At 49.3% G+C, this 57671-nt stretch carries 45 protein-coding genes (2 of these 45 cut by a window edge); 18 read left to right on the forward strand and 27 right to left on the reverse strand.

Annotation, left to right across the window (positions count from 1 at the left end):
* The 3 genes from H7F15_RS16525 to H7F15_RS16535 all read left to right on the forward strand — a co-directional run.
* Window positions 1-602 carry the 3' portion of a D-2-hydroxyacid dehydrogenase family protein gene (locus H7F15_RS16525; RefSeq protein WP_185198101.1) on the forward strand. 367 nt of this gene lie to the left of the window's left edge, so only the last 602 of its 969 coding nucleotides appear in the window; the start codon falls outside the window, past its left edge; the stop codon is at window positions 600-602.
* Window positions 603-697: 95 nt separating this feature from the next.
* The gene (locus H7F15_RS16530) at window positions 698-1600 is read left to right on the forward strand and encodes a helix-turn-helix domain-containing protein (RefSeq protein ID WP_185198102.1); all 903 of its coding nucleotides are present in this window, start codon (window positions 698-700) and stop codon (window positions 1598-1600) included.
* Window positions 1601-1703: 103 nt separating this feature from the next.
* Window positions 1704-2633, forward strand: coding sequence for an MBL fold metallo-hydrolase (locus tag H7F15_RS16535; RefSeq protein ID WP_255481292.1), 930 nt, complete (start codon window positions 1704-1706; stop codon window positions 2631-2633).
* 454 nt (window positions 2634-3087) lie between these two features.
* On the opposite strand, the gene H7F15_RS16540 is transcribed toward H7F15_RS16535, so the two are convergent.
* Window positions 3088-3978 (reverse strand): cation diffusion facilitator family transporter, encoded by an 891-nt coding sequence (locus H7F15_RS16540; protein WP_185198103.1) that lies wholly within the window; start codon window positions 3976-3978, stop codon window positions 3088-3090.
* Between the two features lie 30 nt (window positions 3979-4008).
* Window positions 4009-4218 (reverse strand): heavy-metal-associated domain-containing protein, encoded by a 210-nt coding sequence (locus H7F15_RS16545; RefSeq protein ID WP_185198104.1) that lies wholly within the window; start codon window positions 4216-4218, stop codon window positions 4009-4011.
* Between the two features lie 157 nt (window positions 4219-4375).
* Between H7F15_RS16545 and H7F15_RS16550 the strand changes: the two genes are divergently transcribed.
* The 3 genes from H7F15_RS16550 to H7F15_RS16560 all read left to right on the forward strand — a co-directional run bounded on the left by H7F15_RS16550 (window position 4376) and on the right by H7F15_RS16560 (window position 6798).
* A complete protein-coding gene (locus H7F15_RS16550) occupies window positions 4376-4792 on the forward strand; it encodes a diguanylate cyclase domain-containing protein (protein WP_185198105.1) in 417 nt (138 codons plus the stop codon).
* Window positions 4792-6213 carry a hypothetical protein gene (locus tag H7F15_RS16555; protein WP_185198106.1) on the forward strand — a complete coding sequence of 474 codons (1422 nt, stop codon included), beginning with the start codon at window positions 4792-4794 and terminating at the stop codon, window positions 6211-6213. Before H7F15_RS16550 ends, H7F15_RS16555 begins: the two co-directional genes overlap by 1 nt.
* 204 nt (window positions 6214-6417) lie before the next feature.
* Window positions 6418-6798, forward strand: a complete 381-nt coding sequence (locus tag H7F15_RS16560; RefSeq protein WP_185198107.1) for a hypothetical protein — start codon at window positions 6418-6420, stop codon at window positions 6796-6798.
* Window positions 6799-6872: 74 nt separating this feature from the next.
* Here the strand turns inward: H7F15_RS16560 and H7F15_RS16565 are convergent, their stop codons facing one another.
* Window positions 6873-7475, reverse strand: a complete 603-nt coding sequence (locus H7F15_RS16565; RefSeq protein WP_185198108.1) for a short chain dehydrogenase — start codon at window positions 7473-7475, stop codon at window positions 6873-6875.
* 215 nt (window positions 7476-7690) lie between these two features.
* Here H7F15_RS16565 and H7F15_RS16570 point away from each other — a divergent pair, with 215 nt between their 5' ends.
* Window positions 7691-8986: an MFS transporter gene (locus tag H7F15_RS16570; protein ID WP_185198109.1), complete on the forward strand. Its 1296-nt coding sequence runs from the start codon at window positions 7691-7693 to the stop codon at window positions 8984-8986.
* Between the two features lie 50 nt (window positions 8987-9036).
* Here H7F15_RS16570 and H7F15_RS16575 read toward each other — a convergent pair whose 3' ends face one another.
* A complete protein-coding gene (locus H7F15_RS16575; protein WP_185198110.1) occupies window positions 9037-9606 on the reverse strand; it encodes an AraC family transcriptional regulator in 570 nt (189 codons plus the stop codon).
* Window positions 9607-9917: 311 nt separating this feature from the next.
* On the opposite strand from H7F15_RS16575, the gene H7F15_RS16580 reads away from it, so the two are divergent.
* Entirely contained in the window at window positions 9918-10778 is an 861-nt protein-coding gene (locus H7F15_RS16580) for a DUF5694 domain-containing protein (RefSeq protein WP_185198111.1), read from the forward strand.
* A gap of 80 nt (window positions 10779-10858) precedes the next feature.
* On the opposite strand, the gene H7F15_RS16585 is transcribed toward H7F15_RS16580, so the two are convergent.
* Together H7F15_RS16585 and H7F15_RS16590 are read right to left on the reverse strand one after the other, a co-directional pair.
* A complete protein-coding gene (locus H7F15_RS16585; protein WP_185198112.1) occupies window positions 10859-11440 on the reverse strand; it encodes a cupin domain-containing protein in 582 nt (193 codons plus the stop codon).
* Window positions 11440-12315 (reverse strand): c-type cytochrome, encoded by an 876-nt coding sequence (locus H7F15_RS16590; RefSeq protein ID WP_185198113.1) that lies wholly within the window; start codon window positions 12313-12315, stop codon window positions 11440-11442. Before H7F15_RS16590 ends, H7F15_RS16585 begins: the two co-directional genes overlap by 1 nt.
* A 139-nt stretch (window positions 12316-12454) precedes the next feature.
* Between H7F15_RS16590 and H7F15_RS16595 the strand changes: the two genes are divergently transcribed.
* The gene (locus H7F15_RS16595) at window positions 12455-13444 is read left to right on the forward strand and encodes an AraC family transcriptional regulator (RefSeq protein ID WP_185198114.1); all 990 of its coding nucleotides are present in this window, start codon (window positions 12455-12457) and stop codon (window positions 13442-13444) included.
* 206 nt (window positions 13445-13650) lie between these two features.
* On the opposite strand, the gene H7F15_RS16600 is transcribed toward H7F15_RS16595, so the two are convergent.
* The gene (locus tag H7F15_RS16600) at window positions 13651-15864 is read right to left on the reverse strand and encodes a T9SS type A sorting domain-containing protein (protein WP_185198115.1); all 2214 of its coding nucleotides are present in this window, start codon (window positions 15862-15864) and stop codon (window positions 13651-13653) included.
* Window positions 15865-16185: 321 nt separating this feature from the next.
* Window positions 16186-25746 carry a DUF4082 domain-containing protein gene (locus tag H7F15_RS16605; protein ID WP_185198116.1) on the reverse strand — a complete coding sequence of 3187 codons (9561 nt, stop codon included), beginning with the start codon at window positions 25744-25746 and terminating at the stop codon, window positions 16186-16188.
* Between the two features lie 675 nt (window positions 25747-26421).
* Here H7F15_RS16605 and H7F15_RS16610 point away from each other — a divergent pair.
* The 5 genes from H7F15_RS16610 to H7F15_RS16630 all read left to right on the forward strand — a co-directional run bounded on the left by H7F15_RS16610 (window position 26422) and on the right by H7F15_RS16630 (window position 30084).
* Complete coding sequence (locus H7F15_RS16610; protein ID WP_185198117.1) at window positions 26422-26838, forward strand: Rrf2 family transcriptional regulator; 417 nt, start codon at window positions 26422-26424, stop codon at window positions 26836-26838.
* 109 nt (window positions 26839-26947) lie between these two features.
* The gene (locus tag H7F15_RS16615; protein ID WP_185198118.1) at window positions 26948-27238 is read left to right on the forward strand and encodes a DUF2061 domain-containing protein; all 291 of its coding nucleotides are present in this window, start codon (window positions 26948-26950) and stop codon (window positions 27236-27238) included.
* On the forward strand, window positions 27204-27920 hold the full coding sequence (locus H7F15_RS16620; protein WP_185198119.1) for a phosphoadenylyl-sulfate reductase: 717 nt from the start codon (window positions 27204-27206) through the stop codon (window positions 27918-27920). The genes H7F15_RS16615 and H7F15_RS16620 overlap by 35 nt, the downstream gene beginning before the upstream one ends.
* Before the next feature lie 7 nt (window positions 27921-27927).
* Window positions 27928-28833 (forward strand): sulfate adenylyltransferase subunit CysD, encoded by a 906-nt coding sequence (gene cysD / locus H7F15_RS16625; protein WP_185198120.1) that lies wholly within the window; start codon window positions 27928-27930, stop codon window positions 28831-28833.
* Between the two features lie 3 nt (window positions 28834-28836).
* The gene (locus H7F15_RS16630; RefSeq protein WP_185198121.1) at window positions 28837-30084 is read left to right on the forward strand and encodes a sulfate adenylyltransferase subunit 1; all 1248 of its coding nucleotides are present in this window, start codon (window positions 28837-28839) and stop codon (window positions 30082-30084) included.
* A 66-nt stretch (window positions 30085-30150) separates the two neighbouring features.
* On the opposite strand, the gene H7F15_RS16635 is transcribed toward H7F15_RS16630, so the two are convergent.
* The gene (locus tag H7F15_RS16635; RefSeq protein WP_185198122.1) at window positions 30151-30951 is read right to left on the reverse strand and encodes a hypothetical protein; all 801 of its coding nucleotides are present in this window, start codon (window positions 30949-30951) and stop codon (window positions 30151-30153) included.
* Window positions 30952-31358: 407 nt separating this feature from the next.
* Here H7F15_RS16635 and H7F15_RS16640 point away from each other — a divergent pair, with 407 nt between their 5' ends.
* On the forward strand, window positions 31359-31796 hold the full coding sequence (locus H7F15_RS16640) for a hypothetical protein (protein ID WP_185198123.1): 438 nt from the start codon (window positions 31359-31361) through the stop codon (window positions 31794-31796).
* A 187-nt stretch (window positions 31797-31983) separates the two neighbouring features.
* On the opposite strand, the gene H7F15_RS16645 is transcribed toward H7F15_RS16640, so the two are convergent.
* Window positions 31984-34935 (reverse strand): T9SS type A sorting domain-containing protein, encoded by a 2952-nt coding sequence (locus tag H7F15_RS16645; RefSeq protein WP_185198124.1) that lies wholly within the window; start codon window positions 34933-34935, stop codon window positions 31984-31986.
* 295 nt (window positions 34936-35230) lie between these two features.
* Window positions 35231-35839, reverse strand: a complete 609-nt coding sequence (locus H7F15_RS16650) for a hypothetical protein (RefSeq protein ID WP_185198125.1) — start codon at window positions 35837-35839, stop codon at window positions 35231-35233.
* Between the two features lie 411 nt (window positions 35840-36250).
* On the opposite strand from H7F15_RS16650, the gene H7F15_RS16655 reads away from it, so the two are divergent.
* Window positions 36251-37189: a DUF808 domain-containing protein gene (locus H7F15_RS16655; protein ID WP_185198126.1), complete on the forward strand. Its 939-nt coding sequence runs from the start codon at window positions 36251-36253 to the stop codon at window positions 37187-37189.
* Between the two features lie 179 nt (window positions 37190-37368).
* Here H7F15_RS16655 and H7F15_RS16660 read toward each other — a convergent pair whose 3' ends face one another.
* From H7F15_RS16660 to H7F15_RS16705, 10 genes are all read right to left on the reverse strand, one after another.
* Window positions 37369-38136, reverse strand: coding sequence for an oxygenase MpaB family protein (locus H7F15_RS16660; RefSeq protein ID WP_185198127.1), 768 nt, complete (start codon window positions 38134-38136; stop codon window positions 37369-37371).
* A 548-nt stretch (window positions 38137-38684) separates the two neighbouring features.
* Window positions 38685-39734, reverse strand: a complete 1050-nt coding sequence (locus H7F15_RS16665) for an alkaline phosphatase D family protein (protein WP_185198128.1) — start codon at window positions 39732-39734, stop codon at window positions 38685-38687.
* 108 nt (window positions 39735-39842) lie between these two features.
* The gene (locus H7F15_RS16670; RefSeq protein ID WP_185198129.1) at window positions 39843-40727 is read right to left on the reverse strand and encodes an SdiA-regulated domain-containing protein; all 885 of its coding nucleotides are present in this window, start codon (window positions 40725-40727) and stop codon (window positions 39843-39845) included.
* Window positions 40728-40829: 102 nt separating this feature from the next.
* Complete coding sequence (locus H7F15_RS16675; RefSeq protein ID WP_185198130.1) at window positions 40830-41288, reverse strand: PepSY-like domain-containing protein; 459 nt, start codon at window positions 41286-41288, stop codon at window positions 40830-40832.
* Window positions 41289-41384: 96 nt separating this feature from the next.
* A complete protein-coding gene (locus tag H7F15_RS16680) occupies window positions 41385-42680 on the reverse strand; it encodes a HAMP domain-containing sensor histidine kinase (RefSeq protein ID WP_185198131.1) in 1296 nt (431 codons plus the stop codon).
* Complete coding sequence (locus tag H7F15_RS16685; RefSeq protein ID WP_185198132.1) at window positions 42677-43354, reverse strand: response regulator transcription factor; 678 nt, start codon at window positions 43352-43354, stop codon at window positions 42677-42679. Before H7F15_RS16685 ends, H7F15_RS16680 begins: the two co-directional genes overlap by 4 nt.
* A 1079-nt stretch (window positions 43355-44433) precedes the next feature.
* Window positions 44434-44856, reverse strand: coding sequence for a hypothetical protein (locus H7F15_RS16690; protein ID WP_185198133.1), 423 nt, complete (start codon window positions 44854-44856; stop codon window positions 44434-44436).
* Window positions 44857-44968: 112 nt separating this feature from the next.
* A complete protein-coding gene (locus H7F15_RS16695) occupies window positions 44969-48952 on the reverse strand; it encodes an N-6 DNA methylase (protein WP_185198134.1) in 3984 nt (1327 codons plus the stop codon).
* A 1085-nt stretch (window positions 48953-50037) separates the two neighbouring features.
* Window positions 50038-50550, reverse strand: a complete 513-nt coding sequence (locus H7F15_RS16700; protein WP_185198135.1) for a DUF488 family protein — start codon at window positions 50548-50550, stop codon at window positions 50038-50040.
* A gap of 24 nt (window positions 50551-50574) precedes the next feature.
* The gene (locus tag H7F15_RS16705; protein WP_185198136.1) at window positions 50575-50784 is read right to left on the reverse strand and encodes a DUF2945 domain-containing protein; all 210 of its coding nucleotides are present in this window, start codon (window positions 50782-50784) and stop codon (window positions 50575-50577) included.
* Between the two features lie 232 nt (window positions 50785-51016).
* Here H7F15_RS16705 and H7F15_RS16710 point away from each other — a divergent pair, with 232 nt between their 5' ends.
* The gene (locus tag H7F15_RS16710; protein ID WP_185198137.1) at window positions 51017-51817 is read left to right on the forward strand and encodes a hypothetical protein; all 801 of its coding nucleotides are present in this window, start codon (window positions 51017-51019) and stop codon (window positions 51815-51817) included.
* Between the two features lie 706 nt (window positions 51818-52523).
* Here the strand turns inward: H7F15_RS16710 and yjjX are convergent.
* Window positions 52524-53075 carry an inosine/xanthosine triphosphatase gene (gene yjjX / locus H7F15_RS16715; RefSeq protein ID WP_185198138.1) on the reverse strand — a complete coding sequence of 184 codons (552 nt, stop codon included), beginning with the start codon at window positions 53073-53075 and terminating at the stop codon, window positions 52524-52526.
* Window positions 53076-53210: 135 nt separating this feature from the next.
* On the opposite strand from yjjX, the gene H7F15_RS16720 reads away from it, so the two are divergent.
* Complete coding sequence (locus H7F15_RS16720) at window positions 53211-53639, forward strand: STAS/SEC14 domain-containing protein (protein WP_185198139.1); 429 nt, start codon at window positions 53211-53213, stop codon at window positions 53637-53639.
* Between the two features lie 142 nt (window positions 53640-53781).
* Here the strand turns inward: H7F15_RS16720 and H7F15_RS16725 are convergent, their stop codons facing one another.
* The 5 genes from H7F15_RS16725 to H7F15_RS16745 form a co-directional block, all read right to left on the reverse strand.
* Window positions 53782-54297, reverse strand: a complete 516-nt coding sequence (locus H7F15_RS16725; RefSeq protein WP_185198140.1) for a hypothetical protein — start codon at window positions 54295-54297, stop codon at window positions 53782-53784.
* 10 nt (window positions 54298-54307) lie between these two features.
* On the reverse strand, window positions 54308-55462 hold the full coding sequence (locus H7F15_RS16730) for a zinc-dependent alcohol dehydrogenase (protein ID WP_185198141.1): 1155 nt from the start codon (window positions 55460-55462) through the stop codon (window positions 54308-54310).
* 218 nt (window positions 55463-55680) lie between these two features.
* Window positions 55681-56121, reverse strand: a complete 441-nt coding sequence (gene msrB, locus H7F15_RS16735) for a peptide-methionine (R)-S-oxide reductase MsrB (protein WP_185198142.1) — start codon at window positions 56119-56121, stop codon at window positions 55681-55683.
* Between the two features lie 137 nt (window positions 56122-56258).
* Complete coding sequence (locus H7F15_RS16740) at window positions 56259-56873, reverse strand: hypothetical protein (protein ID WP_185198143.1); 615 nt, start codon at window positions 56871-56873, stop codon at window positions 56259-56261.
* Between the two features lie 134 nt (window positions 56874-57007).
* Window positions 57008-57671 carry the 3' portion of an aldo/keto reductase gene (locus H7F15_RS16745; RefSeq protein WP_185198144.1) on the reverse strand. The gene runs 206 nt beyond the window's last position, so only the last 664 of its 870 coding nucleotides appear in the window; its start codon lies off the right edge, out of view; its stop codon occupies window positions 57008-57010.

The following is a 57671-nucleotide window of genomic DNA, read 5'->3' on the forward strand; positions in this document are numbered from 1 at the left end:
CGATAGCAGCTATGAAAGAAGGCAGATGGCAGACCAATATTGGCAGTACGGTAAACGGCAGACTGATCGGTATCTGGGGTTATGGAAAGATAGGGAAACTGATTGCAGGTTATGCTCAGGCCTTTGGGGCAAAAGTTATCGTTTGGGGAAGCGAAAACTCCAGGGCAAAGGCCGTGCAGGACGGGCATCTGGCAGCTGAAAGCAAAGCAGCCTTTTTTGCGCAGGCAGATGTGGTAACCCTGCATTTGCGTTTGACTGAGAGTACCAGAGCTATAGTTACAGCGGCAGATTTAAGTTTGATGAAACCCGACGCAGTGCTGATAAATACGAGTCGGGCCGAGTTGATTGAAGAAGGTGCGCTGCTGCACGCTCTGAAGCAAGGCAGACCCGGCTTTGCGGCGGTAGATGTGTATGAAACAGAGCCGATCTACGACAAGGATTATCCGCTGCTGCAATTGCCAAACGTAATCTGTACGCCGCACCTGGGCTATGTAGAGCAGAACAGTTACGAACTATACTTCCGGAAAGCATTTGAGAATGTGGTTGCTTTTGCAAACGGTACACCCACCAACATTGCTAATCCCGAAGTGCTGAAAGGATAAACTTCAACTATAGCCTGTGCTACGCAACACCAGTAAACTATAGATTTAACGATAGCTTCTTTATCTTTATCACTTCCGCAAAAACATACAAAACTATGGCTAAGCCAAGCATTCCCATTCCTGTTTTCACTGAAGCAGAGAGCTTTACCAAAAGCAAATTCCGTGACTTTTACATTGCTTCTTACCAGGATGCGCCCGATGCCGGCTTACGACGTGTTGCGCCCCACCGCCATACTTATTATGAGATCATCTGGATAACGGAAGGGAGTGGCTTGCATACCATTGATTTTCAGCCTTACGAGTTTAAAGGCCCCTGCCTGTTTTTGCTGCAGCCCAGCCACATTCACCAGATCCGGAAAGATGGACCTACCAAAGGCTTTGTGCTGAAGTTTAACGAGTCGGTGTTTGCCGTGGAAGCGGGTGCTGAGAACCTGCTGCTGAAGTATGGTATTTTCGACAACATAAACGTACAGCCGGTACTGCACCTGGATGCTGCTGCCGTAACGATGCTCGACGACCTGATGCAGAAAATGCTGCAGGAGTACAAGCAGCCAACCGATCTGTCGGAAGTGATCATTGCCTCTTACCTGAAGATATTTTTGCTGCAGGTGTATAAGCTGAAGGACATACATACGCAAACTATAGCACAGCCTGCACCCGAGCCGCGTTACCTGACCTACCGCACGTTTAAGCAACTGCTGGAAGAGCGCTACCAGCAGCAACACGCCGTGCAGGATTATGCCGATGCCCTTGCTCTGACACCCCGCACCCTGAACGAGATCACGCACAAGTATGCCGGCAAAAACGTAAGCCAACTGATAAAGGAACGACTGATGCTGGAAGCAAAACGCCTGCTGCACCATGGCCAGTTATCAGTGAAAGAAATAGCGGCGCAGCTGGGCTTTGAAGATGCAGCTTACTTTACCCGCTTCTTCACAAAAAACATCGGTGCCTCTCCCCTGGCTTTCCGGAGCAAAGAGCTGGAGCCAATAAGCTAAGTTCCTGAATGTGCAGAACAAGCGTGGCTTTGTCCATTGAAGCCCGCCGCCCAACTATAGACATTTGTGCTGTTAAACAATGTGTTATCTCGTAAAACAGCATATGATGAATCGTAAATCATTTCTGAAAAATTCGTTGCTGGGCTCATCGCTTTTACTCGTGCCCGGCCCCGCTCAAAACTTCTTCTCAGGCAGTAGTTCTAAACCTGTAAAGCTCACTGTCCGCGATGCGCAGCAACAGAACATCTGCGCTACCTGCGGTACCCGCTACAGCACCGCCAAAACCGAAACCGACACCTGCCCTATCTGCACCGACGAGCGCCAGTATGTAGGCGACGGCGGCCAGACCTGGACCAGTTACAACAGTTTAGCAAAGAGCCACAGCATAAAAATTGCCAAGCTTCAGGAGAACATTTATGAACTGAAAATTACACCAGACTTTGCCATCGGCCAGAAAGCGCACCTGGTACTTTCCAAAAGCGGCAATGTGTTGTGGGATTGTATTCCGTACCTCGATGAGCAGACCCTCACGTACATCAAGGCGCTGGGCGGTATAAAAGCTATTGCTATTTCGCACCCGCACTACTATAGTTTAATGGCCGAATGGGCCGCAACCTTTAACTGCCCTATTTACCTGCACCGCCTTGACAAACAATGGATACAGGACGAAAGCAAACACCTACAACTTTGGGAAGGCAGCGAGCTGGAACTATGGGATGGCTTAAAGGTAGTACACACAGGCGGGCATTTTGATGGAAGTACCGTACTGCATCTGCCCAACCACGGCAAAGGCACCCTACTCACCGGCGACACCCTGTACGTTTCCCGCGACCGACGGCATGTATCGATGATGTATAGTTACCCCAACCTGGTGCCGCTACCTAAAAAAGCAATCGAACAGATCAACAGTCGCATAGAACCGCTGGCGTTCGACACCATACACGGCGCTTTTGACGGGCAGCTTATAGCTACGGGCGCAAAAGATGCTTTCAGAAGATCGGTGAAGCGCTACCTAAGGATTTTTGAGGGATAAGTTTTAATACCGCAAGTTTAGCGATAGCGAAACTTGTGGTTTTACATGTCAGCCAGTTTGTAACTGGCTTTGCTTTGTAAAAGCAATAATGGCGATGGCTGCAACTACTTATCTATAGTTTGGTGCTGAGTTATAGTTCCTGCAAACTATAGTTGTATGCTGGCGCGGATCTGTGATCCGTGACTTGTCTATAAAGTTGGATCTGTGATCCAACTGGGCCAGAGGCCCAAACTATAGTTCGACACGAGCGAGGACGCTCGCTCCATGTTCATAACTATAGCTTTCCCAACTATAGCCTTCCGTAAAACTATAGCTTTCTGCTCGCGCAGAAAAGCCAGTTACAAACTGGAGCCAAACTCAACCACAAGTTGCGCTGACGCTAAACTTGCGGTATGGTAAAAAGGCAAGACCACTACTGTTGGGTAGCGGCCTTGCCTTTCTTATGATCAGCAGGTTATAGTTTCATCGTACACTGCTCTCCTGCCAGTTCCAGTTCTAAGGTAGCTTCTGTGATGGCAAAAGGTGCAAGGAGGTAGCGTATTTCCTGCTTCAGAGCGGCCATGGCGGTGGGTTCCTTTATCGTTTCTACTACTACATGCGCCGAGAGTACGTGGTGTTCCCCATCCAGCGACCATACTTTCAGCTGATGTACTTCCTGCACATTCCCGACCGACAACACCTGCGCTTTTATGGCAGATAGTTCTGAAGCCAATGGGTTTTCCTGTAGCAGCACTTTGATGGAAGCCCACGCACCTTTTCCCGCATTCACCAGCATAAACAGGGCAATGCCCATCGAGAGCAGTGCATCGAGCCACGGCCACTCGAAAAACAGCAGCACCACACTGGCTACCAGCACAGCCGCCCAACCCAACAGGTCTTCGAGCATGTGCAGCGATACAGCCCGCTGGTTCAGGTTATGTCCACCTCTTAGCCTGAAAAAAGCAGCACAGTTTACCGCTAACCCAACTATAGCAAACAGCAACATGCCGTATGGGTCGGGCATTTCGGGGTTCAGCAGTCTTTCTGTCGCTTCTGAAAGCACAAACACAGAGCCTGTTATAAGCACCAGCGAGGTTACCAATGCGCCTGCCACCGAGTAGCGTTTGTAGCCATAGGTATAGCGCTCGTTGCCTTGCTGCTCCGATTTGCGCTGCAGAAAGTAACTTACGCCCAGCGTAAAGGCATCGCCGAAGTCGTGGAGTGCATCGCTCATAATGGCTACGCTGTTCACAAAAAAGCCCCCGATCAGCTCTACGACAGCAAAGCCCAGGTTCAGGAAAAAAGCAAACCGGATGTTGCCGGTTGCATGATGGTGATGCCCGTGATGCGGATGGTGATGTCCCATAGTTTTATAGTTTGGAAAGTAGGAATATAGTTACAGCGCTTCTGCCTTGAAGCCGGCCTTTGCTATAGTGGCAATTACTTCCTGCTCTGAAAGCGAATCGGTTTTGATAGTGAGTACTTTGCCTGGGTTAGCGGTGTCTACGTTCCACCCGCAAACCCCTTCGGTAGCATTCAGCACCGGTGTTACCTTAGACACACAGCCGCCGCAGTTAATGTTGGTTTTGAATTGTAGCTCTTTCATGTTCTTGTAGTTTTATTTTGTTGAACATGCCAAAGGTAGCTTGTTAGTAAGGTAGAGCTGTTACAGAATTTAGGGTTAAAGTTGTAGGATTTTAAAAAATAAACAGCAATTTTATTATATCATTTTTATATTATATATATATAAACAATCTAGATTTGTGATTATCGTGACTTTAGAAAATTTGATTGAAACTTTTACTGGACTACCTGAAACAACTATTTTTTTACTGGATTTGGATGATTTCAGCAAATACAATTCTGTTTATAGTTATGAAAATGGAAATTATATACTTAATAAATCTGTAGAAATTATTTCTCAAATACCTACATTGATAAATTGTCTAAAATTTGGGGGTGACGAATTTCTCTTTACTTGCCTAGGTAATTTTGAAACCAGCAAAAATTTTATTTTCTCGATGCTTCAATCATTTGAAAGTGAATTAAAAGTAACTGTCTCAATAGGAGGAGTTCAGAATATAAACAAGATTAAAAATTCGCAACACTTGATTGAATTGTTAAAGACTAATGTACTATTAGCGAAGAGTAACGGAAAGAACCAAATTTGCATTAGCTAATGAGATATGCTTTAATTGATAATTCGACTTTAACAGGTATTCAAAGACTTCTAGGAGAGATCCCTGTAAGGAATAGAGCTATAGTTGATAATGATATAATTTCTTTAGAGAACTATATTCAAGCAATTCTTTTCTATGATGATATAATTTGCATCGATGATTACATCGAGAAGTACCGAGAGAATAGAACAAAATTCTTCCCTAATATCCACTTTATATCAAAAGATCTTTTTGCATATAATAGTTTTGTTAAAAAGGCTATTGAAGTAACTGCAGATATTGTATTAAGAATAAACGGTGGTAGGATTACTGATAAAGATTTCAAAGATTACTTTGAAAAGCTTGAAATGACTTTTCAATTTACATGGGATATGTCTTCCAGTAGTTACTTCCTTACCCAAAAAATGCTTCTAGGGAACTCTGCACTTAACCAAGAGCAGTTTAGTAAACTTCATTCATTATTATATAATGAGAAAAATGAGCAATTTGAAGTACAGGAAACACTAATTAATAAGTCTCCAAAACTTTATGACAGTAAGGGTAATGAAATTTTTATAGATAATACTAATGGTAAAATTCTAAATTCTCATGTAGGTGAAGGGCTTTCTCCCCAACTTAATGCTTTAGTTTCAAGCTTAAACTGGATGTCACAAAGAACAGCATTTTATGTTCTGGCTGCAAATTATTTATATGCTGATCTTTTTCTGCAACCTATACGACAAAACTTTCTGCAAAATATTATCAGAAGGACCCACCCTAGCTATGATTTAGGAGTTTTTGGAGACTTTCGTACTTCTATTAATAATCTATCACAAGAGACCCTCAATAATATCTTATCAAACTCAAGTAATTTTGGTTTATCAGTAGAAACGCCTTTGTTCGCTGCTTTCTTTGCTAAGAAAACTCAAGACTCAAAGTCAATAATTAGTGCTGCTTTAAATGAACGAGAGAAAACCTATTTCCATCAAGCAAGGACAAAATTGAGAGAGTTAAATGTTTTACTAGATAATAATGAAAGATCTAAGTTTGTCCGAGATATAAACTTATTAACTACTGAAATAAATAAGACATTTAAAAATATAGAAAGAAAGTATGGCCTAGGCGAAAAACAAGGTATTGGCTTAAGCCAGCTAAAATTTCTTTATAGTTCTATACCTCTTTTAAGAGAATTTACAATTCCTGAAGGGCTCGATATTCGTATTAAAGAATTAGAATTTATGAAACATTTACTTCCTAAAAAAGGGTTCAATGCGGTATATAGAAACGTAATTGGAGATTTACTTCAATTTGAGAAGCTTGGACAATATAGAGATATATTAATAAACAATGTTGTCTATCATAAGGATGCTACATTTTGGGGAGTAAGAACAGAAGATCCAAAATTTGCAAGAGCTACTTCATCATGGAAAAAGCCGATGTAAAATTTTCATTGTACGCAGCCTAAACCCTACAAGGCGGTTTTCTTTTCTCCCCCAACTATAGCTAACCCATATACTTTTAACACCTGTCCTGTCAGCGCGCTTTTATGCTTCAAACTTAAGAAATCTCAACTTTGCAGAAGCTTATAAATATGCCCGCTCTAAAGAAAGTGGCATTATAAAACTTCAACTATCAATGCTTCAACTATGATCGAATCTGTATCAGCTATAGTCTTCGCGGTGCTAACCGGAATTGTCATACTTTTTCAGGCGTGCCTGGCAGCGGGAGCTCCTTGGGGAGCGGCTTCTATGGGCGGAAAATATCCCGGAAAGTATCCACCAAAATTACGCGTAGTTGCCATTATCAACATGCTGCTACTGGGTTTTATCGCTGCTATCGTTTTATCTAAAGCAGATGTATGGCTACCACAATTAAAAACAACTGCAACGATAGGTATCTGGGTGGTTGTCGCTTTTTTTGTTTTGGGTACGGTTATGAATACCATCACCCCAAGTAAGATCGAGCGCATCTGGGCACCCGTTGCCTTCTTACAATTGGTTACAAGTCTGATCGTAGCAATTGGTTAGTTTTTAAGTGAGGAAAATTACAACCGCCACACAGCCAACCCTGCGTGGCGGTTTTCTTTTCCCCAAACTATAGTTTACCCATACACTTTCAGCACCTGCCCTGTCAGCGCACTTTCTAAACTTTTCACATAAGCATTCACCACCCGATGCATGGGTACAGGGTTGTGCCCCGGGAAGCTGCCGCCTATAGTTGTCACAGAGTCTTCTACCAGACCGGGGCTTACAGTGTTCAAGCGCACGCCGTTTTCCAGTTCGGTAGCAGCGGCCATGGTAAAGCCGTGCAGGGCGCTGTTGATCATGCTCAGCGAAGTGCCGCCGCGTATGGGTTCTTCGGCCAGGATGCCGGATGTTAAGGTAAAAGAGCCGCCGGGGTTTATGTAATGCTGGCCTATCAGCACCAGGTTTATCTGTCCCATTAGTTTGCTGCGAATGCCTTCGTAAAAGTCGTCGGTGCGCAGGTCGGGTAAGCTGGCAAACACGCCGTGCCCCGTAGCCGAAATCAGGGCATCAAACTTACCTACCGTTTCAAACATTTCCCAGATGCTGTCAGGCTGCGTGATGTCTACTTTTACATCGGTGTTGTTTCTGCTGGCGGTTAATAGGTCGTGATTTGGGGCGAGTGTTTGCTGCAGGTGGCGGCCAATGGTGCCGGTAGCTCCTACTAAAATGATCTTCATAGTTTTATCTGTGCTATAGTTTATAGTTGCAAAGGAAGCCGATCTGCTGGCCTGCTCACTTATACAATTCAGGCTATCTGTTACAGAATTTCTCAGAACGCTGGAAAATTTTCGGAAGATTGGTACTTTTGCACCTTCCCCTGAAAAAATCAGGTTTAAACTATAGCTGGCAGCTGCTTTATGTTGCCAGCCAACACGCATTTACACAAAAAACTATGAAAGATTCCAACCAGGCTCCGGCCGAAGCCGCTGATCCGGCCACCCGTACTCCGCAGGCATTTACCAGATACCAGGTATTTGTCGTGGCGATCCTTGCTATCCTGCAATTCACTATCATTTTAGATTTTATGGTGCTCTCGCCGCTGGGGGCACAGCTTATCAAAGAGCTTTCCATTACGCCAAAACAGTTTGGCTGGGTGGTATCGGCCTATGCCTTCAGTGCCGGTGCATCGGGTTTGCTCGCGGCCGGTTTTGCCGATAAGTTTGACCGCAAAAAGCTGCTCCTCATTTTTTATGCAGGCTTTATTGTTGGCACGCTTATGTGCGGCCTGGCTCCCGATTACGTGTCGCTGCTGGTTGCCCGTATTGTGACCGGTGTGTTTGGCGGCGTTATCGGTTCCATTTCTTTTGCCATCATCACCGACCTGTTCCCGATGCAGCTGCGCGGGCGCGTGATGGGCTTTGTGCAGATGGCTTTTGCCGTGAGCCAGGTAATGGGTATTCCGCTGAGCTTGTACATTGCCAACGCCTGGGGCTGGCATGCGCCGTTCCTGGCGCTGGTAGGTATCAGCATTGTTACGGCCATAGCTATAGTTCTGTACATGAAACCGATCACAGCGCACCTGCAACTGCAAACCGAGCGCAAAGCTTTTGGCCATCTGGTACATGTGTTATCTGACAGGCATTATTTAAAAGGATTTGCTGCCATTGTGTTGCTGGCTACAGGTGGCTTTATGCTGATGCCGTTTGCCAGTGCTTTCACCGTATATAACCTGGGCATCTCGTTAGAAGACCTGCCGATGATCTACATGGTAACCGGTGTGTGCGCTATGATCGCCGGTCCGCTGGCCGGTAAGCTCAGCGACCAGTTGGGCAAGTACAAGATCTTTGCCTGGGGCTCTGTTATTACCATGATAGTAACCGGAATTTACTGCACTATGGGTATTTCGCCGCTCTGGCTGGTGCTGCTCATGAACGTGCTCATCTTTATCGGGGCAACATCGCGTATGGTGTCTGCTTCTGCTTTGATGAGTGCCATCCCCGAGCCCGCCGACCGTGGCGCTTACATGAGCGTGCAGTCGTCAGTGCAGCAGGTGTCAGGTGGTCTGGCTTCGGTGCTGGCGGGGCTTATAGTGGTACAAACACCAAGTGGTACACTGCAACACTACGACCTGATCGGTTACCTGGTGGTGCTTACCACGCTGATTACCATGGGCACGATGTATTACATTAACAGAGCCGTTAACCAGAAAGCAAAGCAGACGGCTGCCACCACAGTAGTACCTGCCTAAACTATAGTTTATACATGAAAAAAAGCCGGGTTAAGCCCGGCTTTTTTGTGTTATATCACCTTGTCTATCGTTTTGCGTTTACTGGTTTTTATCTCTTTAAAATGGCTGGCGGTCAGGCCGGTTACTTTCTTAAACTGATTGGATAAATGCGCCACGCTACTATAGCCCAGTTCATAAGCAATCTCTTTCAGGCTCAGCTCATTGTACACCAGCAGTTCCTTCACCTTCTCAATGCGCTGCAGGATCACGTACTTTTCTATCGTAATACCTTCGGTAGCCGAGAACAGCGTGCTCAGCGTGTGGTAATCCACACCCAGTTTCCGGGCCAGGTACTCCGACATGTTCAGGTGCATACCTGCTTCGCCCTGCTGGTGTATCAGTTCTATCACGGCCAGTTTTATCTGTTCTATCAGGCGCACTTTGCGGTCGTCGAGCAGCTCAAATCCATTTTCGGCCAGCACCTGCCGTATCGTTTCCAAATCGGTTATGTCGCCGGTAATTTCTGCTTCGCCTAACTCCACCTGCTGCACCGTATAGCCCAGCTTTGACAGTTCTTCTTCTACCACACGCCGGCAGCGGTCGCATACCATGTTTTTGATGTAGATCTTTGTCGTCTCCATAGTTTTAGTTTGTACGGCAAAAGTAGCACTTCCCCCTCGCCAGACTTTTACATTGTTTTACCAAAGATTTACAGATTTTCTTTCCGGTAAAAACCTTTCAGACCAGCGTGCACAATTGTGCAGGAGATGCGCCGGTTTGTCTATTTTGCCCCCGTAAAAAGTGCCGCAACTTTGTACCGCAATAAAACATGCACATGCGGCATTGCACCAGCTGCATATAGGGCAATCGCAGAAATCTATAGTTCGCTTTGCAGCCTTAGGCAACCAACTTTAACCTGTTTTCATCTATCATCAAAACGAACCTAACCACTATGAAAAAATTAGTACTCGCCGCTTTGCTGCTGGCAGGAAGTTACATTACACCTGCCGAGGCGCAAAAATCAGCTCAGAAAGAGAAACGCGCACAGGTCATGTTGCTGGGCACTTTCCATTTCTCGCACCGTAACCTCGATGTCATCAAAACTGAAAAGGAAGATCAGCTGGACGTGATGACACCCGAAAGTCAGCAGGACATACAGAAAATTACGGGCAAGCTGGCTAAGTTCACGCCCACCAAAATTGCCATCGAAACCTTCCCGGAAGAGCAGGCAAAAGTAGACTCACTATACCAGGCCTACCTGGATGGCCGCTACGAACTGAAAGCAGATGAGATAGACCAACTGGCGTTCCGGCTGGCAAAACAACTGGGGCACAAGCGCGTGTACTGCATCAACGCCTGGGGCGATCTGGATACGTTTGTGAAGCCAGGAGCCAAAAATTTTGATGTGCGTGACTATAAGAAAGAGCGCCTCGAAAAGTTCTGGACCTACATGCAGGCCAAAACGAAAGAGCGCGGCAAAATTGATGATGCTATTTACAACCAGAAAGGCACGCTATACCAGGTGCTCCTGAAATACAACAATCCTGAAAACATCCGTCGCAAGCACGAGAACTATTTCCGGGATGCGTTTCAGTATGAAGAGCAGGAATACGACTACACCGGTGTGGACTGGTACAATGCCAGCTGGTTCAGCCGCAACCTGCGCATTTTCCGCAACATCCAGCGCATCACCGAAAGCCCCGACGACCGCATCCTGGTCATTTACGGAGCGGGACATTTAGCAACTATCCAGCAGGCTGTAGATAGTTCTCCTACCCACAAGCTGGTATCGGCTTATAAGTTGCTGAAGTAACTATAGCTATAGTTTGCGGAAAATTAAAAACGGTAAACTGGCCTGCTCTGCTGGTTTACCGTTTTGCTTTTTCAGGCCACCTAATTCAGGTCTGCTTTTACTTTTATTTTTACTTTCTCCCCTATCCAGTATTTTTCGAGTTCCCTGTGTTTGCCGAGCCGGGTAGCGAGCCATGCCAGAAAACCGAAGATCTTTTTCTGTAAGAGCAGCGGTATACCGGGCAGGTACGACTCCCCGTAAGTAAACAGCAACGCCATGTGCCATATACTGGCAGGAATTCCCTTGTTGTTGGTTTTGCCATCATTTACCAGCCCATAGGCAATGCGCAGTGTCTTTTCAAAGTTACGGGCCGGCCTTATGTAGGTCCGGAACAGGATCGTTTCAGTCGGGCTGGGGTTGTAAAAGCGGTGCAGGGAATTCACAGGAGCTACAGCCATTTGCCCGGGATGCACCTGTAGTTGTCTGCCATCCAGTTCAATGCCCAGTATTCCTCTAACAGGCTCAAACTCTTCGGCAAGGTTGGTATGGTAGTGCAGCCCCACGCCGCCACCCGGCGCCAGTTCAACTTCCACCAGTTCGTAAGCACCACCGGTTTCCTCCCCTGAGGCCAGGAAAGTTACCTTATCTTTTGCGAGCGGATTGTATATGGTTTTGGGTAACATTACTTTAACGATCTTAAATACAGGTAAATAGATTCCACTTCTTCATCGGTATAGTATGCGGTCATTTTCCAGGGCATATCCTCGTTCCGCATCACACGGCCGTCCGGCAACTGCCCCGATCTGAGCACAGTGGCAAACTGGGCTTTGCTCCATTGCCCCACCCTTCCGGTGGAAGAAATATCCGGGATGGGCGGGAAGCCCGGTACAGGTGAAGGCCCGCCTTTATAGTTTGCTTTATGACACCCGGAGCAGGACACGGCCAGGTATTCCCCGTACTCAAGCGATACTTCTTTCAGCATTTCTTTGGGTTGGAGGTACGTGTGGTCTACTGCCTCTGCAGCAAAGGCCGGCACTACGCCAAACATAGTGAGCGCTTTTCCCATCACGTTGAACTCGCTGGCAGGTAATGTTCTGTTCACAGGCGGCAACTGCATGCAGTATGCCACCAGCGCCGCTACGTCCTCATCCGACAGCTTTGAAGTTTCGTGGGCGGGCATTACCAGCAGGCTTCTGTTGTTCGTGCCCAGGCCATGGCGCAAAGCCCGGATGTAATCAGTTGCTGCATAGCTGGCCGGTAAGCCACCGGTCCCTTTGGTAATATTAGGCGCAGTTACCAATCCAACAGCAGGATCATCAATCATGATCTTTCCGCCCATGTCTTTGCCGTGGCAATCGTTGCAGCCTTTAACTATAGCCAGGTGCCGCCCGTTCTGCAGCGCCTCCGGTGTAAAAGCAATTTCAACCGGCCGTGGCTGCACGTTGTAGGTTTTCTGTGAACGCAGGTAAAAGTCAGCCTGGAAGGCAACTATGGCCCCCAGCAGCACGACCAGCACCCCGATGCTCACATACAGGAGTACTTTCTTTAATTTTTTCATAGTTCAGTCAGCTTAGGATATCACTGCAAAACTATAGCACCCCGAAAAGAAAGCCTCTACGCAAAAAGGAGCATCTTCTACGCGAAAAGTAATTTCTGAAAAGATATTTTTTATAGATTTGTTTGTCTTTTACCAAAGCATGAAAGGGTTAAGCTTCATAGATCTACAGGAACAGATTTTACAGGGGCAGGCCGGGCACTATACCAGCCGGGAGGAATCGGGTGTGCAAACCGCACTGATAGAAGCTGCGAAAGGAGAACTTGGGCTATGGCATAAAACCATACAGCTGCCGGGCATCCTGGTAGACCATTTAAAGATAGATGCACCCGGCCCTATAGTTATTCAGACGTTAGAGCACATGCCTTCTGCTGTTAATCTCAGCTTTACGCTGCAAGGGTCCAGCGAGTCGGTTTTTGAAGATCTGGCCCACCCGATCCGAAACGATCAACAGAAGCATAACCTGTTATACCTGGCCAACGCGGCCGGGCACCATACGCTAAAACCCGGCAGGCATATCGAGAACATTCACATTGCTTTTCAGCCGGAATACTTCCGGAACATGACCGGTACCGACGAGGCAACCTTTGCGGGGCTAAAAGATAGCATGGAGAAAAAGCGATCGGCACTTTTTACACCGGACCATGGCCTGATAGACCTGCGCATTCAACAGACCCTGTCGGATATCTGTAACTGCGTGATGACGGGAAGCATTAAGAGACTGTACCTGGAAGCAAAGCTGATGGAACTCCTGGCCCTTCAGGTAGACGCACTTGGCAGCACCACACGAGCGCAAGATCCGGCTGAAAACGAGCTGTTCAGGGAGATAAAAGCATACCTTACGGCGCATTACCTCGAAGAGATCACCCTGAACAGCGTGTGCAGGCACTTCGGAATAAATGAGTTCAAACTGAAAAGAGGCTTTCAGCAGCACTTCCGGACCAGTGTTATCCGGTACCTGACCAGCCTGCGCATGCAACAGGCCAGGCAGTTGCTGGAGAGCGGCCAGTGCACCATACAACAGGTTACTGACCTGCTCAACTATAGCCATGCCAACCATTTCTCCATCGCCTTCAAAAAATACTTTGGCATAGTTCCTTCCCAGATCAGCAGGGTAAAAAAGGTATATTAAGCCAGGAGGTTAGCTATACTTTGGCTTCGTTTGTGGTTGGTTGATTTCTATAGTTGTCTCATCCTTAATCCTGAATTACAGCGGTTATAGTTTTCGAGTAGCTATAGTTTATTACAGATAGCTATAGTTTAAAAGCCGTTCCACGGAATGTGAAACGGCTTTTATAGTTTGGTAAGACCGCTTTTATGTTTGCTTTTTTCTTAATCCTATCTTCTTAAAATCAGTTTTATAATTTTGCTGCCGGAGTCGCTCACGATACGGGCTACATACAAGCCGCTGAAAAGCTGGCGCGCATCAATTTCTACTTTCACCACTTCATTAGCCTGTGCCCTGCCTGTCTTTACTTCTCTTACCAGGTTGCCTTTCAGGTCGTGGAGGGTTACCGTATATTTTTCGGAGGTAGCCAGTTTAAATTCGATCATGGCTTTCTCTGTCACCGGGTTCGGGTGTGCCGTTAACTGACTGATAGCTTCTGTAGCTGCCGGTGCCTGTTTTTCATCCACGCAAAAAGCAATGTCGTCTATGGCAGCAGAACCCACCAACGCAGCGCCTATACCACCCAATGCAATGCGCATCCTGGCCACGCCTTTTGTATTGCCCAGGTTTACGGTTTGCGTGCTGTTGTTACCAATTGGCTGCAAGTGGGTTTTATAGAGCTCCTTGCCGGCTGCATCATACAGGTATACCCAGGAATCGTTCTCATAGGTATCAATGTCCAGTGCTTTCAGCGATGCTATAGTTACAGTGCCTATTGCTGAAAAATCCAGAAGCAGTTCTCCGCCCCACTGGTTATCATTAGGCACGCTTGTCAGGTCCTGGTTAATGATCAGCACTTTGCCCCAGTCCGGAGCATGCAGGTCTTCGTCGTCGCCGGTAGGTATGCCGGCATCAAAAATAGCAGCGTGGCTTTCAGGGGCATAAGAGCCATCGGGGTTGCGTTTGCGGCCTGTTATAGTTACCTCGCCGGCTGTTGTTGCTGTACTGGATATAAGTCCGGTATTTTCCCCGTTAAAAGAAATATACTGGCAGGCCTCTCCGGTGGGTGGCGCCGCTTCTCCGCTTAACTTCAGTACCCAGAAGTCTTCGTAGCCACGGCTCGGTTCACTTTTATCCCCTTCTGCGCCAGACCTGGAATAACCTCCCAGCAAATAACCGCCGTCAGCTGTCTGGAAAATATCTTCCACATAATCTGTATTACTGCCGCCAATGGTTCGCTGCCACTGTATCGTTCCGTTCTTGCTTAAGCTAACGATCCAGATATCTTCAAGTCCTTTCGATCCTTCTGTTTTGTCGCCGCTTATGCCGGAAAAAGAAATGCCTCCTATCAGGTAATTACCTTCCATCGTTTCATAAGCAGCTGTTAAAAATTCACGTGTGCTGCCGCCAATGGTTTTATCCCATAGTTTGTTGCCGTTTGCGTCGGTTTTTATCACCCAGTAATCTTCCCCGCCCCGCGAGGGCTGGCTCTTATCCTCGCTCACACCGGAACTGGTCATGCCTGTCAGCAAATAGCCGCCTTCTTCCGTTTCCAGGATCGCGGAGAACCAGTCCGCGGAATTGCCTCCATAGGCTTTGTCCCATAGTTTATTTCCGTTCTGGTCCAGCTTCACGATCCAGTAATCGGATTCTCCTGCTGACTCCTCGCTTCGGTCGCCGCTTTTACCCGAATGCGATTCGCCGGCAGCTACATAGGCCCCGTCGCTGGTCTGTATCAGCGATCTTATGTAATCCTGGCTGCTTCCGCCAAGGGTGCGGTCCCACTGTTTGTTTCCTGCGGCATCCAGTTTCACGATCCAGTAATCCACACTCCCGTTAGAGGCTTCGGTTTTATCCCCGCCGATCCCGGAAAAAGACATGCCTCCCAGTACATAACCGCCATCAGCTGTCTGTAGCAGGGCAGTCAGGGTTTCGTCATTGCTGCCTCCTATTGTTTTATCCCATAGTTTGTTTCCGGCGGCGTCCAGCTTTATGATCCAGTAGTCTGGTTTGCCTCTGGAGGGTTCTGTCTTATCGCCACTGATGCCATTATGAGAGCTTCCGCCAACTATATAGCCGCCATCCGTGGTTTGCTGCACAGAAGTAAAATAATCCGCATCTAATCCACCAAAAGCCTTGTCCCATTCCTTGTTGCCGGCAGCATCCAGCTTTACGATCCAGTAATCTGTACCACCGCGTGAGGGCGCCGTTTTATCCCCGCTAATACCTGAACCGGTTGAACCACCCACAATATAGCCGCCATCGCTGGTCGGGTTGGCACTGTAGAGTAAGTCTGTGCTACTACCGCCGTATGTTCTATCCCATAGTATCTGCTGGGCAAAAGCCGGCGAAGTGAGCAGTATAAGGACTTGGATCAGTAACAGGAATGGCCCCTGAAAACCGTGTTGTAGCTGGAAATTGAATAATGCGTAGTTGTTTTTCATAGTGAAGTAGTTAAGTTGAGGCAAGTGGATCTTACCTGTTAAAATTTTAATATTTTATTGAATTCTGTAAAACCTGTATACCCTTTCTATTTGTTAAGTGTTAGCCCCTCCCGGCCTGGAAACCGCAGGCTTTGGTGAAAGATTATTTTTGCCGGGTAACCGATACTTGCAGGTGGGTGAAGGGAAGCTATGGACCAACTTTAGGAGGAACTACAGCTATACTATGCTTGAGCCACCAGCTATAGTTTGAGAAACTATAAAACAACCGGAGGCAGCTACTGAGGCTGCCTCCGGTTGTTTAAACCAATCTTCTAAAAACAATTACTTCTCAATCAGCAGTTTGACGGTGCTATTCTCAGACTTACTTTCCAGCCTGATGAAGTACAGGCCTTTGGCAAGTCCGGTGCCGTTAATCATCACTGTCTGCTGCTCTCCTGCGTCGGCTTTTCCGGTTTTCAGTTCCCGAACCAGCACTCCCCTTTCATCATACAGGTTCAGTGTATAGTCACCTGCCTCAGCCAGGGTAAAGTTTACGGTACTGAAGTCAGCGGCCGGGTTAGGGTACACGGTTAACCCAGACTGTATTTCCACGTCAGTGGCCTGCAGCACCGACCTTGATGAGGAAGCATAGGACAGCTCCAGGATCGTGAACCAGTCTTTGCTTGTATAGCTGCCGGCCGGCGAAGTAACTTTAATTTTTACGTTAGCTGGCAATCTGCCCAGCACTTTAGGAACTATAGCTTCCAGGTTGCCTTTGCCATCGTGCGAGAAAGTCGCGCTGTTTGAGCCGAAGCTCACTTTGGTTACTGTCGTCAGGTTTGATCCGCTGATCAGTACTTTGGCACCTGCAGCTCCTCTGGTAGGGCTGAACTTTGTTATGACAGGTGCAGCGGTGGGTTTGGTAACGATAAAGCTGGTGCTGCTCACGGCTGTACCACCGGCGGCGCTGACACTTATTTTACCTGTAGTGGCTCCGGCCGGAACAGTGGCAACTATATACGTAGGGCTTAATGCGGCATACACTGCTGCCACGTTATTGAAATACACTGCCTTCACGTCGTTAAAGTTACTTCCGTAGATAGATACCCGTTGACCCACATTACCCATAGTTGGTGTAAACCTGGTAATAACAGGTTTTGCTATAGTAACAGGTCTGGTGACTTCTATAGTTACGTTTTGTGTGGCCTGCGCAATGCCATCACTCACCTTGAAATTGATCTTATAGCTGCCAGCCTGGTCTGCTCCAGGTTTCCACTGGAATATCCCGGTTACTGCATTCAGCGTAGCACCTGCTGGCAGTTTATTGGCACTGTAGGTAAGTTTCTGTGCCGGCAGGTCCTTATCGCTTCCGGATAAGGTAAAGCTAAGTGTCTGGCCAACAACGACTTCTTTCGGACCGATGGCAGCCAGCAAAGGCGCCTGGTTAACCTCGCTCACCTGCACCTGAATGGTTTCTTCGTCTCTCAGGGCTCCGTCCGAAACGCTGATCGTGAACGAAAACTTTCCAGGTCCGTGGGCTTCTGATGGCGTCCAGGTGAATACCCCGGTTGCAGGATCTATCTTCGCTTCCGGTACTGTTCCTTCCAACGCATACGTGAGCTTGTCGGCTGGCAGGTCTGCATCGGTCGCAGTGGCTTTAAAGGTCAGCAAGTTGCCTTCCGGAGCCGTTTTGTTACCGATTGCAGCTAAAACCGGCGCCGTGTTCTGTTGGGTTACCGTTACTGTTATGCTTTCGGCATCTGTTAACGCACCATCCGACACTTTAACCGAGAAGGTGTAGCTGCCCGACTGATCGGCGGCCGGAGCCCACGAGAAAGCACCCGTTGCACTGTTAATAGTTGCCCCAGCCGGCGCATTGACTAACGAATATACCAAGTTGTTGGCCGGAATATCCGCATCGGTCGCCCTGGCAGTAAAGGTCAGTGTGTTGGGTTTAACTACTGTTTTAGAACCTATAGCTGCCAGCACTGGTGCCACGTTCACCTCCTCCACTTTCAGTGTAAAGGATTTCGAATCTGTCAGCGCTCCGTCTGATACCTGCACTGTAAAATTGTAGGTATTGCCATTTCCCTGTGCTTCTGTCGGTGTCCAGCTGATCAGGCCTGAGGTAGCATTTATTATGGCACCCTCCGGCGCAGCTGTCAGGGAGAAAGTCAGGGTATTGGCCGGCTTGTCCGGGTCGGTGGCAGAAGCCTGCAAAGTGAAGGCGGTCAGTTCCTGCACTGCAGCCGGCACAGACGCTAAGGTTAACACTGGTGCCGAATTGCCTTCCGTTACGGTTACAGTGATCTCTTCCGAATCAGAAAGTATTGGCGTGCCGTTATCTGTTACTTTCACCGTAAAGGTGTGCGTGCCATTCTGCTCTTCTGTCGGTGTCCAGGCAAAGGCGCCGCTTTCAGGGTTGATTGCGGCACCGGTCGGCGCACCCACCAGACTATAGCTCAGTCGGTTGGCCGGCACATCCGCATCGGTGGCAGACGCTGTAAATGTAAGCACGCTTCCTTCTGCTACTGTTTTATTGTTGATAGCTGCTAAAACAGGAGCCCGGTTCACTTCAGTAACAGTTACCTTAACGATAGCTTCATCAGTTAAGCTTCCGTCCGATACTTTTACCTTGATACTGTGTTCTCCGTCCTGGTTTTCGGCAGGTGTCCAGGTGAAGGCGCCATTGGCTGTAATGGCTGCACCTGTTGGCGCATTCTCCAGCGTAAATATCAGGATATTACCTTCGTCCGCATCTGTAGCACTCGCCTGGAAACTAAGCTGGCTGCCTTCTGCTATCGTCTTATCGGCTATAGTTGCCAGCACTGGTGCCCGGTTAGCCGGTTTGCTGATGGTTAGCCTGAACTCATCGCTTGCAGATCCGCCTTTACCATCTGCTGCTGTAACGCTGATGTCCAGGGCAGCAGGGCTGTCGGTTGGCGGCGTGCCGCTGAAGGCAGTTCCGGTAAAGCTTAACCAGGCAGGCAGCGCCTCGTTATTCGCCATTTTAGCGGTGTAAGTCAGGGCGTCCTTATCTGCATCCGAGAAAGTATTGTCCGGCAAACTATAGCTGAACTGAGTACCGATAACAGCCTGCTGGTCCGGGATAGGGTTGCTTACAACAGGAGCCGCGTTAACCGGAGGAGCTGCAGAAACCGATACTGCGACCAGCGCAGATGTTGTGCTACCGCCTGTTTTATCAGTGGCGATAGCTTTTAAACTATAAGTGCCTGCCCCTACACCTGTCCACGCATAAGACCAGGTCTTGTCTGCATTCAGGGTAGCATCTCCTATCTTCGTGGTGCCGTTATAAAATTCTACCTTATCAATTTCACCGTCAGCATCTGTGGCCGAAGCTGTTATGGCTATAGTTGCCGGCGCTGTATAGGTTGCACCATCCGCGGGAGCCGTGATGCTTACTACTGGCAGTTTGTTCTCAGGCGCATTCACTGTGATACTCACCACTTCCGAAGTTGTAACTGCATCCTTGTTGTCGGTGGCTTTGGCAGTTAAACTATAGGTGCCCGTTGCCACGTTGTTCCAGGTGTAGGCCCATTTGCCATCAGCAAGTACGCCATCCCCTATTTTATTTTCACCACTATAGAATGCCACTGATTTTACTTCGCCGTCAGCATCTGCAGCAGTGGCGGCTATAGTTACAGAAGCCGGCGCTGTGAAGGTGGCATTATTGGCCGGCGCTATAATAGCTATAGTTGGTGCCGTATTGGCAGGAGTTGCTATGGTTGTATTAAACACCACATCTACCCAGTAATTGGATGCCTTGTAACTGTTTGTAGGGAATGCAGGGACGCCCGATACGGCATACACCCCGTTACCACCACTTTCAGCACTCGACAACACCCGCAGCGGATTACGGTCTATCGTGCGGCCAAAAGCTGAGTTGCTAGCTGAATAGGTACCGTTACTGCTGTGGTACGAGATGATATAGGTTGTGCCAGCTTTAACCTCAACCGGGGTAGTGAAGGCAGCTTCCTGCCAGCCTGTGGCTGTTTCGTTGGCAAACGTTACACCTGCCAGCAAGGCACCAGTGCTGCTATACAGTTGCCCCGTGTGTGTACCTGTGTTCTGACTATGTTTGTAAAACCGCACGCCGGTCACATAGCCGTCGACAGCCGACGTGAATTTCATACCCAACTGTATACCGCCGTTCTCTGTAAACAACGAATCGTTTGGTACATCGCCGGTATTGAAAACGGTGCACGGACATACAGCTTTTACTGTAACTATAGTTGCCTCCGAAACCGTGATCGCACCGGCATTATCTGTCGCTTTTGCTGTTAAACTATAGTTTCCGGCCGAAACGTTGCTCCAACTATAGTTCCAGCCATCTGTGCCATCAGTATCGGTGCCCAGGCTTTTGGTGCCGTTAAAGAACTCTACCTGTTGCACAGTTCCATCTGTATCCGTAGCATTGGCGGTGATGGCTATAGTGGCAGGTGCCTGAAGCTGCGTATTGTTGACCGGTGAGGTTATCGTTACTGCTGGCGGCGTGTTGCCTGCCGGGACTGTTGTGTTAAATACTACATCCACAAAATAGCTTGCTTCGTTAAAGCTCACGGTCGGGAAAGTGGCTGTGCTGGTGTATTTAAACAGACCGTTACCCGCATCTGTTGTGCTGGCCGGCGCTATCAATGGAGTTCTGACTACATCTGTCACAAACGCATCTCCTTTTGCAGAATAATAACCTGCACTACTAAAATAAGAGATCACATACACAGTGTTTGCCTTGATAGCTACCGGATTAGCAAAGGTAGCCTCCTGCCAGCCTGCTGCTGTTTCGTTCTGAAAGGTTACCTCGGCGAGTGCTGTACCTCCAGTGCTGTTATACAACTGGCCGATATGCGTACCGCTGTTACCTTCCTGCTTGTAGAACCGCACACCTGTTACGTAACCATCCACGGTAGCTTTAAAGCGCATGCCCAATTGTATACCGTTTGCTCCTTCCGGATCTCGTTGTAAAACTAATGCCGGCGCATCGGTTGGCTGAAAAATACTGCAAGGGCAGGCAATGGCTCCTGGTTCACCTATTGTTACCTGCAGGGTAACCGGCGCGCTCATGTTTCCTGAATCGTCGAAGGAGCGGCTTTGTATAGTTGCCGGGCCCTGTGTAGTCGGTGTCCAGGCAAAAGTCCAGTTGGTTGTACCGGTCGCGGTTTTCCAGGTAGTACCGCCGTCTGTAGAGATTTCCACACCTGCTACCGTGGCAGCATCTGTAGCCGTACCACTCAGGATAACTTCTTTGCCGGCAGGCAGGGTAGCATTGTTTGCAGGACTGGTGAAGACGGTTATCGGTGCCTGGGTGTCGGTTGAAGCGGTGGCCGGAACCAGGCCAGACTGCAGGCTGGCTGGCTGCACGCCCATATCGGCAAACAGGTTAACAGTTGCCTGCTGCATATCCGGGCTGGCCGCTGCACTGCCACGGTCGTGGTTGCTATCCAGGCCCCAGGACCACTGCACGGTGCCTGCCCCGAAAACCCACGCGCCACTGCTGTGCCTGTAAAGCGACAGGTGATGTACTTTACCGTCAACTATAGTTTTGGAAAGTATAATTCTGCCCTTCGGATAGGTGGCCCGGTACTGTTCCTGTTCCGGGTTCCATTCGTACCCGATGGTGCCCTGGGTCAGGGTAGCAGACTGGCCGTTACCCAGCGAGGCTATCGATGTGTTGCGCCAGAAACGCAGGTTCTTATAATCACTCGGCACCTGGATCGGAGCTGTATTTTCGGCCCAGCTTATCTGGCCGCTCAGCTCATTTTCAGGGTTACATGCCAGCGGGTCTCCGGCTTTGTACTCGCATCCGGTACGCCATAATCCGGTCCATTCCGAGCTTGGGTCGCATTTACCGTTGCAGGTATTCTCGCCGGCTGCGCCCTCTTTGTAACACACCAGCGTACGATGCGATACACCGTTGCCGTCGATACTGTTCTCCCAGCGGGTTTTCCAGTATACTTCGTTGCCACTGAAGAAAGCGAGATTGGTGCCGGAATTACGTGCATTTGTGACGTGCGTACGCTGTGCTCCGGACCAGTATTCGTCGTGGCCTACTGATAGAAAGACCCTGTGGTTGGCAATAAGATTTCCGCGTCGGTCGCTGTCTACGTTGGTAGTATAGGTAACATTATAGCCGTTTGCTTCCAGCCAGCGGATCATCGGATACTCGGCATTGAACAGCCAATCCTCTTCGGCGCCACCGCCTCCCCCTCCATCACGGGTCACAAACGGACGGTTATAGCTCACTTTTACTGCTTTTCCGCCCGCACCGGTATACAGGCTTCGGCCGTTATTGTTATCACCATACACATTATAGGCCTGCCAGGTAGCATCCGAGGTCTGGAAAAGCAGATCGGACGTACTCGCATCGTCTCTTACGATGAACACAATATGGCTCGAGCCACCACCAGTCTTAGTCAGTTTTGCAATATAAATCCCTGAAACAGCATCAGCAGGAATTGCCCAGCTGGCAGACTCGCTCCAGTTTCCGCAATCGAGCAGGCCGGTTGCGGAGTTAGTGATACAGGCTGGCTGCGTTTGCGGCAAGGTGGCAGTTACGGTAGCATTGCCCTTAAATCTGGCACCATTGCCCTGGTAATAGCCAAGCCGGTAAATCTTTATTGTATAGGCGCTGGCATCTGTCTTGATCTTGAACCGCGCGGTCTCCCCCCGGTTATAGCTTATATCGGTGGCAAAACCCTGTATGGTCCGGTCACCGGCACCTGATATCTGCCACTCTGCTTCCGGATTACCAGGCAATTCATTCTCGGCTTTTATGCTGACCGGGCTGCCAGGTGTGGTTGTGCCGGTCACTTGTACGGTTACAGCATTGGAAGTAGTGGTTTTGTTGTCGCTGGTGATCGCCTTTGCTATTAGCTGATAAGTTCCTGTCATCACATTGGTCCAGGTATAGGAATACGGGCTTTCAAGGTCCTCGCCAAGCAGAGTTGTACCATTGTAAAATTCTACCTTCGCTATTGTACCACCTGAAACAGCGGCATTTGCAGCGATGGTTATAGTAGCCGGCGCTGTAAAAGAGGCATTAGCTGCCGGAGACGTGATGGCTATAGTTGGAGATGTGTTACCGGGCTCAGTCGTTGCGGTAGTGAAAACGGCATCTACCCAATAGTTAGCCTTTCTGCCAGCATTTACCGGCAAGGCTGGGCTTGCTGTATATAAATAAACGCCATTAGCGCCTTCTGCTCCATCTGCAAGTGCCAGTAAGGGTGTTTTGTCTACCTGGCTTGTAAAGTAGTCGTTCGTAGCCGAATAATATCCCGAGCCACTATGGTAAGAAATAACATAAGTTGTGCCGGCTGTAACGGCTACAGGTTCAGCAAAACTGGCTTCCTGCCAACCGGACTCTGTTTCGTTTTTAAATTCTACTTGTGCCAGCCGGGTGCCGGTGCTGCTGTAAAGTTCGCCCGTATGGGTGCCTGTATTTCCGGCCTGTTTGTAAAAGCGAACGCCTGTTACAGACCCGTTTACAGTAGCCTTAAATTTCATACCCAGTTGTATGCCGGTTGTGTTATCCCGGAAAAGCTGTGCTGTAGGTGCCGGACCTTCTGTAGAACTGAAAACGGTGCAGGGACAGGTGGCAGCTACCGTTATCGTTACCGGCTCCGAGGTGGTGACAGCGCCTTCGTTATCTGTAGCTTTGGCGGTTAAACTATAGGAACCTGCTGCCACATTGCTCCAGTTATAGGTGTAAGGAGCAGTCAGGGCTTCGCCTAAGCGCTGGGTGCCGTTAAAGAACTCTACTTTGGCAACAGAGCCTCCTGCATCAGACGCTTCGGCAGTAATGGTAACAGAAGCAGGAGCCTGCAGTTTGGTACCGCTTACCGGCGCTGTAATGGCAACACTTGGTGCCTGGTTTGGCAACGCATTCTTGTCATAGGTAGCTACATAGGTTCCTGAGTTGATGTTGAAAATGGCGTACTCTACGCCTTTTATAGTTTCTGTGCGGTAACCAACAGCAGCGCCATTGGTTGTCAGGCTGACCAGTTTGCCGGTGCGCTCTGTCATGGGTAGCATGCCTTCAATATTCCGTGCGCCGCTGGCTATGCTGGCTGTAAAGTTCAGCGTATTTCCACTCCAGGTCATGCTATTGAAAGAAGAACCATTGCGACCCTCCAGCCAGGTAAGTAATTGCTTTGATGAAATTACCGGAACATTACGGGCTTTAGCGGCAGCAATGATCGCATCCGAGCCTTCGGAAGTGATGTTGTCGGTGTGCATGTTTGCGCAGAAAGTGCCATAATAGCCGGGCGCACCAATTGCATTATCAAGCAGCTGTGAGATATGTTTACTGTAGCTAATTCCGGATTCGTCGGTCATCTGGGTAGTTACCTGGTAACAGTTTATCGTTTGGCCGTTCATGCTGGCAAACCGCATCGGCATACCAGACCCGGTAAACAATCCTGGTCTGTCCTGTAGCCAGGCTTCCGGCCAGTAATAGTAATTTGCGTCAAGCCGTATGTTATTATTTGCTTCAATCTTTGGTTGCGAATCCCAGTCGCTCCAGGCAATGCAGTGGGTGCGGTTAGTAGCCGGTGCTGCCAGGCTTGTATACTTTGCCTTGAAATCGCCTAACTGGTCTGCATAGAACTGGGTTAATGACGAGCTGGTATAGTTGCCGCAATTGGTGTTCAGGTGCAATGCAATTTCAAAACCCTGGTCTTCCAGCGCCTTGGCTTCCGCATTAGTTATAGGCGTACCCGGGTAAATATACGATGTACCCCTTATGGCTTTCCAGTCTGCTACCGCTTCTGTACTGTTATCATCGCTTAGCTTCAGGTATTGTTCAAAGCGGCCTTTAGTGCCTCCGTTTCCGTGGTCGTCCCCTGTCATCACTACAGCAGCTTTCAGGCCTCTTGGCAGGTACCAAAAACGGGGCAAGGGCTTTTCAGAATTCTGCAGGATGATATTGGCGAGCAAACGCTGCTGCTCATCAGCCTGCGGAATGGCTACTTTATTCAGGTCTACCCAATCCGGGTAAAACAGATCGTTGGCACGTATCGGTCCTGACTGGCCATCCCGTTCCTGCCCTGCCCACTCCGGATTTCCCTGGCGTAAATACACCACAGACTTAGCCAGGTCATACGTAAAGGCCACGGCTTTCCCTCCTAAAGTGCCTACAGAATGCGTGGTTACGGCCGGATAGTTGGTGGAAGTAGAAGCCCCGGAATATAAGGTTGCGATAGCTGTCGCGCCGTTTAAGGTGTACAGATCGGAGGAGCCTTTGTACTGGATAGTCTGATTGACGATACCTTTACCAGGACCAGAAGAAGTATTTACCAGTAAGTAACTGTTAGCCATGGTGCCCCCGTTCGGACTAAGTCCTAAAAGCGGTGCCAGTTTTGCATCGGGGCTCAATGCAACCAGCGTGCCACCTTCATTGGTCCAGTTGGTCAGTACGTTCACCTGCGCATCAGGTAAGGCAATATCTCCAACTATAACAGCCTCATAGTTGGCAAGCAGATCAGCGGTAACTTCTGAAATATCTGCAACCCTGAACCCGTTAAAACCTTCTGCTGTCAGGATCTCAGCGGTATACTGGCTAAACGGGTTGGCAGCTGATGTTACCAGCAGGATCGAGCCATCGGCAACGGCGGCCGGAGCAGCTGCACTGGCTACATCCGCTGTTATAAACGCCGAAAGGTTAGGACGAACCTTGCTATTTTCAGGGGCAACATGCCCTTTTCCTGGTAGTGCTGCTTGTTTTTGTTTACCAGGTGTAACAGTTGGTATAATCAGTTCAGCGAGCACAGCCGCCCTCGGGATCAGTAACTGTAACTGGGCAAATGTGCCGTAAAACAGGAACAGTAAAGGAATCAGCGTTAAAAGAATCCGTTTCCAGGAAGATGTTAAAGTAATTTTCGTGTACATCGTTCTGATTGGTTTGGGTGACCAGGGTTAAAGCAAGCCATAAGTACACTTAGCAGATTGCCAAGCAAAAGTGTGTAGCATCCTGCACCAACCGGACGGTTGGATACAATTGTTTAAACTGAAAAGGGGTATGGTATTAACTTACCTGTTTATGCAGGACATGTAGTTGAGGTGTTGCAGTATCATTTGTGTACAACCTCTGGAGTATAAGGCAAACTGTCCATAATATAGTAGAATTATATATATTTTATCAATATTTATTATAATATTTTTTATAATGACAGCATACGGGCATCTCCAGACACAGATTACATGCCGGCACAATTTGATGTTGAACAGCCTCTATTGTTTGATGAAAGCCCGACTTTTATGAGTTAAGATTCTACCTCGCCTTTACCCAAGATTCGGACCTTTTACACATTGCCTGAAACAGCCCTACGTATTTAAACGGAGCCTTTACGTAGTAAACAGAATGTCCGGTTTATGCAACCAGCACGTAGCTACCGCTCCTTTTTTGCTGACCTGCCACCAATTCCTTAACTTAGCCAACTGCAACCTCCACCTGATTTAAGATCCGGGATCACGTGTATCTTGTCTGAATACCTTCTAACTTTGATCCCGAATTAGCATTTGTGCCGGGTTGCAGCAAACCCTGGTTATTTACCCTGTATCATCATGTTGTCGAAAAAGACAAAATACGCGTTCCATGCCCTGAGCTACCTGGCCGAAAACCAGCACAAGGGCGCTATCCTTATCCAGGAGATCGCATCCAGTAAAAAGATTTCCCAGAAGTTTCTGGAGAGCATTCTGCTGGATCTGAAAAAAGCGGGCATACTGGGCAGTAAAAAAGGCAAAGGCGGCGGCTACTACCTGTTAAAGCAGCCCGAAGAAATTACCCTTGCCCGGGTAATCCGGTTACTGAACGGACCCATTGCCTGGCTCCCCTGTGTAAGCCTTAACTTTTATGAGAAATGCTCTGATTGCGTAAGCGAGGCCACCTGCAACATGCACCTGATCATGTGCCAGGTACGCGACCAGACGCTGAGTGTGGTTGAAAATAAAACGGTGCGCGACCTGATAAGCTCAAATTAACTGGTTACCAGCCGGTTAAAATTAAAAATAGCAGATATTCTGTTTTTTTTGCCCTATTACTCTACTAAGTATATAGACTTTGTGTATTTTTGGGCATCAAAACAGAGCTATGCTATTCGACCAATACCTCAAAAAAGCTTTCTACGGCAAGCGTAAACCAGGCACAGACAGCAAGCTGAAAAGCGTAGGAAAAGCCATTTCCTGGCGCGTTTTAGGCACCTTCGATACCATCCTGATCTCCTATATTATTACAGGCGAACTGAAAATGGCCTTCTCGATAGGCTCCATCGAAGTATTCAGCAAAATAGGGCTATACTATGTGCACGAGCGGGTTTGGGAACGATTTACAATTAAAAAAGATACTCATGAGCTTAAAAGACCAGATACCATCGCTGCTTAGCAAGATCACAGATCTATCGCTGCCCGAGGCGCTGGCTTATATGGCGCAGGCTTTTCCGGGTAAGGTCGCATTTTCGTCGGCACTGGGCCAGGAAGACCAGGTGATCACCGATGCCATTTTTACCAATAACCTGCCTGTCCGGATTTTCTCGCTGGACACGGGCCGCCTGTTCCAGGAAACCTACGAACTATGGGCGGAGACCGAGCAGAAATATAATAGCAAAATAGTGCCTTACTTTCCCGATGCGCAGGAAGTGGAACAACTGGTAAGCCAGAACGGCATCAACGGATTTTATAACTCCGTGGAGAACCGAAAGGCCTGCTGCCAGGTGCGCAAGGTGGTACCGCTACGCCGGGCACTGCAAAACACCGATATATGGGTAACCGGCCTCCGGGCTGGGCAAAGCGAGAACCGCAGCAGTTTCAGTATGCTGGAGTGGGACGAAGCTTTCCAGGTCATCAAGTTCAATCCTATCATCAACTGGTCCTATGATGAAATGCTTGCCTATCTGCAGCAAAACCAGGTGCCTTATAACAAGCTGCACGACCAGGGCTTTATAAGCATTGGCTGCGCCCCTTGCACACGTGCTATAGTTGCGGGCGAAGAACCACGTGCCGGCCGCTGGTGGTGGGAGCAATCCAAAAAAGAGTGCGGACTACATGCAAATTACTTTAACAAATAATACAGATATGGCTGATCACGCTACTGTTTTTCCGAGAGAATTAGAAGACGAAGCGATCTATATATTACGCGAGGTGGCAGCACAGTTCGAAAAACCTGTGCTCCTGTTCTCTGGCGGAAAAGACTCTATTACCCTGGTGCGCCTTGCTCAGAAAGCATTTTACCCGGGCAAAATTCCGTTTCCGCTGCTACATGTGGATACCGGGCACAACTTTGAGGAAACGATAAGGTTCCGCGATGAACTGGTGGAAGAACTGGGCCTTGAACTGATCGTGCGCTATGTGCAGGACAGCATAGACCAGCAACGCGTGGTGGAAGAAACCGGCAAATACGCCAGTCGCAACGTACTGCAAACGGTTACACTGCTCGACGCGATTGAAGAATTTAAGTTTGACGCCTGCATTGGAGGCGCCCGCCGCGACGAAGAAAAGGCCCGCGCCAAGGAAAGGATCTTCTCTGTCAGAAACGACTTTGGCGAGTGGGACTCCAAAAAGCAGCGCCCGGAGCTGTTTGATATGCTGAACGGCAAAATAAACCTTGACGAGAACGTGCGTGTATTCCCGATCAGTAACTGGACGGAGCTGGATGTGTGGAATTACATTAAAGAGGAAGAACTGGCGATACCGTCGATTTACTACGCACACGAGCGTGAGACCTTTGAGCGCGATGGCCTGATCCTCCCCTACTCTTCGTTTATGACCGTTTCGGAAGACGAAACTATAGTTACCCGGCAGGTACGCTTCCGCACCGTAGGCGACATGACCTGTACAGCGGCAGTAGAATCTTCCGCCGTAGAGATCGATCACATCATCGAAGAGATTTTAAGTGCCACGGTATCGGAGCGAGGTGCCCGCATAGACGACAAGCGCTCGGAAGCAGCCATGGAAAAAAGAAAACAATCCGGATATTTTTAAGGTATGGACGTTCTGAAAATAGCAACCGCAGGCAGCGTAGACGATGGGAAAAGCACCCTGATCGGCCGCCTGCTGTACGAAACAAATTCAATTACTACCGATAAACTACAGGCCATAGAAGCCAGCAGCAAAAAGAAAGGCCTGGACTATGTAGACCTGTCGCTGCTGACTGATGGGCTGATCGCTGAGCGGGAACAAGGAATAACGATCGATGTAGCGCACATTTATTTCTCAACGCCGCGTCGTAAATTCATCATCGCTGATACGCCGGGCCACTTTGAGTATACCCGCAACATGGTAACCGGTGCCTCTACGGCCAATGTGTCTATGATTCTGGTGGATGCCCGCAATGGTGTGGTGGAGCAGACCTACCGCCATTTTTACATTTCATGCCTGCTGCGCATACCAAATGTTATTGTGTGTGTGAACAAAATGGACCTGGTTAACTATAGCCAGCTTACGTTCGAAGAGATACGGGAGCAGTTCATGGCCTTCGCCGAAAAAGTAAAATTTAGTGGCCAGCAGATCAGCTTTATTCCGGTATCATCCCTCTATGGCGAGAACCTGACCGGGCCATCTGAAAACATGCCGTGGTATACCAGTGCTCCCCTGCTTACCTTGCTCGAAAATGTGCCCCTGGATGAGCATTTGTCTGAAGAGCCGAGCCGTTTTCCGGTGCAGTATGTGGTAAGGCCTAAATCAGAAGAATTTCATGATTACCGCGCCTATGCCGGCAAAGTAACCAGCGGGCTGCTGCGCAAAGGTGAGCGCGTGGTGGTACTGCCAAGCGGCCAGGAAACAACTATAGCCCGGATCGAGAAATTTGGTCGGGAGATAGAAGCGGCGCAGGCCAAGGAATCCATCAGTATACTGCTGGAAGATGACGTGGACATCAGCCGTGGCGACATGATCGTGCCGGTTAGTCAGCTGCCACAGCAGGGCCGCCAGTTGGAGGCTACTATTTGCTGGATGGATAAAAAACCGTTGCGCGCAGGCGGAAGCTACCTGGTGCAACATGGTATCAATGTGTCGCGGGCCAAAGTAAGTGCCCTGTCAAACCTGGTAGACGTGGTATCGGTGGAGGCTGCTGAAACGGTAAACGAACTGAAGCTGAATGAGATTGCCGACGTGCAGCTCCGCACAGCCAAAGAAATCTTCTACGACCCATTTACGGAAAACAGAGCCAACGGCGCCTTCATCGTTATTGACGAACAGACCAATAACACGGTTGGCGTCGGGCTGATAAAATAAGTCCCGGCTTCATGCTGAAGTATAGTTGCAGGATCGCTCCATGAAAGTGGGGCGATCTTTTGCGTTTTATATCTGTGTGTCTGGTTGGGCAGGAAGCTTAAACGAGATATCCGATATGTTTGCCTGTATGTACAGCAGCAGCGCGCGGATAAGCAATACAAGGCCGGCCATTTCCAGGGCTTCTTCAAGGGTCGTGAGCACTTCATAGGTAATATTGGCTTCGCCGTGCATGGAAGCATAAGCGCCGCTAATCATCTCCATCCCTATTAACCCGCACATATAAACGATAGCCGGAGCCATAAAACGGGCCTTAAACGTATTGTTGAGCGCAAAAAAGAACCTTGCAAAATAGACCAGCACAACAAATATTACCGCCATGCCGGGTATTACCCACGAGAAATGAAAAGCGCCGCTGAAGCTGTAGAACTCATTTAAAGGCCGCATAACAAGTCCGTGAATCTCGCAGGCTTCGTCTACGGCCATGTACATAAACATACATGCCAGCAGGAACCACTGCTGCACAAAAGCATCTTTTACCGACCGCTTGTATAGCGCGATCAGTAAAAACAAGAACCCGGATGCCATCAGCAGCAATGCCGCGAAAAAGGTGGGGATATTGCCTTCGGTATCTAAATTGAACTGTGGTATAAAACCGTAGACTGAGTCGTAGTGGAGAGTATACTTTATGAAAGACCCTATCAGGCTAAGCGAGATAAAAACTACAGTGGCGGCCGCCAAAACAGATACAACTGCCTGTATGCGCAGGCTTACAACCAAAGATTTAGCTTTTGCTCTGCCCGCAGTTACAGGCCTGCCCTGCGCATCGTACGTAATGCCCGCGCCCGGTATAGTATTATAGTGTGCCATCTTATTTATATTAAAACAACCTATAACGGGTTTAAGGCCCAATTTAATAGTTTATATCACATTTTATATTTATATATTTATATTATACGCACCATGTTGTTTTATGTTATAACTATAGCTATAGTTTATCTTCCGTTGCTTTTGCCTTAGGTCTGTTCTTCAGGAACCTGTAATTGTGCAGATAATCTGAAGTGCGCCATTCTCGCAGTAATTGATATCGTCGGGTATTTCACTCAGATGAGACATTTACATTTTTAAGATACCGCTCCTGCTCTGCCTGGTGCTGAGGCTGGTATAGTTTCAGAAGTTACCTGACATGTTGATGAACGGGTTAAATTATGGGGCCGGAAGGGCGCCATCTACTTATAATTGACTATATTTACTGCAAACATCAACTAAACTAAAGCATGTATACAGGAATACAGCATTTGCATTCTTATCTCAGCTACCTGGTACTACTAGGTCTGCTTGTTAGCTTTTTGGCTGCCCTGATGGGTTGGCTGGGCAATAAAAACTTCACTGACAAAGACCGTAAGCTTGGTCTGCTGGGACTTATCCCGGTGCACCTGCAGTGGGTGATCGGCGTGATTCTGTACTTCGTATCGCCGCTGGGAATGGAAAACTTTTCCGGCGAAGCCATGGGCGACTCAACCTCAAGGCTATACATTCTGGAGCACCCGCTTACCATGATCATTGCCGTGATCCTAATCACAGTGGGTTATTCGCGCGCCAAGCGCCAGATCGGTATGGGTAACAAAGGCTTTAAGAGCATCGCCATTTTCTACGGCATCGGCCTGATCCTTATTCTGAGCCGCATTCCGTGGGGTGCCTGGCCAGGAAACTAATCCGCCACTGTTCCGAAATGAAAACAGCCGCTCTCACTTTACATGGTGGAGCGGCTGTTTCTTTATGGCCACTGTAGCAAACAACAACGCCACGCAGTTTAAATCCTGCGTGGCGTTGTTGTTTGCTTCCAACTATTACTCATTCAAACTATAGCCGGCTATAGTTTCCAGGTCATAACCCGAAGGTTTACATGTGTAGTTTCACAAATTTCCGGGTCACACGCTCTTTGCCTATCTGGAACACCAGCACATAAATGCCCTGTGGCAAATTGCCGATGTAAAGCGTTCCTTCATTTGCTGCCGCGGCTCCAAAGTTATACTGCCTGCCCTGCATATCCAGCACCGAAACGTGTTCTACCTTTTCTCTTTTTACTGTCTCAAACCTATAGTTGATGTGCGTAGTAGCCGGGTTCGGGAAAACTAACAGGTTTTTGTCCAGCAGGTCGTCATTAACACCGGTTACCTTACCATCCGATAGTACCCAAAGCTGCCTGCCTGCATCCGCAGAATTTGCCATAAAATACAGCTTACCGTTTACCAGTAGCAGGTTGGTTGGGTCGGAGTGGTTGGCGCCAGGAACCATTTCTGCTGCCAGCGTAGCTGTTTGGCCATCTGTTACCCATAGTTCGCTTCCTGTATCCGGGGTGGTAGCGTTAAAGTACAGTTTGTCGCCGGCTGGCGTTAAGTGTTGTGGCATAGCCGGGCTTGCCCCTGCCGCAATGTTGGCTACCAGGCGGGTGTTTCCGGCGGTACCGTCGGTTTGCCATAGCTCTGTACCATAGGTGCCATCATCTGCTGCAAAGTATAGTTTGTCCTGCCATACCGCAAAGTGTGGCTTGCTGATGGCCGACAAAGCGCCCGGAGCAATATCTTTCACCATGGCGGTACCGGCTGCTGTGCCATCTGTTCTCCATAGTTCGGCGCCGGCGGCATTGGTATGGGCTACAAAATAAAGGGCATCCTTGTACGCAAACAGGCTGGCCGCATTCGCGAACGGCTCGGTCGCTGCCCCGAATACCGGCACGGTGCCGTCTATTGTTCCGTCAGATTTCCATAAGTTGGTTTTACCGTTGCAATCTCCCTCCCTGCTGGCTGTAAAGTATAAGTTGCCGTTGCTATAGGTCATATTCCGGATGTTGCAGAAATCCTTTAGTTTGAACGTGCCGGCATCGGTTCCATTGCTTACCCAAAGGTCTGTTCCGTCTCCCTCAGTCGTGAAAAAAAGGTTGCTGCCGGCGGCGTTTATGGCTGTAATTGTAAATGGCGAATTGTACTTGTTCACCCCAATATCCTTCACGGTTGTGGTAGTTGTACCATCCGTTTTCATTAGGAAACAACGGTAAACATCATTATAGATCACATAGTACAGGTTTTGGTCGGCGTGGTTGGTTAACAAATCCGGCGACTGGGACCGGGAATCCCTCGAATAGTCGCTGAGCAGGACGGTTCCGGAGGTGGTGCCATCGGTTGCCCATAGTTCACGGCCGGTTTCCTGCTGCAACGCAATAAAGTACAGCTTATCCCTGAACCTGACAAACTGATGTGGACCCGATGATGCAGTACCCGGGTTTATGTCGGCTAATAACGCGGTGGTTTGTGGGCCGGTATTATAATGCCATAGTTCCCTGCCTGCACCGGACTCCCTGTGGGTTGCATCGAAAATAATATGATCACCAAAACTGACTACTTCCTGTGTATACAGCCCTGTTTTTCCCTGGTTTATATTTTTCACCAGGCCATAGTTGTCCAGGCTTTCATTGGACGACCACAGCTCCAACCCCGAATCGGTTGCCAGGCCTGGAAAGTAAAAGCGGTCGTTAAATGGGTAGAAGGTTTTGGCATAGGTTAAGGCCGGTGCTTTTATACTGCCTCCGTTCACAATGTCAAGAACAACGTAATCCCGCACATCCAGGTAGTTGGGCTTGCTTAACCCCAGCACTACTTTGCCAGGCTTTAAACTGAAAAGCTTGTTAGTGTTCATATCCAGTGAGCCGTAGATGTTATACGGCTTTACTGTATTAGCCTCTACCTGCGCAATGTGTGTTACCTGGCTGGTTTGCGGGTTGTAACTGAGCAGTGAGGTGCCGCTGCCGTTATCGCCGGGGCCGGTAAACAGTAGTTTGCCCTCCTGCACCAGCAAATCCGAGGGGCTGAAATAAAGCGTTGCCTTGTTGTCGTAAATTTTAACCGTGCCGGCGGGCGTACCATCCGTCTCCCAGATAAAAAGTCTTTGCTGGTCTGCTTCGAAAAATGAGAAATAGAGCTTCTGTCCCAGCCTGGCAACCGACCCGAAACTGATGAATCCTTCGTGCACTGTTGCAAGGGGTACATTCGTGTTGGGGTTGCCGTCTGTTTTCATGATCCCGATGCTTAAGGATGAACCAAAAACATGACCGCGGCCCACAAAATACAATTGGTTATTAAACAGGATGTGTTGTGAGAACATAAAGGAACCCCCACCTCCAAACCCATCAAAACCGCTGCCGCTGCCATCCAGCTGTGCTGTTACAGGGTACGTTCCTGCTGCGGTACCGTCGCTTCTCCACATTAAATTATCGCTCACATACGACTCGAACAGGAACAGGCCGTTACAGGAGCCTTCATAAGAAGTAACGTTGCTATAAGTAGTGATTTTGTCCTTAACCAGCAGCGTGCCGGAACGGGTGCCATCTGTTTTCCAGACAGAGAGGTTACCATTATCAGTTATCGTGAAAAAGAGGTGGTTACCTACCTGCGTTAGCCGTGGTATTGTTTTATCTGTAAAGCTGGTCAGTTTCTGTATCTGGGCAGGGTTGCCGTTTGTTTTGAACACCTGCTGCCCACTGATGCCGTCGTCGGCAATAAAATATAGTTCGCTGTTAAACACCAGCAGGTTTTTAGGAGAAGCATTTCCGGATCCTGGGTGCAGGTCTGTAAACTGTTGCGTACCCGATCCGGTACCGTCGCTCACCCATAGTTCTTCGCCATAGTTATCGCCGGCGGCTGCAAAAAACAGTTTGCCATTGTACTCTATAAAGTTTTTGGGCATCGAGCTCAACTCACTGTTCGACCATTGTATGTTGGTGAGTTTGGTCTGGGCCTGTAGCTGCGATGAAAACAGCAAACTGCTGAAAAGAAGGAGTATAAGTTTATTTTGCATAGGATATCGTTGAAAAGAATACAAAAAGCTAAATATAGGAAACTTTGAATTCTAAACTATAGACAGCGCCTCTCCCCTTTACCGTTATATCAACTGAACCGGTGACTTCTGATGACGTGCAGATACAGTACTGCCAACAAACTATAGGTATGCCTCTTTAAGATAGTGGATTAAACTATAGCAGTTCACAAAACAGCCGCCCTGAGGATTCCCAAAGCGGCTGTTCTTATCTGTTGTTTTTATCAGGAAAACGATATCCCGAACTATAGCTGGCAGTTTAAAATCCTACTTTCAACTACTTCTTATTGCTTGCTGACGCCGGTGGTGCCGGGGTGATCATGATGTGGGCGCCATGAGTGCCAGGGTGCATGATCCAGGGCATGGCTGGGCTTTCAGGTTTCAGGGGCAGGCCGGTGCTCTCGGCTGTGGCATACGGAATGTAGACCACGTAACGCATGTACCCGTCTTTCACTTCGCCGTTTGTCAGGTTCACGTTCTCATCGGTGGCCATAAAAACGAAGAGCGATGTAGGTTGTTTAGGCATTTTCAGTTTGCCGCTTTTAACTTCCTGCTCGCGCATGTCAAATATCTCCTGCCCTGCTTTGCCGGATTTTCTCAGCTCGCGGCCGCGGGCCATAAACGGTTCCAGGTCTTTGTGGTAGCAGGATACCGAAAAGCCTTTCTGTTTCGGGTCGTCGGCGAGGCAAACCATTTCGTTGGTGCCTTTGCGCAACTGCACCAGTTCGCCTTTCTGGTTGTAGCCCAGCACAGTGGCGCCATCCCGCTTGTCAGCCGGAGCGGCCAGTACGGCTGTTTTTATTTGTACTTCAGAGGTGGGTATGGTTTGTGCCGATGCAAACAACGCCATCATTAAACCAAAAGTAGTTGCTGTAATTCTTTTCATGTGCTGGTCCCGTTTATAGTCTGTTTCAGAAATACTCCTGTTTACGCATTAGGTTTTACCACAAGCCCCTGAATGACCCTACACTCCTTCAACCAACTATAGCATAGCTGATTACTTCCCTGTTACCGGGCCGAGATTCAGAAATGCAAACTATAGCTATAGTTCTGCCTGTAGTTTGTTGCCCCTTCAGCTTCCTGCTGCAAATTAAACTATAGTTAAAGGAGAACTTCCGACCCCGCAAGGCAGATTGAACAGTTATTTTACACCTGCTGCCGGGGTGTTATACAAACAAATTTAAGAATGTTCGTAAATTGTTCACGGCTTAGGGTTGTCGGTTTGTGGCAGCCTACGCCCGGCAGCTTTGTTTTGGTTGCCGGCTACCCGTTTTCTTTTCAGGCTTAAACTATAAAAATGGCTTCAGGATTACTCGCTTTATTGGATGACGTGTCTGCACTTGTGAAAGTGAGCGCAGCAAGTCTGGATGATGTACCGGCACAGGTTTCGAAAACAACAAGTAAGGTTTCAGGCATCGTGATAGATGACACGGCCGTTACCCCTAAATACGTGGTGGGCCTCGACCCGTCGCGCGAGCTTTCCATCATTTACCAGATCGCTAAAAAATCACTGATCAATAAGTTGTTTCTGATCAGCCCGGCGGCGCTTATCCTTGGCTTTTTTGCCCCCTGGGCCATCACCCCGATCCTGATGATGGGTGGCGCTTTCCTGTGTTTCGAAGGGTATGAAAAAGTACACTCCATGTTCGGCGGCCACGCCAGTGAGGCAGAAAATACCGAAGAAATGGAGACCATTACCCCGGAAGAGCTGGAAAAAGAGCGGATACAGGGAGCCGTGCGCACCGACCTGATCCTGTCCTCTGAGATCGTGGCCATTACCTATGCCACCGTAGCCGACAAACCCCTGATGAACCAGATACTGGTAATGCTGGCTGTAGGTGTTTTTATTACGATAGCTGTGTACGGTTTTGTGGGCCTGATCGTGAAAGCCGACGATATAGGTGTACACATGGCCAAAGAAAAGCATCACCCAACCATCCGGAAGATGGGATATGGCATTGTAAAGTTCATGCCAAAATTCTTAAAGATACTGAGCTACGTGGGTACGGCCGCTATGCTGTGGGTCGGTGCCGAGATCATTGCACATGGTATTCCGTTTACCGCCCACGCGCTGCATGACCTCGAAGTATCGCTGGCAGATACACCTGCCCTGGCTTGGTTTGCCAAAGCGCTCATCTGCGCCATTGGTGGTCTCATCCTGGGCTTCTTCATTGAAAAAATAGTAACGCTGGTGCGCGGACTTATAAAGAAAAAGCCAGCCAATAAAGAACTATAGTTTAGCATCGAAACAGAAATAAATAAGAAAACCGCGCCAGCTACACTGGCGCGGTTTTTTGTTGCTGTTCACCCAACTCAGGGCCTTCGCTAGTATCCTGCGAGTGTGAGTTACCGGTGGCGTCCTACCACGTTTGGAGCAGCTATAGTTTCAGAACCATAATCCGATCAAACTATAGTTTACGAAGCGGGTACGCTGTCGAGTTCTTTTATCTGGTGCATGTACGCGGATGGCAGTATGATGGCTTTCAGGAGCCAGTCGGCGTTGATCATTCGGCTAAGTTTGTAGAGGCCCAGCACAGGACTAAGTAACGAAACGGGCCGGAACCCAAGCAGATGGCGCACGCGTGGCGGTACTACCAGCATCTGGGCTTCCAGCAGCAGGCGGTAGCGCACCAGGCCCAAGTGTTTGCGGTACTGGCGGAACAGGTCGGAGGTATAATGACTGTACTGCAGGTTTTGCTGCAGGTGTTCGGACCGCATCTGCTCCCACGCGGCAAAAGTATCGGGCAGCCCTGTGAGGCCCATACGGTCGCCTACGCGGTAAAAAACATCGAACACTTCTTCTTTCTCTTCAAGGGTCAGCCGGCGTTCCAGTACTTCAAACGAACGGATGGAGTAATCGATGAGCATGAACAGAACATCGCGGTAAGCCCAGTCAGGAATGCGCGCGCCGCGCTTTGCTTCCACTCCGGCATGAATGGCCGCCATGGAATCGATGGCACGCAGGGCACCGGCCATATCCGAGAAAACAATGCGGCGGGCATAGGCTACCGTAGAGAATAACCTGCCCAACGGATCGGCGGGAAGGCGGCCGGTAAAGTACAGCCAGTCCACCGCTTTGTTCAAGGCAAACTCGGCAGAAGCTCCCGCAAAAATAAACAGGATCGTATCGCCTTTGCCCCAGATCTGGCGCACGACCGAGCCCGGTCTCACAAAATATTCCATGTCTTTATAACACTGCAAAGGCTGTAAATGTGCGAAGAATTCTGATATAAAAAGAGGAATTTCAGTGAGGGCTATAGTTCTATAGTTGCCTTTCGCTGTTTCGGACACAGATGTCTGAAACTAAACTGCTTCGGATGTCTGGGTCCTTGTTATGCGTATTACGGGGACATGGATGTCCCCTTCAGTGTGCATCCGGACAGAGATGCCCGGATGAGCTTATTCATAAGACTATAGCTATTGTTTCTGCTTTATCCTACGGACTGTGCTGTGTATTACAGGTTTCTTTGCCCTCGCTCGCGTCCCGCGAGTGTGCACTATTTGGTGGCGGCCCGCCACGTTCAGGTTAGCGTCTGATTTTTAAACTATAGCTGTAAATTATAACCCATAGTTTAACGCGGCCAGAGTCCGCTGAATAACTCACACTCGCCAGAGGCGAGCGAGGGAGTTACTTATGATCTTAACAGGCTGAAGGGCTAAATAATCAAGCTCTCATTTAATGCATCACAACTATAGTTTCAGGCAACTATACACTGGAATAAAAATCCTTCTTACTCCCCGGATCTGCGCGCCTTGTTAAATGTGCCGGTAGCATGCGTGGCGGGGTAGGTATAGCTTTCCTGCAGGTATAGTTTGCCTTCATCTCCGCGCACCTGCATGGTAACGGTGGTACCGGCGCCGGTCCAGGCAATGTGCAGTACACCAAAGTTTAGCGCTCCAACCTGCTCGCCTACCCGGTAGCGGTTACCATCTTTCTTGGCTTCGCGGTAGTGGGTCATGCCACTGGAGGTAAGTTCGTAAAGCGGGTAAGGATAGCCTTTGATCTCAGTTTTGGAGAGTTCGCCAACGTGCCGGTCGCCGGAAATGAGGAGTGGAATGGCAGGCTGTGTGCGGGCAAGTAGCTGCAGCAGACGCTTGCGGGCAGCCGGATAAGCCGACCAGTTGGTGTACGAATTGGAAGTAGGCAGCACCTGCAGGTCAGTGGCGATAATGTGGACGGCGGCATCGCTGTTGGTAAGCTCCTGTTCCAGCCACTGCCATTGTGCTTCGCCCAACACATCGGCGTGGCTGTTGGGGACATACAGGCCAAAAAGCGTGGTCAGTGGGTCGCGGTGGTACAGGCCGTCGAGCAGCAGGATTTTTACTTTGTGGTTGCCCTGGCCCAGCGTATAACTGCGGTAAATGCCCTCCTGCTGCCGGAGCGGATGCTGCGCCGGAATGCCCATAAAATTCAGGAAAAGCTGCTGGCTCTGCTTTTTGTAGGCGGAGTTCTTGTCGGCGTTGTCGTTGGCGTAATCGTGGTCGCTCCAGATACCAGTTACCGGGCAGATCTGCAGCAGTTGCTGGTAGCCGGGCACCTGTAACTGGCGGGCATAAGAGTGTTCCATCAGCTGCATGTCGTCGGTATCAGCATAAATATTATCGCCCAGCCACACCCACAGATCGGGCTTTGCCTGCACAATGTCGTCCCAGAGCGGCTGGGGCTGCGACTGGTTGTTACAGGAGCCGAAAGCAATGGTGGTGTTGCCGGTGGGTTGGGCTGCCGCGGGCAACCCAGCCAGCCCCAGCAAGCAAAAACAGCAAAACAGGGAAAAGCGCATACGTTACGGTAAGGTACAGCTACACAAGCAGGTTAGCCACGGTTTAAGTTTCGTTTTTACAGCATAAGGTAAAAATTTTGCCTCATACTATAGTTACCCACGAGCCGGCTAAATTCCCTTCCCGTACTTCACGATCACGCCGCTGCCTTTTTTACTGCCTTCGCTGGCAATATACATTTCGCCGTTCGGTCCGAAGCTCAGGCCTTCCGCCTGTCGGAACAGGTCCTTATCCAGTTCCACGGTTTTCTGGATGGTGCCCTGTTCGTTTATAACCAGCAGTCGGTGGTTCACGGCATCAAGCAGGTACAACTCGCCCGTCTGCGGGTGTATTTCCAGCGACGATGGCTGCAGCACGGCGTAAGGATCTTTCTTTTTGCCTGAGGTGGTCTTCAGTTGTTCCTGCGCCAGCGGAATAATAATGGCCGGTGTTTCCTGCATCTGTTTGCTATCAAGCGGAAGCGCGAAAATGGTCTTTACGGGGCCAAACTTTTCGTCGTAGCCTTTGCAGGCAATCAGCAGGCGGTTATTTTTCTCGTCCAGGGCCAGGCCTTCGGTGTTCTGGCTGATGGGCAGTATGGAGGCGTGCTCGGTAACGGCAGGCTTACCACTTCTGAAATCCTTTACTTCCAGCACCGCACCATCCGAGCGCAGAATGTAAGCGGTATTCTGGTGCAGCACAATGCCTTCGTAGTCGCCGGGGCCGGCAAACGGAATTTTACCGGTTACCGCTTTCTGCTCCAGGTCATATAAATAAATGGCCCCTTCCTCGTCCTGCACGCAGGCCATCAAACCGTCGTCCAGCAGGGCAATGCCCGATACTTCGCGCAGTTCGGCTGGCAGGGTCCAGCTGGCCATTACGCGTGCCAGGTCGTCGGTAGAGGCTGCTATAGTTGGTCTGTCGTCGGAGCTATAGTTCTGGGCGGTGGTAAAGGTAACAACTCCGGCACCCAGCAGGGCGCAAAGGCTTATCGTTTTAAAAAGTCTGTTTTTCATAGTGTGTTATCGTTAGGCTTATAGTTGTTTGTAACAGAAATTCCTGCCGGCTTGTGCGGCCGGCAGGTATCTCTTCTTACAGTTTAAGGCTGTAATCAGAAATTAATCCCAGTAGCTTACGCCGCTGGCTTCTTTACCGGTTTCATCAAACACCAGTTTTGTGTCTTTCAGTTTGCCATCCAGCTCCACCTGGTAGTAGGTGCGGCCATTTTTCTCCACCACATCCACATCGTCTATCTTCTGGTTGGCGTAAGCCGAGCTGATGGCGCTTTTAACGGTAGCCGGCAGTTCTGCTTCGGTTGCATCAATTTTGGTCTGTACAATAGTGCCTGATGCGTTCAGCTGCACAGTATACTCTTTGGTATCCTTGTCGAACTCGGCTTCATACAGGTCTTTGGTTTTTTCCCACTCAATATTAGCTACCCCCGGGTGCGCAGTGGTTACGGCGTTCAGCACTACCGATGGTACTTCGCTCTGTTTCAGATCTTTGTCAGTATCCAGGCCCAGGAACGAAAGCGAAAAAGCGGAAGCCGCTACAAAGGATAAGGTCATTAGTTTCATGTCAGTACTTTTTTAATGAACAATCAAATTATAGCACTAAAGTACAGGGCGAATCTGGAAAGAATTGGGAATCAAGGGGTGTTGCGCAAAAAAAATTTACTTTTTTTCAGGCACGCGGCGGCTTCTCCCGAACACGATGGTAAGCAGGTGCTGCCCGCTGTAACTATAGTTTACCTGGAAGTTGTAGATATTGGCAATGGCCTTAACGATAGGTAGGCCAAGGCCGGTTGATGTCGGGCTGCCGCTGTCGTGGTGGAAACGGGAGAAAATGTGCTGTGCATTAAGCGGCTCCGCTTTTTTGCCACTGTTGGCTACGGTTAGCTGCTGCGGCTGTATGGTTATAGTTACGGTGCCCTGCTGGTGGTTGTGTACCAGCGCGTTCTTCAGCAGGTTGGTGAGCAGTACGGTAGCCAGGTCGGGGTTCATGTGCAGGCGGCACTCTCCTTCTTCGTGCAGGTGTATCGTAATGGCTTTGTAGTGTATCTGTTCTTCAAAATCGTTCAGCAGTTGCTTTACCAGCGCGTTCAGGTCTACGGTCTCCTCGGCTACAAACTGCTTGTTCTCTATTTTGCTCAGCAGCAGCAACGATCTGTTCAGGCGGGCCATGCGCTCCAGGTTCTGTATGGCGCCCGACAGCAGGCGCAGCTGTTCCTCGTTCAGGTTGTTTTCTTCTACCAGCAGCTCCAGTTTGTTCAGGCTGATGGCCAGGGGCGTTTGCAGCTCATGCGAGGCATTCTCGATAAACTGTTTCTGGCTGACGTAAGTGTCGGTGCTGTTCTGGATGAGCTTGCCTACGGCCTGGTTCAGGGCTTTGAACTCTTCTACATTGGTTGCCTCGTAGGTAATGGGCTCCTGCTTTTCGAGGCGGAAGGTGCGGAGCTGATTGATGAGCCGGTAAAAGGGTTTCCAGGTTTTTTTGAGCAGGAAGTTGTTCACCACCAATATGCTGGCCAGCAAACCAAGGTAAAGCCACACAATGGAGTACAGCAGGTCCATGATCAGGTCGTCGGTCTCGACCATGGTATTGATGACGCGGAGCTGGTAATAGGCATCCTGGTGGCGGAAAACGGTTTTAAGCATGCGCACCGGCTCCAGGTCCTGCTCGTATTCCATGTACATCAGGGTATCGGTGTAGCTATCGGTGTGTGCAAGGGCGCCGGGACCCGAAATTGGTTTGATGGCATAGTTAAACTCCCCGAACTGGTGGTGCTGCAGCAAGGTGCTGTCCTGCTCCACGCGCTGCAGGATCAGCAGTTTATAGTTGGCCAGACCATCGTCCAGGCTGTCGTAAATTTCGTCCAGCATGTTATAGTACAGCAGCGCCGACCAACCCGTGATCACGATGAACAGAATGGCGGCCAGGTACGAGATGGTATGGTTCAGGAGTTTCATGAGTGCGTTAGTTTGTACCCGATGCCGTAAATGGCCTGTATCTCGAGCTGGGCACCGTGCTCTTTTAGTTTTTTGCGCAGGTTCTTTATCTGGGAATAAATAAAATCAAAGCTGTCGGCCTCGTCTATCTGGTCGCCCCACACGTGCTCGCCCAGCGCGGTTTTGCTTACCAGCCTGTTTTTGTTGGCTATAAAATAGAGCAGGATGTCGTACTCTTTCCGGTTCAGGGTAAGTTCCCGGCCATCTACAAACACGGCGCGCTCGTCGGGGTCTATGGTCAGGTTGTTGAGGCCGATGGTCTGGCTCCCCTCGAAGTGGCGGCGGCGCAGCACCGATTTTACGCGGGCATGCAGCTCGGCCATATGAAAAGGTTTGGGCAGGTAATCGTCGGCGCCCAGGTTAAGGCCGGCTACTTTATCGTCTACTGCGTTTTTGGCTGATACGATGATAACGCCCTGCGCCGGGTTCAGCTGCTTCAGCTCTTCGAGCAGGGTAAGGCCGCTGCCACCGGGCAGGCCAATATCCAGCAGGATGCAGTCGTACTGGTAGAGGTTTATTTTCTCGGAAGCGGCATCGTACGTATCGGCGGTCTCTACCACATATTGCTCTTCCTGCAGCGACCGGACCATGTTATCCAGCATTTCGGGCTCATCTTCTACTACCAGTATCTTCATGGGTTTTAAAGCTAAAGCGCAATTCTGTAAAGTTTCTGGAAATACGGGGAGGAAGGTGGGAGGTTAGGTAAGTTAGAAGTCGGAAGTTAGAGGTCGGAAGTTAGAAAGTTAGAAAGTTAGAAAGTTGCTATAGTTTAGAAATGTAGAGACGTGCTACGTTGCGTCTTTTTGTCTGAATCAAGATTTACAGGATTTTTGGATTTTCAGGATTTGGTTTGTAGGGACAGGTCGCGACCTGTCCGCCGGCAGACTGTAACTATAAAACTATAGTTGTTGAGCTGGTAAAAGCAGAAGGTCCCCCTTTGAAGGGGGCAGGGGGATGACTTTCGGCAACTATAGCACTATACCCCAAACTATAACTATAGCAGAAATTGTCATGATGACGGCTGTTTAATTCTAATTTCCTGTGTGTTACCTGCGGAGGCTGGCTGCTTAAAACTGTACCTTGGGCACAGGTGGCGGGACGCCACCAGGTAGCGCACACTCGCCCGAGGCGAGCGAGGGCGTTAGATCGGTTATCGTGCTATAGCTATAGTTGGTCATCCCCCTGCCCCCTTCAAAGGGGGACTATTGGCTACTACTATAGTTTGGGCCATAGTGCTATAGTTGCCTTCACACAAGTAAAACTGGCGCGAGTCTCCAGACTCGTGACTTATTATTGGGTTGAGTCTCCTGACTCAACTGGCCCGGCAGGGGCAGGTAATTGCGATGGCTATAGTTAACACACCCCTGCCCCTCCTTATCTAAGGAGGGGAGCTTTTCCACCATCTTAATGCAACAGTTATAGTGCTATAGTTCAGCCTATCGCGCGGACAGGTCGCGACCTGTCCCTACCAGCCCAATCCTGCAGCCCCTATTTGAAATACCGTTAATCCACCAATCCTGCAAATCCTTCCTGAGATGCCGTTAATCCTACCGCATGCAAATCAGCTAATCCAGAGGTTCCTTTCATTTTAATCCTGTAAATCCTTTAATCCTGAGAATCCTGATTCAGACATAAAAAAGACGCAACGTATTGCGTCTCTACATTCCCTAAACACTCCAACTTTCTAACTTCTAACCTCTGACTTCTGACTTTCCTACCTTTCCTTACTATAGAGCCATTCTGCGGCGCTTTGCTCGGATATGAAGTTGCGGACCTCGCAGGGCAGGGGCGTTTCGGCGGCTATGTCGTAGATGGTTTCGAGGGCGATCTGGCCGAAAATGTCGGAGCTGGTGAGGTTGGCTACTTTGCGGAGCTTGCTGTGTTGTAAAATACGGGCTCCTGTACGGGCTATCCACACCTGGTCCTCGCGCGAGGGGGCGTGCATGCGGCTAAAGTCTGCCAAAATGAGCTCGATGTTGTTGGCTGCCACGTACTCGCTGGCGAAACGGACGGCGGCCCGCAATTTGCCCGACGGTATGGCGCCTTTCCACTCGTTCCAGAGCAAGCGCTCATCGGGGCAATGACGTATGGTAACGTATTCGGAATCCAGTACTTTTTCGAAGGTTTTGGTTCTCATACGCAAAAAGTTTTTTTGTACTTTTTACTATACGCAGCAATTTACATGGCAACTATAAAATTACCATATAACTACATAAAACCAAATAAGTTACGCATTTTTAAACTATAGTTTACACCTGCGCCGCAACAGTCCGCTGGTTGTACTCTTCTTCGGAAAGGGCAAAGGCAGGGTCTACGAGCAGTACTTCCTGGTAGGTCAGGTTATACAAACGGTACACCAGCACATCTATCTCCGCCTCCAGCCCCGACGTATCGGCAGCCGCATCGGCCTGTTTTATAGTTAAGATCTGCTCTACCAGCGAGGTTATAGTTGCGGTAACTTCATTGTCTACATTTGGTACAGCAAACTGAAGAATATCCCTAATCATTATCTGTGGGAAAGTATCTTCATTACTGATTTGGAATTTCTTTCTGAAATACCAGCCAATGAAGTTTGAATTGATAATACCCAATAATGGCTTATACTTTATTTCAGCCTTATCTGGAATTAACTTTAGCACAAACAGAAGTGTGTTGCAATAAGAAGTATAAGGTATATAGTTTGCAATTAAAGTTCTGCCAACAATTTTCCTTATCAATATTTTTTCATCTTCGAATTTTTCAGGAACTCTTGGTTCAGCCAACCAAGGTCCATAGTTTAACCAATTGTTTTCTTTCCAATTAAGAATGTATTTACCAACATCCTTACCATCAAAGAATGGCTTCCATACTTCATTTATCTGATTAGACGAAGTGAAAGGTTTACTGTCCCTAATTTCTGCTGTCTGCGCAGGCTTACCTTTTCCAACTTGGTATACTTTTATACCATAAAACATTGTAGTGAATTCTTCTAATTTGGTAAATTCAGAATCAACTTTGTTAATGATACTGAGATCTTCAGAATTACTCTGAACATTGAATGCCTTCTGCTCAAACCACAAAGCTGTAGAAGCAATAAACTTGTTCTCAGGCATGTCTATAGTTGTAATCAGATCTTTTTTATTGAAAGTCTTAACTGTTACCTGAGCTTCATTATAGTTTTCAGATTCTGTAGTTTTCCTAAAAAATAACAAAATCGTATCAACCGTAGCTTCATCAAAAATTTTGGAAGGCAATAAAACCACTTCTTCCAAAATTGTAGCCTTTAATATAAGTTCTCTAATAGCCTGTGTAAATCCTAAATTGAGAATAGTATCAGGAATTATAAAACCGAACTCACCCTGCTGCTTTAAGATATTGATGGCCTTCTCGATAAATAGAGCATAGCTCTCGCCACGTAAAGCAAAAGAAGTATATGATTTCTTGTAAAGATTACTCTCACTTTCTGTAAAACTCACACCATACGGCGGGTTTCCGATCACCACGTCAAAGCCTTTATAGTTGCCGGCTTCGTCGAGCACTTCCGGAAACTCGAACCGCCACTCAAAAGCGCCTTCATATAGTTTGTTGGCTTCAATGTCGGCCCGCTCCTGCTCCAGTTTCTGTAGCTGGGCCTGTAGTTTCTGCAGCTGTTTTTTGTCTACTTTTTTAGCGCCAAACAGGTCGGGGTCCTGCATTACGGCAATGGCGCCGCGCAGTTTGGCCATGTCGCGTCGCAGGGGGTCGTTGTTGGCCAGCGTGGTTCTAAAGCCCTGCTTTATCTCGTCCAGGAAAGCGACAAGCTGCTTTTTAACCTCTTTGGAGTTGGTGTGCTTATAGTTGGCAACAGCGGTGCGGTAAGCCTGCAAACTATGGCCTTTCTTGCCAAAGGCCTCGTGCAGGTCGGCGGTAAGCGGGTAGCGGCTCAGCAGCGAGTTGCCCTGCTTTATGTTTATATCAATGTTGGGCAGCGTCTGCAGCTGCGAAAATTTGTCGGAACCTTTAAGAGGGCTCTTACCCGCAGTATTTAAGGATGAACTGGATCTTTCATCAGTAAACCCATCGCGCAGCCCTGCAGCGTTGGCATAACATACCGGCGAACTATAGTTGTCTGCATCAGCTTGCATATCCTGCTCCTGGCAGTAGTAGGCGTTCTTCAGCAGTTCTATCCAGAGGCGCAGGCGGCAAATCTTTACCGAGTTGGGGTTTATATCCACGCCAAACAAACAGTTCTCGATAATGGTCTGCTTCTCATGGAAAAGCGCTTCCTGCAGCTCCTGCACCTGCGGGTTAATGGTGCGGTGGCCGTCGGGGTGCTGGTGCACCACATAACTGAACAGCTCGCCATGGTGGTCGGTCACGATCAGCTCGTCGTTCTGCACCTCAATGCTGCCGTAATGCAGCGGTTTGCCCTGGCGGTTCAGCAGCAGGCGCAGCTCGGCTTTTATAACGATAAGCTCGTTCAGGGCGCTTACCAGGTAGTGCCCCGAGCCCACGGCCGGGTCGCAGATGCGCAGGCTGTTTATGAGCTGGTTGTACTCCTTCAGGTGCTCTATACTATAGTTTCTGCTGATGTGCAGCTGCAGCGCTTCAAAGGCCTGGTCGGTTGAACTATAGCCTGCCTGCTCCGCCCCTGTTTTTGTGATCCCAGCTGGACCTGAACCGAGCACCCAGCCATATTTCTCTGAAAAGCGCTGCACAACGGCCCGCCGGATGGCTTCGCGGCTCATGTACATGGTTATAAAACCGGGCGTGTAAAAAGAGCCGTCGCGGTAGCCGTTTATCTTTTCAAAAATAAGTCCCAGTACCGATGCCGTTATCAGCGTTTTGTTTTCTTCCTGTATCTCCTCCTTGCCCTCGGCGCCGAAGTCGTAGCTGCCCAAAAAGCGCAGCAAATACTCCAGGGTGCGCATGTCGGGCTGGGTTTTGCCAAGGGGTTTGCCGGTTTCGTCGCGCAGCACGGTTTTGGGGTACAGCGGCAGGCGGCTGGTGTCTTTCAGGTTAGAGATGCGCAGCGTGCGTTTCTCCAGGGCTGTGGTCTCGAACAACGACGAGTTGAGGTACGGGATGTGGCCGTATTTCTGGCGCACGTTTTCGGAGCGGAGATGCGGGCGCTCGGCCAGCACATCAAAAAAGAGCTCGTTCAGGTCATCAAACTCCACCAGCTTTTCGGGACGCATAAACACGTAGGCCTTGTCGCCGTGGTGGTAACTGGCCAGTTGCGCCTCCAGCAGCTTCAGGAACAGGATGCGGTTCATCCAGGTAATGCACAGCTCCAGGGCCACGTTAAACAATTGCTCTTCGCGGGTGCTGCCGTAACTATAGGCATTGTCCAGCCCGCTGATCAGGTCTTCGGATTTCAGTTTCTGGTACGCCGCCTCCAGCAACGAGCCACTGTCGGGTTTTGCTTTGCGCTGTATCAGTTTGCGGCCTCCCTCCTTCACTTCCTCCAGGCCAATCAGGTGCAGCAGTTCCAGGTAAAAGCCGGGGTCCAGGGAGTTGGCATCGTTGGCAAAAGGCTCTTTCAGCAAATGCGCCGGCGACAGCAGTTTGTAGAGCTGCACCAGTTTCACATCGTCTTTCAGGTCCTGGTTGCGCAGCGGCTTTTCGTATTCTTTTAAGTTGAAGTAGGTGTAAACTATAGTTCCGTCGGCGAGGCCGGCAATAAAAGGCGCTACAATTTCCTTGTAAAAAAACTCGGTGCTGTTCCCCGATTTCTTGCCCTGGCTCCAGTCGGTAAAGTCTTTGCGCAGCTGGCCGTTGCGGTAAAACAGGCGGTCAAATTCCAGGGCATCAAACACAAACCACTCGTGCACGCTGGTAATGATGAGCTGTTTCAGGTCGTTGTTCTTGTGCTCTATCCGTTCGCGCAGGTAATACAGCACCAGCTCGTGCATGGCCTTGTAGTTCAGGCTGTCGGCAGTGGGCATGTCGGCTTTGTTGGTTGGCCGTTTTACCTCCAGCAGCACGCCGGCGGGGCTTTTGGTATCGGTGCCGGTATGTATCACCAGGTCAGTCTTGCCTTTGGTGTTCAGGCCATAGCGGTCGTAAAAGGTCGCCTTCAGGAAATCGCGCAGGTGGTTCTTTACATGCTCTTCGCTCTCGTTCAGGTCGATGCTGTCGAGCAGGGTACGCAGCGCATTTTTAAAGCCCTCGATGTGGGTGCGGGTGGTTTTGCTGCGCAGGTAAGCCTTGTTCAGCGCCTGTTTCGGCCGAAGGATCGTTTGTTGCATGGCGTGGTTTGTTTTCTTAGGCAAAATAGGGAAATTAATTTTCAATTATGAATTAAGAAGTTAGAAGTTAGAAGTTAGAAGTTAGAAGTTAGAAAGTTGGGAAGCTGCTATAGTTTGGGAGTTGTCATGTCGAGCGTCCGCCGAGACATCTTATATGTTCTATAGTTCATTTCCACTCTTTTGTCATTTCGAGTGTAGCGAGAAATCTATCTCAGCCTATAGTTCCTTCTATTGTCATCCCGAGCATAGCCGAGAAATCTTATATGTCCTTTAGTCCTATAGCTGACTTTGCCTGCCATCCGAACCAAGCCTTCTTTCTATAGCTTCTACTAATCCTGGGAGCTCTAATAGCCTATAGTTTTATAGTTTAGTTGGCTCCCTCCCGGGCCGGGAGGCCCCGTCTTCGGGCATCGCGCGGTGTACATTTCCTTTGCTCGTACCTCGCAATGCCTTCGGCACCGGAAATCTACAAGGCGCTCAACCCAAAGACTGAAATCATACTCGATAGCTGCTGCTTTAGCTATAGTTGCTGTATTGTCTCTTGGCTGTAGCAGATCGGTTACTTTCTCGTGGCTATAGTTACGTAGGGACAGGTAAACCTGTCCTGCTCACGGTCTGTAACTATAGAACTATATGTCAAACTATAGCAAGACAGAAAGCTCCCCTCCTTGGATAAGGAGGGGTTAGGGGTGGTTGGACCAGCAGCAACTATGAAGCTATAACTCAAACTATAGCAGAGGCCCAAATCCTGAAAATCCTTTAATCACCATTAGTCCCGGTTCAGATATGCCTGTCCCTGCCGGGCCAGTTGAGTTACAAACTCAACCCTATAAGTAGACACGGGTTACAAACCCGCGCCAGCGAAATGTAGTACTCCAGAAACTATAGCACTGTAGCTTCCAACTATAGCAAACCCATATCCTGTAAATCCTTCCTGAGGTACCCTCCGTTTTCAATCCTGTAAATCCTTTAATCCTGATTCAGACAAAAAAGACGCAAAGTATTGCGTCTCTACATTCCCAAACTTCCCAACTTTCTAACTTTCTAACTTTCTAACTTTCTAACTTCCAAGCTTTCTAACTTCTGACTTCTAACTTCTAACTTCTAACTTAAATGGCTTTCTGCTCCAGGTAGGCAGACGTGAACGGGTGTTCGGTGGCGACGCCTTCTTTGAGAATGTGCATCACCTGCCAGCCGCGCTCTTTCAGGTAATCGGAGATGATGGCCCGGTGACAGCGCCACCATACGGCTTCGGAGCACATGTAGGCAGTATGCTTTTGAGTGGCAAGATTGGTCAGGTTGGCGATGGCTGCTTCAAATTCTTTGGTCTCGGCATAATCGGCATAGCCCCGGAACGACTCGCTGCGCCAGACGGTGTTCGTGGAATCGGGACGGGGTTTGCGACGGCCACCTAAGTCGGTCATGGGTTGGTAGGCAATGCCGGCGGCGGGCAGAAATTCCTGCAGCGCCTCTACGTTAAAATGCGGATATTTCCTGGAACCCGGGTAACGGCGCACATCCACCAGTACTTCTATTTCGAAGGAGTTAAGGGCTGCTACAACTTCGTCGGTGGTACGGGTAGAGTGCCCGAAGGTCCAGATCGTGGGAATGTTCTCTTGCATGGCGGTATCGGGGTGTGCGGCCAACTATAGTTTGGTGAGCGCAGAGCCTTTGTGGGCAGCAATGTGGTCTGTTTTATCGCTTTTTATTTCGTATTGCGGCTCGTCTTTGCTGGCATGGTGCGTGTAACCTTTATAGTCGAAATCGGTGGTATGCACTTTTACAATGGTGCCGGTAACGTGGCCGGCTTCGGAGTTCCAGCGCACATGGTCGCCTTTCTTAAACTGCTGTTTCATAGTTGCTCTTCTGATGGTTCAAACGGTTCCGGTAGCGGCCTTGCTCAGGCCACACCTCCCCTCCTGTATTCGGCAACCTTCCCGAAAGGTTTTTACCAACCTGCCGGTTTGCTTTGTTCAGACTATAGTTCCGGAATAGCCTGTAGCCAACTCCTCGCCGATAAACGCACAACGATTACCTGAATTCCGGGTAAAATAAGCAACTTGCCACCCCATTTACCTGCGCCTTTACATGAACAGACTCTTACCCACCAATGCCGCCCTGCAGCTGCTGCGCTACCTCAGCCAACAGCTCGGGCAGTTAGAATACGATGCCGAAAAGCACCGCCTGCTGCTGCCCCACGAAGCCGGTGATGCCACGCTTTACTTCCGGTTACCGCTAACTATAGCATCGCCCGTGCAGGGAAAGTTTGCTATGCAGCAGCCAGTAAACTATATCATCCTGCTCATACAATCGGGTAACTGTGCGCTGGGTTATTTCGAGAACGGCCGCAACCTGAACCACAAAGTATTCCGCTCGTACATGGTGCGCAAAAAGCAGGGCAAAAGCCAGGTAAAGTATCTCAAAACCAAAGGAAAGTCGCGCGCCGGTTCGCGTGTTCGTTTAGGTGAAACACTGGAGTTTTTCGAGAACATAAACGGCCGCCTGCAGGAGTATTTTGAACACCATACCATCGACCGCATTGCTATCAGCTGCTCTAAAACACTCCTGCCTTACCTGTACAGTTCCAAAACCGAAACACCTTTCACCAAATCAGACCCGCGCCTGCTGAAGATACCACGCCACGTGCATACCCCCATCTACGAGGTGCTGCTCGATACCAACCGTTACCTGCTGCGCGGCGAACTGGTGTTCGACGAACAGGGCCGGGAACGCGCCACCCAACTGCTGGAAGCAGCCGGCATTACTGGTTTACAACACACCCCGGAAGAAGATTCTGACAGCTGGGAGGAAGACCAAGAAGATGAGAGCGCGGACGAGGATGTTTTTTATGATGAAGAAGATGAGGAAGAGGATGAAATGGAGTGGTAATTCTACTTCTGATGCCGCCAGATTGAGTGTAGCGGTAACTGGCGGTTAACTATGGTTCCAGTTTGTAACTGGCGCTGCTTTGTAAAAGCAGGAAACTATAGCTTCCACTATAGAACTATAGTTTGCCTCATTCATTGCTGGAGCGGATCTGCGATCCGTGACTTATTTATAAAGTCGGATTTGTAATCCGACTGGGCCGGAGGCCCAAACTATAGTTCGACACGAGCGAAGACGCTCGCGCCATTGATAATCAAACATGCCGCAAGTTTGCAACTTGTGGCTGCACAAGGCAGCAAGTTTGTAACTTGCTTTGCTTTGAAAAAGCAACAAAACCAGTAGCCGCAACTATAGAACTATAGTTTTTTCCATTCGAATCTACCCGCAAACTATAGTTTCTGCTCGCGCAGAAAGCCAGTTACAAACTGCCGCCAAACTCAGCCACAAGTTGCGCTGACGCTAAACTTGCGTTAACGCCCTCGCTCGCGTCCCGCGAGTGTGAGGTACCGGTGGCGTCCCGCCACGTTTCATAGCAACTATAGTTTCAGAACTATAAACGGAGCAACCTATAGTTTAACGCGGCCAGAGTCCGCTAAATAGCTCACACTCGCGGGACGCGAGCGAGGGCGAAGGGGATGCGAACGAGGTTGAAGCAGCGTTTTCTATTGCGCCGAACTATAGCTGTGCATTACTCAGCGCAAACTATAGTTTAACCTTGCTTTTGGTACAGGCTTTCGTTCCGGAACCTGACGAGGGCTAATACTACGGCCTGTTCGTATAGTTGCATGCGGTCTACGGCGTTGTGGGTCAGCAGGCCGATGGCGCCGGTGGTTTGCTTGGAGTTGCTTTTCTGAAAGACAATGTCGTCGGCGTGGCCCAGTTCCATGCCCTGCGCTACCAGGTTTGCCACAGCAGGCGGAAGGAAAAAGGCGCCGGAACGTGCTTTGCCTGTGGCGTGCCGGGTGCGCACCACCACCCACGCAAACGAAGCCAGCTCCTCTTCCTGCAGCTCAACCCCGCCTTCTATCCCGATCCAGTAATCTGCGTCAGGTTGTTTGGCAAAGGCATTGTTTACCCTGTTCAGGGCACCGGCCAGGGTTTCGGCATCGCTCATAGGCTGATCTGCCACCCCCGATGGTACCTGCACCTGCACGGCCTCAAAAGCAAGCTCCGGAAACATCTTCCGGAAACCGCGCAGAGCTGCCTCTGTTTTAACCGGGTTGTGGGAAGCCACTGCTATCGTTCGTGTTGAATCAGACATAAAAAGGAAAACATTTATTTTTGTAGCTGGTTTATGTAACCGGTTCCGGATTGGAATGTACTGCTCCGCACGTTGCAACGCTGCCGGCTACCAGACTATTTTTTACAAATTTAGAAACAGAAGTACCGCTTACCAATGAAACAGGAGTTAATTAACCCCTTCGGCCGTGTTTACCTTACCATTGAAGAAGATACCACTAACAAATGGATACACGTAAACTGGATGGGCCACTTAACAGAAGATAACATTAAAAATGGTGCACGAGCCTACACCGACGTGCTTGCCAGGTCCGGATACCGCTGCATACTGAACGATACCCGCCTGATACTCGGCAGCTGGGGGCACTCCATTGATTGGGTACTGCACAAATGGGCTCCGGACGCCGCCAAAGCCGGGCTGCAGTATTTTGCCATGATCACCACCCCCGAAACCTTTGGCAGCTCTACTGCTTCGGAGTTTTATGACAAAATAAAAGAATTTACGGTAGCAGTTTTTGAGGAACGACGCGAGGCCGAAGACTGGCTGCGCCAACACTCCCTGCCTAAGCTGCAGGAATCAGAATAACAGCAAAAACGCTGTGCCCGGATTTTGAAGCCAGTACACAGCCATAGTACTATAACTAAGGCCTTGTACAAAACAAACGCAGCCCCGAAACCGTGCTGGCTTCGGGGCTGCGTTTGTTATAATCTATAGTTGTTACCTGCTGCTAATCGTCGTCAGAGTCGCGGGTGAGCATGTAAACGGCGCCGGCGGTAATGGCCGCAAAAATAGCTACCCTTGCCAGTAAGCCCGTTTTGTTGTGTTTCAGATCTGCCTGGTATCCTTTCTCCGACAGGATGTTCGGGAAAGTACCCTGCACAAAGTCATCGATAATGCCTTCCACCACGTTCACGCGGTCGGCAATGATCAGGGGAAGCCAGTGGCTGTACTCGTTCTCGCTTCGCTTAAAAGCCATCCTGCGGATCATGCCGCTCAGGCCGCTTGGTGGTACCGCCGTACCAAACACCGCCGTTACATTGGGCCTCTCAATCGAGTGATGTATCTCGATGTTGATGGGCTGCTGTGTGGGCCGTTCCCAGGTGTAGCCTTTGTGCTCTTCGTTGGTACGCTTTTTCATGGGGTAGGTCGGGTCGTTTTTCGGATCCGCATCTATCCCCCAGCCAATGATATGCGAATGGTCGGCCGGGCCCCTGTTATTTTCAAATGGTCTGTTATCTTCCATGGTATTTTAATTAAGATCTTGCAGTTGGTGGAATAAGGACAGGCTTGATGCAGTTGTCAAGTTTCTCGGAGAACATGCGGTACCCTTCGGCCACTTCTTCCAGCGGAATGCGGTGCGTGATCAGGGCTTTCGGGTTGATGATGCCGTTCTGCACATGCTCTATCAGGCGGGGCAGCAGGCGTTTTACCGATGCCTGGTTTGCCCGTATGGTCAGGCCTTTGTTAAGCACGTTGCCGATCGGCACGAGGTTATCCGTAGGTCCGTACACCCCAACTATAGATACGATACCTCCTTTTTTAACGCAGTTGATGGCCCAGTGCAAGGCGGTGGCAGAACCGGCCTGCAACAACATTTTACGGCCTGTGATGGTCTGCATCAGGTTACCGGTAGCCTCTGCTCCTACGGCATCAATGCACACGTCCACGCCCAGCGAGTCTGTCTGTTTTTTGGCAAATACGGCCGGGTCGCCTATCTCCTCATAGTTAAAGGCTTCGCACTGCGCATAGTTGCGGGCAAACTCCAGGCGGTAATCCAGCTTATCGATAATGATGACACGGCCCGCACCAAACAGCCACGAGCATTTGGCCGCCATAATACCGATTGGCCCTGCACCAAACACCATCACCGTATCCCCTTTCTGAATACCTGCCATTTCAGCGGCCTGGTAGCCCGTAGGCACTACGTCAGTCAGCAATACGGCATCGTCCAAATCCATGCCTTCGGGTATAATAGTGGGGCCTACGTTAGCATAGGGTACGCGCACATATTCTGCCTGGCCGCCGTTGTAACCGCCCGCTGTGTGCGAGTATCCGAAAATAGCACCTACCGCTGTTGCCTGCGAGTTGGCCTCGTGGCAGTTGCCGTATAGTTCCTGCCGGCAGAAGGCGCACCTGCCGCACGAAATATTGAACGGCACCAGCACATTATCCCCTACTTTCAGTTTGGTAACTTCAGTGCCTATTTCCACTACTTCGCCTGTAAATTCATGCCCGAAGGTGGTGCCTACGCGTGTATCGGGCACGTTGCCGTTGTAGAGGTGCAGGTCGGAGCCGCAGATACACGAGCGCGTTACCCGTACAATAGCATCTTCGGGGTGCAGGATTTCGGGCATAGGTTTCTGGTCGATCCGGACACGTTTTGGTCCGCGGTAGTTCATTGCCAGCATAAGTTTGTTTTGAGTTTAGTTATACATCCGTAAAACACACAGCGGCTTTTGCATCAGTACCGTGCTTTGCGGCAGGCTCGGAATAGCATCTGTATGGTAGCATATAATTACTGATATAAGCTTACATAGTTGCAAAAATTGTACTTATACCAGTTACCACTATATTTATATAGTACTATAGTCAGGCTGCGATATGCGAGCAAAGCCGGGAGAGTTGGCTATAGTTTGGTTAAGCAGACAGAGTTGATGCAGTAGCGCAGGCCATAGGGTTCCGGCCCATCCTGAAACACGTGCCCCAGGTGGCTGTCGCATACATTGCAGCAGGCTTCGATGCGCTGCATGTGGTGGCTGTCATCAAAACTATACTTTATAGCTGCTTTGGTGGCTGGTTGGGTAAAGCTGGGCCACCCCGAAATGGCCCTGTATTTTTCGCTGGCATTGAACAACAGGCTGCCACAGGCGGCACACAGATATGTACCAGGCTCAAACACCTTACAGTACGCATTGCGGTAGGGTGGCTCGGTACCCTTTTGTCGCATTACGGTATATTGCGCCGGGCTTAGTTTCTGTGCCCACTCCTGCTCGGTAAAGTCCACCCGGTGGTACGGTTCCGGGTTGCCATACTTGGCGTAATAAATGATGTCTTTCCAGCGGAGCATAGTAATCTGAGAAATAAAATTACCAGAACGGCTTCTTAAACTATAGGTTAATCGTCAGTACCAATCCGCGCTGTATAAAAGCAAAAAGGGCAACGATCTGTTACAGCCGTTGCCCTTTTACGTGGTTTTAAACCTTATTATTTTATTTCGTAGGAAAGCAGCTTTACCTGCCCCTGGGCTCCAAAATCGCTCAAAATCAGGCCTACACCTTTTGCGTAGTAGTAGTTTGCTACTATTTCCGTTCCCAAATCCTGGCCCATGTACGAGTAAGTGTAAATGGCTTTCACATTCACTACGTCATCAAATGTCTTGTCGCCCACGGTCTTGGTTATTCCTTTCTGCTCTACCGACATGGTCAGGGTGGTAAGAACCCCGTTTATGGTAAATTCCTGCACCCATGGCTTGCCCGCAATGCTCTCTTCCTTTAAAATAAAGATTTCCATCTGGCCGGTGTTGGGCATAAAACCTACTGCCGAATAATTGCCGTTTTCTTTCAGCAAATACGATTTGTTACTGGTGCTGCCCTGCTGCGTTTCGTACTCGAAGTAGGTTTTACCATTTATTTCTTTGGTATTGCCTGTTACGCGGGCGGTGTACTGTATGGCCCCACCATAGGTCCAGTTAGAACCAGCCGTAGTCGGGAAATAATCCTCTGCAGCTTCAAGGTTGGGGGTGGTGTCGTCTTCTTTGGTACAAGAAGCAAGGGCGCCAACTACAAGGCACCACAACAGGATGAGTTTAAGTTTGTTCATAACTATATAGATAATCCTGTGCAATTTAAGATAATTATCAGAGGCTGCCATACTTATTAAAAACAAAAGCAATGCATACAAAAAAGCCACCCCGCAGCAGGCAGGGTGACTTTTTGTGGTGATGTAAAGTACAATTATTTTTCCGACTGCCTGATGTTGTTCAGTGTTTCGATGTCTTCTGAAGATAGTTTGATAGCTGCTGCTTTATAGTTCTCTTCGAGGTGCTTTACCTTAGAGGTACCCGGAATGAGCAGGATGTTGGGGGCATGGTGCAGCAGCCAGGCCAGGGCGATCTGGTGTGCTGTGGCATCGTACTTCGCTCCTACCTCCTGCAGGGTATTAATGGCACCCACGTTGCCGGCATTGATCGGATTCCACGGGATAAAGGCAATATCGTTCTGGCGGCAGAACTGCAGTTCGTCTTCCCACTTGGTCCTGAAATCGACGCTGTACTTGTTCTGCACCGATACGACCGGGAAGTACTCCTGCGCTTTCTTTATCTGCTCTACCGACACTTCAGATAAGCCGATGTGCTTTACCAGGCCTTCTTCCTGCACGCGCTGCAAAAACTCCAGCGTTTTTTCGTAGGGCACCTCCGGATCAATGCGGTGCAGCTGGTACAGGTCGATGCGGTCTTGTTTCAGGCGTTTCAGGCTGCCTTCGAGGGCGCGCTGCAAGTAATCGGGATCGGCGTTGATGGGCCATACGTTGGGGCCGGTGCGGGTAAGGCCCCCTTTGGTAGCAATAACCAGGTCTTTGGGGTACGGATACAGGGCCTCGGCTATCAGCTCTTCCGAT

The organism is Pontibacter sp. Tf4 (assembly GCF_014212495.1).
In the GTDB taxonomy this organism is placed as follows: domain Bacteria; phylum Bacteroidota; class Bacteroidia; order Cytophagales; family Hymenobacteraceae; genus Pontibacter.

What these genes read in the sequence shown, in the direction of transcription:
- H7F15_RS16600 (WP_185198115.1), bottom strand. Translation starts at nt 15,864, where the DNA reads ATGAAAAACAACTACGCATTATTCAATTTCCAGCTACAACACGGTTTT.
- H7F15_RS16585 (WP_185198112.1), bottom strand. Translation starts at nt 11,440, where the DNA reads ATGTTACCCAAAACCATATACAATCCGCTCGCAAAAGATAAGGTAACT.
- H7F15_RS16560 (WP_185198107.1), top strand. Translation starts at nt 6,418, where the DNA reads ATGATCGAATCTGTATCAGCTATAGTCTTCGCGGTGCTAACCGGAATT.
- H7F15_RS16610 (WP_185198117.1), top strand. Translation starts at nt 26,422, where the DNA reads ATGTTGTCGAAAAAGACAAAATACGCGTTCCATGCCCTGAGCTACCTG.
- H7F15_RS16630 (WP_185198121.1), top strand. Translation starts at nt 28,837, where the DNA reads ATGGACGTTCTGAAAATAGCAACCGCAGGCAGCGTAGACGATGGGAAA.
- H7F15_RS16710 (WP_185198137.1), top strand. Translation starts at nt 51,017, where the DNA reads ATGAACAGACTCTTACCCACCAATGCCGCCCTGCAGCTGCTGCGCTAC.
- H7F15_RS16720 (WP_185198139.1), top strand. Translation starts at nt 53,211, where the DNA reads ATGAAACAGGAGTTAATTAACCCCTTCGGCCGTGTTTACCTTACCATT.
- H7F15_RS16680 (WP_185198131.1), bottom strand. Translation starts at nt 42,680, where the DNA reads ATGAAACTCCTGAACCATACCATCTCGTACCTGGCCGCCATTCTGTTC.
- H7F15_RS16705 (WP_185198136.1), bottom strand. Translation starts at nt 50,784, where the DNA reads ATGAAACAGCAGTTTAAGAAAGGCGACCATGTGCGCTGGAACTCCGAA.
- H7F15_RS16655 (WP_185198126.1), top strand. Translation starts at nt 36,251, where the DNA reads ATGGCTTCAGGATTACTCGCTTTATTGGATGACGTGTCTGCACTTGTG.
- H7F15_RS16660 (WP_185198127.1), bottom strand. Translation starts at nt 38,136, where the DNA reads ATGGAATATTTTGTGAGACCGGGCTCGGTCGTGCGCCAGATCTGGGGC.
- H7F15_RS16700 (WP_185198135.1), bottom strand. Translation starts at nt 50,550, where the DNA reads ATGCAAGAGAACATTCCCACGATCTGGACCTTCGGGCACTCTACCCGT.
- H7F15_RS16725 (WP_185198140.1), bottom strand. Translation starts at nt 54,297, where the DNA reads ATGGAAGATAACAGACCATTTGAAAATAACAGGGGCCCGGCCGACCAT.
- H7F15_RS16650 (WP_185198125.1), bottom strand. Translation starts at nt 35,839, where the DNA reads ATGAAAAGAATTACAGCAACTACTTTTGGTTTAATGATGGCGTTGTTT.
- H7F15_RS16580 (WP_185198111.1), top strand. Translation starts at nt 9,918, where the DNA reads ATGAAAAAATTAGTACTCGCCGCTTTGCTGCTGGCAGGAAGTTACATT.
- H7F15_RS16540 (WP_185198103.1), bottom strand. Translation starts at nt 3,978, where the DNA reads ATGGGACATCACCATCCGCATCACGGGCATCACCATCATGCAACCGGC.
- H7F15_RS16675 (WP_185198130.1), bottom strand. Translation starts at nt 41,288, where the DNA reads ATGAAACTAATGACCTTATCCTTTGTAGCGGCTTCCGCTTTTTCGCTT.
- H7F15_RS16685 (WP_185198132.1), bottom strand. Translation starts at nt 43,354, where the DNA reads ATGAAGATACTGGTAGTAGAAGATGAGCCCGAAATGCTGGATAACATG.
- H7F15_RS16590 (WP_185198113.1), bottom strand. Translation starts at nt 12,315, where the DNA reads ATGAAAAAATTAAAGAAAGTACTCCTGTATGTGAGCATCGGGGTGCTG.
- H7F15_RS16640 (WP_185198123.1), top strand. Translation starts at nt 31,359, where the DNA reads ATGTATACAGGAATACAGCATTTGCATTCTTATCTCAGCTACCTGGTA.
- msrB (WP_185198142.1), bottom strand. Translation starts at nt 56,121, where the DNA reads ATGCTCCGCTGGAAAGACATCATTTATTACGCCAAGTATGGCAACCCG.
- H7F15_RS16565 (WP_185198108.1), bottom strand. Translation starts at nt 7,475, where the DNA reads ATGAAGATCATTTTAGTAGGAGCTACCGGCACCATTGGCCGCCACCTG.
- H7F15_RS16615 (WP_185198118.1), top strand. Translation starts at nt 26,948, where the DNA reads ATGCTATTCGACCAATACCTCAAAAAAGCTTTCTACGGCAAGCGTAAA.
- H7F15_RS16530 (WP_185198102.1), top strand. Translation starts at nt 698, where the DNA reads ATGGCTAAGCCAAGCATTCCCATTCCTGTTTTCACTGAAGCAGAGAGC.
- yjjX (WP_185198138.1), bottom strand. Translation starts at nt 53,075, where the DNA reads ATGTCTGATTCAACACGAACGATAGCAGTGGCTTCCCACAACCCGGTT.
- H7F15_RS16535 (WP_255481292.1), top strand. Translation starts at nt 1,704, where the DNA reads ATGATGAATCGTAAATCATTTCTGAAAAATTCGTTGCTGGGCTCATCG.
- H7F15_RS16595 (WP_185198114.1), top strand. Translation starts at nt 12,455, where the DNA reads ATGAAAGGGTTAAGCTTCATAGATCTACAGGAACAGATTTTACAGGGG.
- H7F15_RS16555 (WP_185198106.1), top strand. Translation starts at nt 4,792, where the DNA reads ATGAGATATGCTTTAATTGATAATTCGACTTTAACAGGTATTCAAAGA.
- H7F15_RS16670 (WP_185198129.1), bottom strand. Translation starts at nt 40,727, where the DNA reads ATGAAAAACAGACTTTTTAAAACGATAAGCCTTTGCGCCCTGCTGGGT.
- H7F15_RS16635 (WP_185198122.1), bottom strand. Translation starts at nt 30,951, where the DNA reads ATGGCACACTATAATACTATACCGGGCGCGGGCATTACGTACGATGCG.
- H7F15_RS16730 (WP_185198141.1), bottom strand. Translation starts at nt 55,462, where the DNA reads ATGCTGGCAATGAACTACCGCGGACCAAAACGTGTCCGGATCGACCAG.
- H7F15_RS16690 (WP_185198133.1), bottom strand. Translation starts at nt 44,856, where the DNA reads ATGAGAACCAAAACCTTCGAAAAAGTACTGGATTCCGAATACGTTACC.
- H7F15_RS16740 (WP_185198143.1), bottom strand. Translation starts at nt 56,873, where the DNA reads ATGAACAAACTTAAACTCATCCTGTTGTGGTGCCTTGTAGTTGGCGCC.
- H7F15_RS16545 (WP_185198104.1), bottom strand. Translation starts at nt 4,218, where the DNA reads ATGAAAGAGCTACAATTCAAAACCAACATTAACTGCGGCGGCTGTGTG.
- H7F15_RS16645 (WP_185198124.1), bottom strand. Translation starts at nt 34,935, where the DNA reads ATGCAAAATAAACTTATACTCCTTCTTTTCAGCAGTTTGCTGTTTTCA.
- H7F15_RS16605 (WP_185198116.1), bottom strand. Translation starts at nt 25,746, where the DNA reads ATGTACACGAAAATTACTTTAACATCTTCCTGGAAACGGATTCTTTTA.
- H7F15_RS16575 (WP_185198110.1), bottom strand. Translation starts at nt 9,606, where the DNA reads ATGGAGACGACAAAGATCTACATCAAAAACATGGTATGCGACCGCTGC.
- H7F15_RS16570 (WP_185198109.1), top strand. Translation starts at nt 7,691, where the DNA reads ATGAAAGATTCCAACCAGGCTCCGGCCGAAGCCGCTGATCCGGCCACC.
- H7F15_RS16665 (WP_185198128.1), bottom strand. Translation starts at nt 39,734, where the DNA reads ATGCGCTTTTCCCTGTTTTGCTGTTTTTGCTTGCTGGGGCTGGCTGGG.
- cysD (WP_185198120.1), top strand. Translation starts at nt 27,928, where the DNA reads ATGGCTGATCACGCTACTGTTTTTCCGAGAGAATTAGAAGACGAAGCG.
- H7F15_RS16620 (WP_185198119.1), top strand. Translation starts at nt 27,204, where the DNA reads ATGAGCTTAAAAGACCAGATACCATCGCTGCTTAGCAAGATCACAGAT.